At 27.7% G+C, this 45,039-nt stretch carries 40 protein-coding genes; 32 read left to right on the top strand and 8 right to left on the bottom strand.

The window, feature by feature from the left end; translation table 4 throughout:
* From T314_RS0102640 to T314_RS0102620, 5 genes are all read left to right on the top strand, one after another.
* A partial coding sequence (locus tag T314_RS0102640) for a 2-oxo acid dehydrogenase subunit E2 (protein WP_029512062.1) occupies positions 1 to 253 on the top strand: 253 nt, incomplete at its 5' end.
* Positions 254 to 268: 15 nt separating this feature from the next.
* Positions 269 to 2,077 (top strand): dihydrolipoyl dehydrogenase, encoded by a 1,809-nt coding sequence (lpdA, locus tag T314_RS0102635; RefSeq protein ID WP_029512061.1) that lies wholly within the window; start codon positions 269 to 271, stop codon positions 2,075 to 2,077.
* A 1-nt stretch (position 2,078) separates the two neighbouring features.
* Positions 2,079 to 3,047: a phosphate acetyltransferase gene (gene pta / locus T314_RS0102630; protein WP_029512060.1), complete on the top strand. Its 969-nt coding sequence runs from the start codon at positions 2,079 to 2,081 to the stop codon at positions 3,045 to 3,047.
* A gap of 1 nt (position 3,048) precedes the next feature.
* The gene (locus tag T314_RS0102625) at positions 3,049 to 4,239 is read left to right on the top strand and encodes an acetate kinase (protein ID WP_029512059.1); all 1,191 of its coding nucleotides are present in this window, start codon (positions 3,049 to 3,051) and stop codon (positions 4,237 to 4,239) included.
* Between the two features lie 72 nt (positions 4,240 to 4,311).
* Complete coding sequence (locus T314_RS0102620; RefSeq protein ID WP_029512058.1) at positions 4,312 to 5,112, top strand: pyrroline-5-carboxylate reductase family protein; 801 nt, start codon at positions 4,312 to 4,314, stop codon at positions 5,110 to 5,112.
* Positions 5,113 to 5,137: 25 nt separating this feature from the next.
* Here T314_RS0102620 and T314_RS0102615 read toward each other — a convergent pair whose 3' ends face one another.
* Entirely contained in the window at positions 5,138 to 5,737 is a 600-nt protein-coding gene (locus tag T314_RS0102615; protein ID WP_029512057.1) for an FMN-dependent NADH-azoreductase, read from the bottom strand.
* Positions 5,738 to 5,823: 86 nt separating this feature from the next.
* On the opposite strand from T314_RS0102615, the gene T314_RS0102610 reads away from it, so the two are divergent.
* The 3 genes from T314_RS0102610 to T314_RS0102595 all read left to right on the top strand — a co-directional run bounded on the left by T314_RS0102610 (position 5,824) and on the right by T314_RS0102595 (position 8,033).
* A complete protein-coding gene (locus T314_RS0102610; protein WP_029512056.1) occupies positions 5,824 to 6,624 on the top strand; it encodes a TatD family hydrolase in 801 nt (266 codons plus the stop codon).
* A gap of 42 nt (positions 6,625 to 6,666) precedes the next feature.
* Positions 6,667 to 7,458, top strand: a complete 792-nt coding sequence (locus T314_RS0102605; protein ID WP_029512055.1) for a TatD family hydrolase — start codon at positions 6,667 to 6,669, stop codon at positions 7,456 to 7,458.
* A 254-nt stretch (positions 7,459 to 7,712) separates the two neighbouring features.
* Positions 7,713 to 8,033 carry a hypothetical protein gene (locus T314_RS0102595; protein WP_029512054.1) on the top strand — a complete coding sequence of 107 codons (321 nt, stop codon included), beginning with the start codon at positions 7,713 to 7,715 and terminating at the stop codon, positions 8,031 to 8,033.
* A gap of 16 nt (positions 8,034 to 8,049) precedes the next feature.
* Here the strand turns inward: T314_RS0102595 and msrA are convergent, their stop codons facing one another.
* On the bottom strand, positions 8,050 to 8,541 hold the full coding sequence (msrA, locus tag T314_RS0102590; RefSeq protein WP_029512053.1) for a peptide-methionine (S)-S-oxide reductase MsrA: 492 nt from the start codon (positions 8,539 to 8,541) through the stop codon (positions 8,050 to 8,052).
* Positions 8,531 to 8,836 (bottom strand): winged helix-turn-helix transcriptional regulator, encoded by a 306-nt coding sequence (locus T314_RS0102585; protein ID WP_011182948.1) that lies wholly within the window; start codon positions 8,834 to 8,836, stop codon positions 8,531 to 8,533. Before T314_RS0102585 ends, msrA begins: the two co-directional genes overlap by 11 nt.
* Before the next feature lie 118 nt (positions 8,837 to 8,954).
* Here T314_RS0102585 and T314_RS0102580 point away from each other — a divergent pair, with 118 nt between their 5' ends.
* Positions 8,955 to 9,554: an FMN-dependent NADH-azoreductase gene (locus T314_RS0102580; protein ID WP_029512052.1), complete on the top strand. Its 600-nt coding sequence runs from the start codon at positions 8,955 to 8,957 to the stop codon at positions 9,552 to 9,554.
* Positions 9,555 to 9,591: 37 nt separating this feature from the next.
* Here the strand turns inward: T314_RS0102580 and T314_RS0102575 are convergent, their stop codons facing one another.
* The 4 genes from T314_RS0102575 to T314_RS0102560 all read right to left on the bottom strand — a co-directional run bounded on the left by T314_RS0102575 (position 9,592) and on the right by T314_RS0102560 (position 13,880).
* On the bottom strand, positions 9,592 to 11,130 hold the full coding sequence (locus tag T314_RS0102575; RefSeq protein ID WP_029512051.1) for an ABC-F family ATP-binding cassette domain-containing protein: 1,539 nt from the start codon (positions 11,128 to 11,130) through the stop codon (positions 9,592 to 9,594).
* Between the two features lie 66 nt (positions 11,131 to 11,196).
* The gene (locus T314_RS04030; RefSeq protein WP_029512050.1) at positions 11,197 to 12,333 is read right to left on the bottom strand and encodes a phosphatase PAP2 family protein; all 1,137 of its coding nucleotides are present in this window, start codon (positions 12,331 to 12,333) and stop codon (positions 11,197 to 11,199) included.
* Positions 12,308 to 13,261 (bottom strand): 5'-3' exonuclease, encoded by a 954-nt coding sequence (locus T314_RS0102565; protein ID WP_029512049.1) that lies wholly within the window; start codon positions 13,259 to 13,261, stop codon positions 12,308 to 12,310. Before T314_RS0102565 ends, T314_RS04030 begins: the two co-directional genes overlap by 26 nt.
* 58 nt (positions 13,262 to 13,319) lie before the next feature.
* Entirely contained in the window at positions 13,320 to 13,880 is a 561-nt protein-coding gene (locus T314_RS0102560; RefSeq protein ID WP_029512048.1) for an IMPACT family protein, read from the bottom strand.
* A gap of 77 nt (positions 13,881 to 13,957) precedes the next feature.
* On the opposite strand from T314_RS0102560, the gene secA reads away from it, so the two are divergent.
* The 23 genes from secA (at position 13,958) to T314_RS0102445 (ending at position 44,670) form a co-directional block, all read left to right on the top strand.
* Positions 13,958 to 16,789, top strand: coding sequence for a preprotein translocase subunit SecA (gene secA / locus T314_RS0102555; protein ID WP_029512047.1), 2,832 nt, complete (start codon positions 13,958 to 13,960; stop codon positions 16,787 to 16,789).
* A 60-nt stretch (positions 16,790 to 16,849) separates the two neighbouring features.
* The gene (gene uvrB / locus T314_RS0102550; protein WP_029512046.1) at positions 16,850 to 18,853 is read left to right on the top strand and encodes an excinuclease ABC subunit UvrB; all 2,004 of its coding nucleotides are present in this window, start codon (positions 16,850 to 16,852) and stop codon (positions 18,851 to 18,853) included.
* Entirely contained in the window at positions 18,853 to 21,702 is a 2,850-nt protein-coding gene (gene uvrA, locus T314_RS0102545) for an excinuclease ABC subunit UvrA (protein ID WP_029512045.1), read from the top strand. The genes uvrB and uvrA overlap by 1 nt, the downstream gene beginning before the upstream one ends.
* The gene (locus T314_RS0102540; RefSeq protein ID WP_029512044.1) at positions 21,686 to 22,792 is read left to right on the top strand and encodes a bifunctional folylpolyglutamate synthase/dihydrofolate synthase; all 1,107 of its coding nucleotides are present in this window, start codon (positions 21,686 to 21,688) and stop codon (positions 22,790 to 22,792) included. Before uvrA ends, T314_RS0102540 begins: the two co-directional genes overlap by 17 nt.
* A gap of 15 nt (positions 22,793 to 22,807) precedes the next feature.
* Positions 22,808 to 23,482, top strand: a complete 675-nt coding sequence (locus T314_RS0102535) for a folate family ECF transporter S component (RefSeq protein ID WP_051612889.1) — start codon at positions 22,808 to 22,810, stop codon at positions 23,480 to 23,482.
* Positions 23,483 to 23,567: 85 nt separating this feature from the next.
* Positions 23,568 to 24,500, top strand: a complete 933-nt coding sequence (hprK, locus tag T314_RS0102530; protein ID WP_029512042.1) for an HPr(Ser) kinase/phosphatase — start codon at positions 23,568 to 23,570, stop codon at positions 24,498 to 24,500.
* A gap of 7 nt (positions 24,501 to 24,507) precedes the next feature.
* Positions 24,508 to 26,118 carry a prolipoprotein diacylglyceryl transferase family protein gene (locus T314_RS0102525; RefSeq protein WP_029512041.1) on the top strand — a complete coding sequence of 537 codons (1,611 nt, stop codon included), beginning with the start codon at positions 24,508 to 24,510 and terminating at the stop codon, positions 26,116 to 26,118.
* Entirely contained in the window at positions 26,102 to 27,037 is a 936-nt protein-coding gene (locus T314_RS0102520; protein ID WP_029512040.1) for an NAD(P)/FAD-dependent oxidoreductase, read from the top strand. Before T314_RS0102525 ends, T314_RS0102520 begins: the two co-directional genes overlap by 17 nt.
* Positions 27,038 to 27,065: 28 nt before the next feature.
* A complete protein-coding gene (locus tag T314_RS0102515; protein ID WP_029512039.1) occupies positions 27,066 to 28,460 on the top strand; it encodes a prolipoprotein diacylglyceryl transferase family protein in 1,395 nt (464 codons plus the stop codon).
* A 22-nt stretch (positions 28,461 to 28,482) separates the two neighbouring features.
* Positions 28,483 to 29,436, top strand: coding sequence for a DNA-binding protein WhiA (gene whiA, locus T314_RS0102510; protein WP_029512038.1), 954 nt, complete (start codon positions 28,483 to 28,485; stop codon positions 29,434 to 29,436).
* 58 nt (positions 29,437 to 29,494) lie between these two features.
* Positions 29,495 to 29,731 carry a helix-turn-helix domain-containing protein gene (locus T314_RS0102505; protein ID WP_011182964.1) on the top strand — a complete coding sequence of 79 codons (237 nt, stop codon included), beginning with the start codon at positions 29,495 to 29,497 and terminating at the stop codon, positions 29,729 to 29,731.
* 71 nt (positions 29,732 to 29,802) lie between these two features.
* Positions 29,803 to 30,069, top strand: coding sequence for a preprotein translocase subunit SecG (gene secG / locus T314_RS0102500; protein WP_011182965.1), 267 nt, complete (start codon positions 29,803 to 29,805; stop codon positions 30,067 to 30,069).
* A 24-nt stretch (positions 30,070 to 30,093) separates the two neighbouring features.
* Positions 30,094 to 33,657: an ABC transporter permease gene (locus T314_RS0102495; RefSeq protein ID WP_029512036.1), complete on the top strand. Its 3,564-nt coding sequence runs from the start codon at positions 30,094 to 30,096 to the stop codon at positions 33,655 to 33,657.
* 15 nt (positions 33,658 to 33,672) lie between these two features.
* Positions 33,673 to 35,019, top strand: a complete 1,347-nt coding sequence (locus T314_RS0102490; protein WP_029512035.1) for a M17 family metallopeptidase — start codon at positions 33,673 to 33,675, stop codon at positions 35,017 to 35,019.
* Between the two features lie 91 nt (positions 35,020 to 35,110).
* Complete coding sequence (locus T314_RS0102485) at positions 35,111 to 36,454, top strand: M17 family metallopeptidase (protein WP_029512034.1); 1,344 nt, start codon at positions 35,111 to 35,113, stop codon at positions 36,452 to 36,454.
* A gap of 55 nt (positions 36,455 to 36,509) precedes the next feature.
* Positions 36,510 to 37,859 (top strand): M17 family metallopeptidase, encoded by a 1,350-nt coding sequence (locus tag T314_RS0102480; RefSeq protein ID WP_029512033.1) that lies wholly within the window; start codon positions 36,510 to 36,512, stop codon positions 37,857 to 37,859.
* Positions 37,860 to 37,909: 50 nt separating this feature from the next.
* Positions 37,910 to 38,584, top strand: a complete 675-nt coding sequence (locus T314_RS0102475; RefSeq protein ID WP_029512032.1) for a hypothetical protein — start codon at positions 37,910 to 37,912, stop codon at positions 38,582 to 38,584.
* Positions 38,585 to 38,788: 204 nt separating this feature from the next.
* Positions 38,789 to 40,078 (top strand): adenylosuccinate synthase, encoded by a 1,290-nt coding sequence (locus T314_RS0102470; RefSeq protein ID WP_029512031.1) that lies wholly within the window; start codon positions 38,789 to 38,791, stop codon positions 40,076 to 40,078.
* Between the two features lie 17 nt (positions 40,079 to 40,095).
* Entirely contained in the window at positions 40,096 to 41,394 is a 1,299-nt protein-coding gene (gene purB, locus T314_RS0102465) for an adenylosuccinate lyase (RefSeq protein WP_029512030.1), read from the top strand.
* Between the two features lie 34 nt (positions 41,395 to 41,428).
* Positions 41,429 to 42,472, top strand: a complete 1,044-nt coding sequence (locus T314_RS0102460; protein WP_029512029.1) for a ribose-phosphate diphosphokinase — start codon at positions 41,429 to 41,431, stop codon at positions 42,470 to 42,472.
* Positions 42,473 to 42,487: 15 nt separating this feature from the next.
* Complete coding sequence (gene pth / locus T314_RS0102455) at positions 42,488 to 43,051, top strand: aminoacyl-tRNA hydrolase (RefSeq protein ID WP_029512028.1); 564 nt, start codon at positions 42,488 to 42,490, stop codon at positions 43,049 to 43,051.
* Between the two features lie 48 nt (positions 43,052 to 43,099).
* Entirely contained in the window at positions 43,100 to 43,609 is a 510-nt protein-coding gene (locus T314_RS0102450) for a hypothetical protein (protein WP_029512027.1), read from the top strand.
* Positions 43,609 to 44,670, top strand: a complete 1,062-nt coding sequence (locus T314_RS0102445; protein ID WP_029512026.1) for an alpha/beta hydrolase — start codon at positions 43,609 to 43,611, stop codon at positions 44,668 to 44,670. Before T314_RS0102450 ends, T314_RS0102445 begins: the two co-directional genes overlap by 1 nt.
* Positions 44,671 to 44,732: 62 nt before the next feature.
* On the opposite strand, the gene T314_RS0102440 is transcribed toward T314_RS0102445, so the two are convergent.
* Positions 44,733 to 45,039 (bottom strand): IS30 family transposase (locus tag T314_RS0102440; protein WP_029511986.1); only part of this gene is annotated, 307 nt, incomplete at its 5' end.

The following is a 45,039-nucleotide window of genomic DNA, read 5'->3' as shown; positions in this document are numbered from 1 at the left end:
TTTTACAGTTTCAAACTTTGGATCAGTTGGATTAGATTATGCCACACCAATTATTAATTCACCTGAATCAGCAATCTTAGGAGTAGGTACAATGACAAAAACACCTATTTTTGTAAAAGATGAAATTAAGGCAGGTTGAATCATGCCATTCTCAATGACATGTGATCATAGAATAATTGATGGTGGAGATGCCGGAAGATTCTTAATGAAAATAGAAAATTATTTAAGTAATCCAGCATTACTATTAATGTAAAAGAGGAGAAGCAAAATGTTTAAAGTAAAATTTGCCGACATTGGAGAAGGACTTACTGAAGGAAAAGTAGCAGAAGTTCTTGTTAAATTAGGGCAAGAAATAAAAGAAGGAGATGCTTTATTTTTTGTTGAAACAGATAAAGTTAACTCTGAAATTCCAGCACCAGTTGGTGGAAAGATTGCCAAAGTTTTAATTTCTGAAGGACAAGAAATTAAAGTTGGAGATGTTGTTATTGAAATTGATGATGGAAGTGCTACGGTTGAAGCAGCACCAGCTGCAGAGGAAGAAAATGCTTCAGTTGTTGGTTCAACTCCTGTATCAAATGATTTAATTCCAAGTAGAGGGCCAGCACCAACTCAAAATGTTGCTGCTCAACCAACTCCAACACCAGTTGCAACAAAACATACAGATATTGAAGAAAGCTTTGATGTTATTGTTGTAGGAGCTGGTATTGGTGGTTATGTTTCAGCTATTAAAACAGCTCAACTAGGATTAAAAACATTAATTATTGAAAAACAATATTATGGTGGTGTTTGTTTAAATGTTGGGTGTATACCAACTAAATCATTATTAAGAACAGCTAAAGTTTTTGAAGATATAGTTCACAAAGCTGCTAACTTAGGTATTGATATGAAAACAAAAGATGAACCTAGCATAAACTGAAATAAAGCACTTGAACGTAAAGACGGTGTTGTTAATAAATTAACTGGTGGAGTTAAAGTATTATTAACTAAAAATGGTGTAAAACAAATTATTGGTGAAGCATCAGCTTTAGATAAAAATACAATCTCTGTAAATGGCAAAAAATACCACTGTGACAATTTAATAATTGCTAGTGGTTCAGTTCCAAACGAATTACCACTACCAGGATTTGCAGAAGGAAGAGAAAGTGGATTCTTAATCGATTCAACAAAAATTCTTTCATTACCAAAAATACCAAAAACTTTAACAGTAATTGGTGGTGGTGTTATCGGAATAGAATTTGGTTGTTTATTTGCGGCTTTAGGAACAAAAGTTACAGTTATTGAAGGTGCACCAAAAATTCTTCCTATGTTAGATCAAGATGTAACAGCATTAATGACAAAAACATTAAAAGAAAAATACAAAATTGAAATATTTACTAATGCTAAAGTTAAAGAAGTTAAAGGTAAATCAGTTGTATTTGAAATTGATGGTAAAGAACAAACTGTTAAATCAGATTACTGTTTAGAATCAATTGGAAGAAAAACAGTTACTAAAGGATTTGATGGAATTGGTCTTGAATTATCAGAACGTAAATCAATTATTGCAAATGATTATGGTGAAACAAACTTAGAAGGTGTATATGCAATTGGAGACGTAACAAGTAAAATTATGTTAGCTCACGTTGCTTCACACGCTGGTATTGTTACAGCAAACAGAATTGCTTTAAAAGCAAATAAACCAGAGGCACATGATATCAAAATGGACTATTCAAAAATACCAAGCTGTATTTACTCACATCCTGAAATTGCTATGATCGGTAAAACTGAACAACAATTAAAAGAAGAGGGAATTGAATATAAAACATTTAAATTCCCATTTGCAGCTATTGGTAAAGCATTAGCTGATGATGACACAACAGGATTTGTAAAAATTATTTGTGAACCAAAATATAAAACTTTATTAGGTGCACATATTATCGGAAATAGAGCAACAGACATGATCTCAGAATTCACAACTTTAATTGAATGTGAAGGAACTATTACAGAATTGGCAAGAGCTATCCATCCTCACCCAACTATGAGTGAAGCTATTGGTGAAGCAGCTGAAGCATTAGAATCAGGAAAATCATTAAACCTTTAATATGTATTCAGTAGAACAAATCAAAAAAATTCTAGTAGACTTAGATCATAAAAAAACCATTGTTTTACCCGAAGGTGAAGAACCTAAAATTCAAGAAGTAGCTAATACTCTTGTTAAAGAAAATATTTCAAAAGTTATTATGTTATTTCAAAAATCAGAATCAATACCATCATCTTTAGATTCAAAAATTGAAGTTATTGCAATTGATAAATTGGATAAACAACCATTAATTGAAAAATTCATGGATTTAAGAAAAGACAAAACTAATTTAGAACAAGCAACTAAATTGATGGGACAGGCCAATTACATTGGTGCAATGCTGGTTAAAATGGAAAAAGCTGATTGTATGCTATGTGGAATAACATATACAACAGCTGATACTATAAGACCTGCATTACAAATTATTAAAACATCACCAAATGTTGCTTTAGCAGCTAGTGTGTTTATTATGAACAAAGGTGAAGAAAATTACTTCTTTACAGATTGTGCATTAAATTTAAAACCCACAAGTCAACAATTAGCTGACATATCAAAAATGACAGCAAAATTTGCTCAATCATTTGATGTTAAAAATCCTGAAGTTGCTTTATTAAGTTACTCAACAACAGGATCAGGGGCTGGTGAAGACGTAGTTCGTGTTAAAGAAGCTGTTGAATTATTAGACTCTCAAACAGTTGATTTTAATTATGCTGGAGAAATTCAGTTTGATGCGGCTTGAGATAAAGAAATAAGAGATAAAAAATTTAAAGATTGTAAATTAACTAAACAAACACCTGACGTGTTTGTGTTCCCTGATATTAATGCAGGAAACATTGGTTATAAAATTGCCCAAAGAATGGGTGGCTACGAAGCTATCGGTCCATTCATCCTTGGATTCAATAAGCCAGTTAATGATTTAAGTCGTGGAGCTACATTAACAGATATTATGAATACAGCTATTATTACAATTTATCAAGCATTGGAGGCGTAATATGATTTTAGTAGTTAATGCAGGAAGTAGTTCAATTAAATTTAGATTATTTAATGATTTAGATAAAAGCAATCCAATTGATATTCTTGATGGTTTAGCAGAAAGAATAACTATTGATGGTGCAGTTTCATTTAAATATGAAGGTAAAAAATATGAATATAATGTTGAATTACCAAATCATGAAGTAGCAATTAAGTTTATTTTAGATAAATTAATTGAATTAAATATTATCAGCAATGTAGATGATATAAATGCTGTAGGATTCAGGGTTGTTCATGGTGGAACGATAAGTAAATCTTCAATTATAGATCAAAAAGTTTTTGATACAATTAAAGATGCAGTTAAATTAGCACCATTGCATAATCCAGGGGCTATAACAGCCATTGAGGCCATTGAAAAAGTTATGCCTAAAGCTAAATTAGTAGCATGCTTTGATACAGCATATCATCAAACTTTAGCTGAAGAACAATATTTATACGCAGTTCCTTATTCTTGATATAAAGAACATGGTGTAAGAAAATATGGTTTTCATGGTATTAGTTACCAATACATAGCAGAAAAAATGTCAGAAGTATTAGCCAAACCTAAAGACCAATTAAATCTTATCGTTTGCCACTTAGGTAACGGTGCAAGTATAACATGTATTAAAAATGGTAAATCATTTGATACAACAATGGGATTAACTCCTCTCGCTGGTGTAATGATGGGAACAAGAAGTGGTGATATTGATCCGTCAATTATCGAATACATGTGTAAAGAATTACAATTGGACGTTTCAAAAATAACAAATATTTTAAATAAAGAATCAGGTCTGTTAGGATTAAGCGGAAAATCAAGTGATATGCGCGATGTAACTGGTGGATATTTTAAAGGTGATGAAGATTACAAAAGAGCACTTAACAAATATACACAAGTTGCTGCGGACTATATTATTAGATTTGCAAACTTATTAGGACATAATATCGATGGTATTGTTTTCACAGCTGGTGTTGGTGAAAATTCAATTCATACAAGACAATTTATTTTAGAAAAATTACCTTTATTAGATATTGAAATTGATAATACTAAAAATGAAGAAAGTTATGGAGACTATAAATATATATCTTCACCAAATTCGAAAATAAAAGTATTAGCGGTTAGAACTAATGAAGAATTAATGATTTGTAAAGATACAATCAATCTAACTAAATAAGATTAAAAATAACCATTAAGGTTATTTTTTATCTTTTAAACTATAATTAATAATAAATAAAAAGAGGTAAACATGAAAAAAGTATTATTCATAGGTTTAGGTCATATGGGCTCATCACTTGTTAAGGGAGTTTTAAAAAATTCAAATAATAAAATAGAGGTTTTTGGATACGATGCAATAAAAGAAGTTCAAGATAAAGCGATAAAAAATATTAAAGGACTAAGACCTTTAAAAGATATTTCAGAAATAGAACCTAAAAAAATAGATTACATTGTCATTGGGACAAGACCTATTGATGTTGAGCCTTTATGTAAAAATATGGATCAATTAAAAATTGATGGAAAAACTATTATTTGTATGGCGAATGCAGTTACAATAGAAGATGTTCAGAATAATTTTGTAAAAAATAAGAAAGTTTCAGTAATTAGAATGATGCCAAACATGAATGCTTCTATACAAAAATCTGTGACAGCTTTAGCAACTAAAAATGCATCAAATGAAACAATGAAATTTGTTTCTGAAATGTTTGAACTTTGTGGAATAGTGGAAAATATAGATGAAGATAAATTTGGAACACTAACAGCTATTTCTGGTTGCTCACCATCTTATATAATTTCATTTTTTAAAGCTATGACTGATTATGCAATTGATAAAGGTTTTGAAAAAGAACAAGCCTTTAGAATAATAGAAGAGGCAATCATAGGAAGTGTTATGAATGCATCTAAATCTAAAGTAGAGTTAAGAACAATAGTCGATCAAATTTGTGTTCCAAATGGATCAACTATTGAAGGGCAAAAAATCTTAGATAATAAAAACTTTGAAGAAGTAATTCAAGAAGCACTGGCGGTAGCGGATAAAAAGGCAACAAAATAAAAAATCGGGGAAACCCGATTTTAATTTAAAATTTTTTAGCAGCAGCAATCAAATCAGAAGTTATTGATGAAACAATTTCTTTTGGAGATTGAGTACTTAGTGGTTCAACCTTAACACCAGCTAATAAAATAGGTTCAGCAACTTTTGCTCCCATAAATTCTCATGTACCCTTTAAATATGCTACATGATCTCCTCATTGGTATCAACCTTTTGGAGCTCCTTGAGTAGCAAGTATTTGAACTTTAAGTTTATCTAATAAACCAATGCTTGCACCCTTTGTTGCGTATTTATAAGAAAAAGTTTGGTTAGCTAAAGCAACATGGTCAATATAGTTTTTTAACATTCCAGAAACATGGAAGTTATACATTGGAGCAATAACTAATAATTTATCAACATCTTTTAATTGATTAATATATTTCATTCCTTCCTCTTCACCTCAATAAGTTGAAAAAGTTTCAGTTGTTAAAACATTTGTTCCGACAACAAGTTTATTTAAATCTAATTCAATAATCTCGTCATTTGGATTAACTTTTTTGTATTCCTCTAAAAATACTCTTGCCATTTCGTGTGAATTTGATTTATCACTTGGAATAACAGAACCATTTATAACTAATAATTTACTCATAAAAATATTCTCCTTTTTATTATTTTAATTATATCACTAAAAGTTTATAATCAATATTAACAAAACTACTGAAAAGGAATATAAAAATGTTAAAAGAAAATAAAATTTTTGATGCACACATACATTTTAATGATGATTATAAATATACAAATGAAATGATAGAACCTATGATTAATGAGGCTATTAAAAATGATGTTGAAGGTTTTTTATGCGCAAGCTTTGATATTAATTCAAGTAAAAAAGCTGTTGAACTTTCTAAAAAATATAAGGGAATTGTTTTTGCAGGTATTGCTATTCATCCAAACGATGTTTCAAAAAATGATTTTTCAGTTATGGAAGAATTAGATGAATTAGCCAAAGAAGCAGAGGTTATAGCAATTGGTGAAACTGGTCTTGATTATTTTTATACTAAGGAAGACGCAGAGTTGCAAAAAACATTTTTTAAAAAACATATTGAGTTAGCAAAAAAACATAATAAAGCATTGCAGATACATATAAGAGATCACGTTGATGTTTTTGAAGCATATGATGATGTTATTGAAATTTTAAAAGAATATAATTTAGAAAAAATTATAGTACATTGCTTTTCGGCTAATTCTATATACGCACAAAAATTTTTGGATTTAGGTTGTTACATAAATATAGGGGGTGCAGTAACTTTTAAAAATGCAAAAGTACTTCAAGAAGCCGTTGAAATTATACCTTTAGAAAAAATGCTAGTTGAAACAGACGCACCGTATTTAACACCACATCCACATAGAGGACAATTAAACGAAGCAAAATTTATTAATTTAACTGTTGAGAAAATTGCAGAAATAAAAAATGTAACTAAAGAAGAAGTAATAAAATTAACAACAAGCAACGCTAAACTAATTTTTAATATTTAAAAGTTTTATAATTAAAGAGTAAGAGAAAAAGAGGATTACATAATGGCAGGAGTATATGATACACATTGTCACTTAAATGACAATATTTATATTGAAAATGAAATCTCAAGCAGCGAAATGGCGGCTGAGGCTAAAAAAAGCGGAGTAGATATAATTAATAATGTTGGGTATGATATAAAATCATCAAAAGTTGCTTTAGTCCAAGCGCAAAAAAATAAACATGTTTGAGCATTAGTTGGAATACATCCAACACACGCACAATTTTTCACAGATGAAGCATATAATACTTTAGAGATTTTAGCTAACGCAGATAAAGTGGTTGGAATTGGTGAGACTGGTCTAGATTATTCAAGAGGTATTGAATATAAAAACCAACAAATTAGTGGATTTACAAAACAAGTTAAACTTGCTAAGAAAATGAATTTACCATTAATGTTACATGTAAGGGATATAGAAGGATCAAGTGATGCTTATCATGATGTTTTAGCTATACTAAAAAAAGAGAAATATCATAAAGCAGTTTTACATGCTTTTAATGAAAGTTTAGAAATTGCAGAAATGTTTATTGAAAAAGGTATTCTAATATCAATAAATGGTCAAGTTACAAGAGATAAAAATTTAAAAAAAGTTGTTAAAGAATTACCTATGAATAGTATAGTTGTTGAATCAGATGCACCTTATGATACACCTAAACCATACAATAAAAAAACTAATGCTCCAAAATATTTACCTTTAGTTGTTGAAGCAATAGCTAATATTAAAAAAATGAGTAGATCTGATGTAGCAGAAATAACAAGGGATAATGCGCTTAGATTATTTTTCCCAAAAAGATAAAAAAACTTAGCAAAAGCTAAGTTTTTTTATTAGTCACAAGAGCACTCACTCATTGTGCAATTGCAATCTTTACAAGTACAGCTTTCTTTAGTGCAATCAGCACAGCTGCATGTTTTACAAGCACATTTATTATCTGCCATATACAAACCTCCAAGGAATTATTCCTTAATTTAATATTATCACTTTATTATAAATATGTATATAAAATATGTATATAAAATTATTTTGATATATAATAATTAAAAGAGGTTAAGATGAAAAACGAAGAATTTGAAGTTATTAATAAACTAGGTGGAAAGCAAGTTAATATTTATTTAAATGATGAGACTTTAATATTAGAAAAGCTTTTTGAACAAAAATATAATCAAAAGCCAAATAGATCAAAAATATATAAAGATTTTTTAAAAAAACAATTAGGTGAAGATTTGTTAAATGAAGTAAATGATTTTGATAAAAACATTTGCAGTTGTTGTGAAGGTGATTTTTCATTTACAAAAAAACAAATGTATTTATGTAATAATAAAGAAAATAAAATAGCATGCATAATTTGCGATGACTGTATAATAAAAAAATAAAAGCTTTAATGAGCTTTTATTTTTTATAATCTGATAAATCAATGTGACAATAACCATTAGGATTTTTGTCTAAATATTTTTGGTGATATTCCTCAGCGTTAAAGAAATTTTTTAAGATTTCATTTTCAACAACAACTTTTTGAGTTGTTTGTTTTTGAAAGTTTTCCAAATAATTTTTTACAAAAGTGAAATCGGAGTCATTTATTGAATATATACCAGTTCTATATTGTGTACCCCTATCATTCCCCTGCTGGTTTAGTAAGAATGGATCTATTATTGAAAAATATAAATCTAATATTTCTTTAAGAGATATTTCTTTTTCATTAAATTCAATTTTTAAAGTTTCTGTATGATTTGTTTTTCCAGTACAAACTTCTTCATAAGTAGGGTTATCTATATCGCCTTGTGCATAACCAACAGTTGTTTTAATTATTCCTTTTTGATAATCAAAAAAAGCTTGAACTCCTCAGAAACAACCCCCAGCTAAATATATAGTTTTATTTTCCATAATTTTTGACTCCTCAATCGCTCATTTGATCTAGTATTGGTTTTAAACTTTTACCTAAATCTGTTAAACTGTATTCAACCTTTGGTGGAACAACAGGGTAAACTGTTCTTTCTACCAGTTTATTTTCTTCTAAAAACCTCAAGTTTGATGTTAATACCTTTTGACTAATACCTGCTATTCTTTTTTCCAATTCATTAAAGCGACAAGTTCCAAATGAAAGTTCTCGTATGATTAATATAACTCACTTTGATTTAATAAAATTTAATGTGTATTCTAATGGGCAAAATTTTTCCATAATTTTCCTTACTTTCCTTTTTGTAAGTATATAACATTTTTTTTGGTACTTACATTATTTATTGTTTTATAATATTATATACGTGTATAGATAAAATACAAAGTAGAGGATAAACAAAATGAAAAAAGTATTAGTAATTAATTCAAGTGTTTCTCAATTAAACAATTCAGATTCATTAGCAATGTCAAACATGTTTATTGAAGAATATAAAAAAATGAATCCAAATGATGAAATCATTAATCTAGATTTAAATGAGGCTAAAATGTCACAAAAAACATTAACAAGAAACAATATCGCTGAATATTTCAATCAAGAAGATTCATTTGATTTTATAGAACAATTAAAATCAGTTGACAAAATAGTTTTAAATTTTTCAATGGTTAACTGAGGTATACCAGCTATATTAAAAAACTATATAGATCATATAACAATTGCAAACCTTACTTTTACATATAAGGGCTCAACAGATGGTAATGCAATAGGGTTGCTTTCAAATATACAGGATATTCAAATTTTAGCAACAAAAGGTGGAACTGGAACTCCAAACTCAGCATTTACAGAATATGTAAAAAACATTTGAGAATTTTTAGGTGCTAAGGTAAAAAGCGAAATCATCATTAACGAAATGATGGATATACCACCTTATGCAGAACAAACACCAATTGAAAATTTAGAAAAAGTAAAAGAACAAATTTTAAAAGCTGTTAAAAACTTTTAATTTAATATAAAAAAAGGAAACGCAAAGTTTCCTTTTTTTAACCTAATATATCTTCAAAATCTAAAACTTTATCAGCTCATTGAGTTTCAAAGTTAATATCGTGGGTTGTAATTAAAACTGTCCCTTCAAATGCTTTTATAGCATCTAAAAGAGATTCTTTTGCAAGAACATCAATGTGGTTAGTTGGTTCATCAAGAATAAGTAAACTACTTGGTTCTAAACTAAGAGCGGCTAACCTAACTTTTGTTTGCTCTCCCCCAGAAAGTTCTTTCATTTTATTCATCATCAATTCACTTTTTATACCAAACATACCAATCTTTGCTCTGACTTCACCAGGTGTCATTTGAGGATATCTTGTTAGTAGATAACTAACAGGTGTTTCATGTTCTTCGAAGTCATCAATCTGGTGGAAGAAGTTTGTGAAAACACCTTGTCCAATTTCAACTTCACCATCAATTTTCTCAATTTCTCCAGCAATAGTTTTTAAGAAGGTTGTTTTACCAATACCGTTATATCCTTTAACGATACATTTTTCACCTTCTCTAAGTTCAAAAGTTAATGGTTTTGTTAAAGCAAAGTCATAACCGATTTCAAGTTTATCTGCTTTAACTATAACAGTTGAACTTGGTCTTCTATATTTAAAATGCATGTTAGGTTTTGCATTTTCTTTTCTAGCATCCATTACATCAATTTTTTCTAATTGTTTTTGTCTTGATTGAGCACTACGAGCAGTTGAGGCTCTGGCTCCATTTTTAGCAATATATTCCTTAAGTTTTGATATCTGACCTTGTTGAGCTTCACGAGCTCTATCATATTGCTCAGCACGTAACGCTGAAAGCTCAACGTATTTGTCATAGTTACCAACATATCTAACAATTTCAAGATTTTCAATTGCATATATTACATTAACGATTCTATTTATAAAATCTCTATCATGAGAAACAACTAAAAAAGCATTTTCATAATTTTGTAAGAAAGTAACTAATCACTCAACTTGTTCAACGTCTAAAAAGTTTGTAGGTTCATCAAGTAAAATAAAGTCATCGTTTTTTAAAAGTAGTTTAGCTAATAATATTTTTCCTCTTTGACCACCAGAAAGTGATCCTAAGGGTCTTTTAATATTATCTGGTTCAATACCAAGACCAGCAACCAAGTTTCCTATTTGCTTGTCAATGCTATCAAATCCTTTAATATTTAATTCATCTTGTAAAGCAAGGGCTTTAACAAGTTCTTCTTCCTTGTATTCGGTAGCCATGTCTTCATAAATTTTATGAATTTGTGCTTCCATGTCAAAAAGATATTTAAATGCATCTTTTAAATATTCTTCTCCGGTAATATTCATATCAACTTCTTGGTGTTGATCAAGATATCCAATTTTTGCTTTTGGATGTCACTCTACCAAACCATGATCTGGAACAATTTTTTGAGAAATAATATTTAATAAAGTTGTTTTACCAGCGCCGTTTGGACCTAAAAGAGCGACGTGCTCACCTTTGTTGATTCGCATGTCTGATTCTTCATATAATTTTTTTCCACCATTTTGGTGTGATATGTTTTCTAATAATATTAAACTCATATGTTCTCCTAAAATAAATCTTTTTTAATTTTATCAAAATAAAAATAATAATAAAGTCATCAATCTTTATCTAAAATTTTTATTATTTCTAGTGTTATATCTTTTTATAATTTTATCTATTAAAAATCCGTTTATGATTAATAAAATTAAAGATATAGAAATTGTAAATGATGTGTCAGTTATTCAATGTGTTCTTGAAATAATTTGTGTATACTGCATTAAATTAATGTGAATAAATCATATTACTAAAAATACTCATTTTCAAATATTTATATTTCTATTCTTTTTCTGTCCGAAAAAGAAATATCCGCAAAATAAAATAGCAAAACAGGAATTCATATGACCAGATGGAAAATCCATATTTCATCATCCAGCTTTACCTGACCCAAGAGGTTTAAATAAATCTCCAATATTTCCAAAAAAATCATTTATTTGTCATCATTCTTTGTAAGGAACAGATTCTACTGTTCCTTGATTTAAAATCCCTCAGCTCTTAATTGTATGACCAGTTTGTATTCAATAGTCTCTTCATTCAGGTTGAAGTCTATCAGAGTAAAACAAGTTAGAAAAATCTACGCTATAAAAGTAAGGTCTACCAAAAACTGGCTTCATAATTCATACAACTACACTCGATAATATATAAAAAGTTAAAGCTTTAATTGCGTCAACTCTGTAACCATTTTTTATAAGATCTGCTCTATTAGAAAATTTAAATCTAAGATGATAAAAAGTTGCGATGAATCCTAATGTTTCAATAATAAAAAGCGCAATTAAAATATATTGTCGTATTTTTTGGCTATCAAGAAATCAACCGTTTACACCTGGCCCAAATCCATCATTTCTATTTGGCGCAGAAACAATCTCAACGATATTAAATGAAAGTCAAAAAACTAATCAACCAACATAGTATAAAATAAGTATAATTTTTCACTTCATACTTTTATTTGATGAAATGAAAGTAACTTCTAAAATGACGGCGATAAATAAAAATATAAAAATAAATGATTGAGTCATTCCCGCTTCTTCATAAACTCAAACTATTATTTTGATAACCCTGTTGTCCATTCCTTGAGCAAATCAAGAATTTATTTGCATGTCAAAAAAACTTCCTACAAAGAAAAGTGTTATTGAAAGAACTAAAAAACTTATAACCAAAACTTTTAAAATATTATATTGATTATTTTTCTTTTGAAATGTGTTCATTTTTTATTTTATTAACCTTAGAATTTTTATTTCTTGATTCACTCGCCATTTTTTCAACATCAGCAACGTAAGCTCACATTTTTTGTTTCTTTAGAAATTTACTCAAACCATATCAATTGACTCTTATTGGTTTTAAATTAACTCTACCAATAGGCAATCTATCCTGAATTGTTGTAATTTTCTTATTGGTTAAAATTAATTCTTTGCTTTCGTTTAATCTTTTTGAAATATTTTTATTAATTTCATCAATGTGATCAAAAATATTATCAATATTTCCGTATTTATTTAAAAGTTCTATTGCTTGAGCATAATGTAAATATCTTACACCTTTAATATTGTCACTAGGATCACCCATCAGCGCTTTTATGTCAGCAACTTGATTAGGATGACATCCAAATTTTTCAACAACTTTTTCGTGATCAATTAAAATATGCTCGTCATCTTTACTACTATTAGTAATTACTGTAGTTCTTTCACCAACAAGTTGGAAAATATCTTTATCATTTGACAATATATGCACGTCATAGTCTAATTTGAGAGCTATTCTGTTAATTGTTCCTATAATATCATCAGCTTCGTATCTAGGCATTTCATATCATGGGATATTAGCCGCAGTTAAAAATTCTCTAATGATTTGTTTTTGTGGAACTAAATCTTCAGGAGTTTCTTTTCTTTTTGCTTTATATTCTGGATATAATTCTCGACGTCAACAACCTTCATCCATGTCTAAAGTAACAATGATGCTGTAGTAGTTATTTTTCTTTACTAATTGATTAATTTTTGCAACAAAAGTGTAAATCGCATTGATCGGAACACCTTCTCTATTAGTTGCTAATTTTTTTCTCTTAAGAGTTCCATAGTAACCCTTATGTAGCAAATGATACCCGTCGATAATTAATATCGTGCGTTTTTCATTTAATGTATTCATTTTTCTAAATCCTTACAAGGAGATTATAACACACTATGCAATTTAAATATAAATATACTTAATTAAGTAAATGCTTGATTTCAATAAGAGTTTCTTCAAAAGTATTTAATTCAAAAATACATAATGATTCATTAAAAATTTTGTTCATGATTTCAATATTATTTTTAGATAAAAACAATTCGATATCTTTTATATTATTAATTTTAAATGTGATACTTAAACTGTTTATTTCTTTAATTTCTTCAAGTTCAACAGTTTTTATAATATTAGCTGCACTTGAAGTATATGCTCTGGTCAAAGGACCAGCGCCAAGTTTTATTCCACCGAAGTATCTTGTAACCAATACACAAATGTTAGTTAAATTGTTTTTTTCTATTACGTTAAAAATGGGTTTTCCTGCAGTTCCCTTTGGTTCTCCATCATCGCTGTATCCACCAAAAACATTTTTAGTGCCAATTTTGTAAGCATAACAATTATGTCTGGCATCTTTTAAAGAAAAGTCTTTTAAAAACTGCTCTAATTCTTCCTTAGAATTAACCTGAAAAGCGGTACAAATAAATTTTGATTTTTTAATTTCTGTAGTTTCAGAGTAAACCATTTTAGTCTTTATTGTTTTCAAAGTACTTTTCTCCTTTACTAAATAGATTATAATCATTATAATAATTAAAGTTAAAAATTTATTAAGTAGGAGGCAAAATGGCATCAGATAAAAGTTTACTTCGCATGTATGGAAAATATGCAAACGAAATTCTTTCATTAGAACCTGAAATGAAAAAACTTGCAAATGAAGATTTTGCAATCAAAACTCAGGAATTAAGAGATAGGATAGCAAATGGAGAACATGTAGATGATTTAGTTGTTGAAGCTTATGCTTTAGCTAGAGAAGCTGCAAACCGTGTCTTAGGATTAAATGCGTATAAAGTTCAATTAGTAGGGGCAATAATTTTACACTTTGGTGATATTGCTGAAATGAGAACTGGAGAAGGTAAAACACTTACAGGGTTATTTCCAGCATATTTAAATAGTTTAACTGGTAAGGGTGTTCACATCGTTACTGTTAATGAATACTTATCAAGACGTGACTCTGAAATAAATGGTCAAGTTTTTGACTTGCTTGGTGTAACAGTTGGATTAAACGGAACTAGAATGCCAAAAAACTTTAAAAGAGAAGCTTATCATGCTGATATTACATATACAACAAATGCTGAATTAGGCTTTGACTACTTAAGAGATAATATGGTTGTTGATAAAGAACATAAAGTTCAAAGAGAATTAAACTTTGCAATTATTGATGAGGCTGACTCAGTTTTAATTGATGAAGCTAGAACACCTTTAATAATTTCTGGAGGTAGTTCTTCAAGAATTAATTTATATAAAGCTGCTGATGAGTTCGCTCAAAAAGTAAATGACAAAGAAGATATTGATATTGATTTAGAAACAAAACAAGTTTATCTTACAGAAACTGGAATGAAAAAAGCAAAGGATTTCTTTTCTTTAGAAAATTTATTTGCTCTAGAAAATACTGAAATATTTCACTTAATCTTAAATGCATTAAAAGCACACTTTACTTTTAAAGAAGGTGTTGAATATACTGTTGCCAGTGGTGAAGTTGAATTAATTGATCAATTTACAGGACGTATTTTAAAAGGACGTGCTTATTCAGATGGATTACAGCAAGCTATCCAAGCAAAAGAAAAAGTTGAAATTGAAGAAGAAACAACAACATTAGCAACAATTACATATCAAAACTTTTATCGTTTATATGCAAAACTTTCAGGGATGACTGGTACTGCAAAAACTGAAGAAGAAGAATTTATTAAAATTTATAATACAAGAGTTGTTGTCTGTCCAACTAATAGACCTGTTATAAGAAAAGATGAACCAGATTATACATTTGGTACTAAACATGCTGCTTTAAAAAAATTAATCCAAGACATTAAAACTGTAAACGAAATAGGTAATCCAATCCTTATTGGTACAACAAGTGTTGAATCATCTGAACAAATTGCTCGTTATTTAGAAAAAGCAGGATTACATTTTGAAATGATTAATGCCAAAAACCACGATAGAGAAGCTGATATAGTTTCTCAAGCTGGTCAAAAATACGCTATTACTCTAGCTACAAACATGGCTGGTCGTGGTACTGATATTAAATTAAGTCAAGAAGTTAAAGACTTAGGTGGTTTAGTTGTTTTTGGAGTTGAAAGAAATGAAGCAAGACGTATTGATAATCAATTAAGAGGTAGAAGTGGGCGTCAGGGAGATCCTGGTATGTCAAGATTCTATATTTCTATGGAAGATGATTTAATGATTAGATTTGCTTCACCTAGAGCAAGAAAAAGCTTTTTAAGTTTAGGCGATGAGCATATAAAATCTAAGTTCTTCACAAGAGCAGTTACCAATGCTCAGAAAAAACTTGAAGGATTAAACTTTGACCAACGTAAAAACGTTTTAGACTATGATAATATCTTGGCACAACAACGTGAAGCTATGTATGCTCAACGTGATTCAATTCTATGAGCTGATAATTTAAAAGTTGTTATTAAAAAATTCCAAATAACAGTAGCATATGAAATAATTGAAGAAAATTCTGAAATAGTTCATGGTGAAAAAACTTTAAACGCTGAAAAACTACTTAAATCAATCGATGGTAAACTTGTTGCACATAAAAGATTTGTTGCAAAAGATTTCTACAATAAAGAAAAAATGAATTTAGCAGTGCAATTAGCAGAAGCGATGCTTGAATTCTATAAAGCAAGAGTAATTGACATACCTGATGATGTTGTTCTTCAAATGGAAAGAAAGAATGTTTTAACTTCATTTGACAAATACTGAACAAGACACATAGATATAGCTTCAAAATTAAAAGCTGGTATTTATTTACAACAGTATGCCCAAAATAACCCTCTTGCTGTATATGTTGAACAAGCAACAGAATTGTTTAATAAAACAAAAATATATATAGCTTCAGAAGTAGTAGATATACTATCAAAAATTATTATAAGAGATCCTGAACAAAACGTTGAATCTCAAAAAATAGAAATTACTGACGAAATAATAGATGACATCTTAGAATCTACTGGTTTAACAAAAGCAAATATTAATAATAAAGATATTAATGCAAAATTTGATGAGTTAATTTCTAAAGCAGACAATCAAAACGATATTAAAAAACTATCAATACAAAGAGATATCATGTTAGGTTTAGTTATTGAAATTCAAAAGCGAAGAGAAAATTCAGAAAATAAAACTGTCAATCTTGGAAAAGATGAAATAGATCAGATGTTAGAAATACTTGGTATTGATAACATTGGTTCAACTTCAAAAGAAGAAATTATTTCTAAGTATGAAGAAAAACTAAAAACAGTATCAGATGATAAAACTAAAAATCTTATAAATATAGCAAAAGATGTTATTATTGCGCTATATGAACAAATTGAATTAATTAAAAAAGATGCAAGTTCTTTGAAATCAGTTATCGATGATGACAATGATGGTGGGGAAGTTGCCAAAACAAGAATTGGTTAGAACTAAACACTAGAGCAAATTCTAGTGTTTTAGTCATTATTCAATAGAAAAGGGGCAAAAATGAAATATATTAGTGATAAAAAATTTGAATTAAATAGTTCTTTTAAACCTGGGGGAGATCAACCAAAAGCAATTGAAAATTTATTAAAAGGTTTAAAAGAAAATAAAAAACACCAAGTTCTTTTAGGTGCTACTGGAACTGGTAAAACATTTACAATGGCAAACATAATTAAAGAGATTAATAAACCAACTTTAGTTCTTGCACATAACAAAACTTTAGCTATGCAATTGTATTATGAGTTGATGGAATTCTTCCCTAATAATAGAGTTGAATATTTTGTTTCAAATTTCGACTTCTTTCAACCTGAAGCATATAAACCTGCGACTGATTTATATATTAATAAAGATGCCAGAATTAATATGGAACTTGATATGTTGAGAATGAGTGCTATGAATGCATTGTCAATTTCTAATGACACAATAGTAGTTGCATCTGTTGCCGCAATATATCCATCACAAGATCCTGTTCAATATGCATCAAGTTTTTTTGAATTGAAAACTGGGCAAAAATTTTCTAAAAGAGAATTATTGACATATTTAGTTAAGACAGGATATACAAGAAATGACATTGAAAATTCACCAGGTACTTTTAGTGTAAAAGGTGATGTTATAAAAGTAGTTCCAGGATGATCTTTATCAGCTATGTATCGTTTTTCATTGTTTGATGATCATATAGAAATGATAGATATGTTAAATGTTGTAACTGGTGCTTTAATTGAAAAAATCTCAACTGTTACAATATATCCTGCGCAAGCTTATGTGACACCTGAAGATAAGTTAAAACAAGCTTGTTTAAACATAAGAGAAGAACTTGCAGTTAGACTTAAAGAATTAAAAGAAGAAGGAAAACTATTAGAAGCAGAAAGATTAGATCAGAGAACAAGATATGATTTAGAAAGTTTGGAAGAGTTTGGTTTTTGTAGTGGTATTGAAAATTATTCTGCGCACTTAGATTTTAGAGCGCCAGGAGAAACTCCTTATTCTTTATTAGATTATTTTAAAGGTGATTTTTTAACAATAATTGATGAATCACACATAATGGTTTCTCAAGTTAGAGGTATGTATAATACAGATAGAAGTAGAAAACAGACTCTTGTAGAGTATGGTTTTAGATTGCCTTCAGCATTAGATAATAGACCTTTAAATTTTGAGGAGTTTACAGGAAAATTAAAACAAGTAATTTATACATCAGCTACACCAGGTGATTATGAATTAGATCTTGTTAATCATGAAGTTGTTGAACAAATTATTAGACCAACAGGGTTATTAGATCCTGTAATTGAAGTTAAAAAAACAGAAGGTCAGATTGAAGATATAATTGAACAAATTCATGAAAGAAAAAAATCAAATGAAAAGATATTTATTACAACTTTAACAATTAGAATGAGTGAAGATTTAACAAGTTACTTACAAGAAAGAAATGTTAAAGTAGCATATTTACATTCAGAATTAAAAACACTTGAAAGAAGTGATATTTTAAATGATCTTAGAAGAGGTGTTTATGATGCGGTTGTTGGAGTTAACCTATTACGTGAAGGGTTGGATTTACCTGAAGTAAGTTTAGTTTGTGTTTTAGATGCAGATAAACAAGGTTTTTTAAGAAATACAAAATCACTTATTCAAACAGCTGGTAGAGCTGCCAGAAATGCGAATGGTAAAGTTATTTTTTATGCAGATACAATTTCAACATCTATGCAAGAAGCTATGGATGAAACAAATCGTAGAAGAGAAATCCAACAAGCTTATAATAAAGAACATAATATAACTCCAGTAACTATAACAAAGAAAATCAATCAATCAACTTTAAGTGAAGCAACTAAAAAAGAACTTGAAAGAATTAAAAAACAAAAAACTGCAAAAGGCAAAAAAGAAGCTTATCAAAAAACTATTGATGATATTAGAGCTGAGATGATTCAAGCAGCAAAGGATCTAGATTTTGAGAAAGCAGCAGTTTTAAGAGACACAATAATTGAATTAGAAGCTAAGAAAAGTGAGGTAAAATAATGGAAAATAAAATAGTAATAAAAGGTGCAAGAGAAAACAATTTAAAAAACATTGACTTAGAAATACCAAAAAATAAACTAGTTGTTTTTACTGGTTTAAGTGGTAGTGGTAAATCATCATTAGCTTTTGCAACAATTTATGCCGAAGGTAGAAGAAGATATATTGAATCCCTTTCAGCATATGCAAGACAGTTTTTAGGTGGAAATGAAAAACCTGATGTTGATTCAATAGAAGGTTTAAGCCCCGCAATTTCAATTGACCAAAAGACTACATCTCATAACCCAAGATCAACTGTGGGAACTGTGACTGAAATTTATGATTACTTAAGATTGCTTTATGCAAGAGTTGGGACACCATATTGTATTAACGGCCATGGACAAATACATGCTGCAACAATTAAAGAAATTATTAATAATATTAAAAGTACAACTGAAGATAATGAACAGGTTTATGTTTTATCTCCAGTTGCAAGAGATAAAAAAGGAACACATAAAGATTTACTAGCTAAATTATTAGCTGAAGGTTTTATTAGAGTATCTATAAATGGTGAAATCAAAATGTTAGAAGAAGAAATCATTTTAGATAAAAATCAAAGACATAATATTGATATTGTTGTTGATCGTCTAATCTATCATAATGATGATGAAGTTCATTCAAGACTTTTTTCTGCAATTGAAATCGCTTTACAATATTCAAATAGTTTAGTGAAAATAAAATACCCTGAAACTGAAAATAAAGAAGATAATTTATTTTCAAACTCATACTCATGTAATATTTGTGGATTTAACATACCAGAATTAGAACCAAGATTATTTTCATTTAATGCACCTTTAGGAGCATGTGGAGATTGTGATGGTTTAGGTGTTAGATTAGTTTCTGACCCAGAACTAATAATTCCAGATAAATCTTTATCAATTAATCAAGGTGGAGTTGTTTACTTTAAAAACTTTTTAAATACAGATAATTTAGAATGACAAAAATTTAAAATTTTATGTGATTACTACTACATTGATATGAATTTACCAATTGATCAACTTACTAATAAACAAATTAGAGCAATTCTTAGAGGTAGTGAAGAACAAATTGAAATAAAACTATTAAGTAGTAGTGGAAGAAGATATGATTCATATGATTTTGTTGAAGGGGTTGCCGATTTAATTCAAAGAAGATATTTTGAAACAAAGTCTGAAGAAATTAGAAAATGATATACAAAATTTATGTCTTCAAGTGTTTGTCAGTCATGTGATGGGGCTAGATTAAACCCAACAGCATTATCAATAAAAATTGCTGATAAAAATATTTTTGATTTTACAAAAATGAGTATACAAGATGAATTAGAATTTATTTTAAATGTTGAATTAACTCAAACTCAAGCACAAATAGCAAACTTAGTTTTAACAGAAATTACAAATAGAATAAGTTTTTTAAATGAAGTTGGTTTAGGTTATTTAGATTTAGCGAGAACTGCAACTACTCTATCTGGTGGAGAAGCACAAAGAATTAGGCTGGCAAAACAAATTGGTAGTCAACTAACAGGTATTTTATACGTACTTGATGAACCATCAATCGGATTACATCAAAGAGATAATGATAAACTGATAAAAACATTGAAACATTTAAGAGATCTTGGAAATACTTTAATAGTTGTTGAACATGACGAAGATACAATGAAAACAGCTGATTGAATTGTTGATGTTGGACCTCAAGCTGGTGAGCACGGAGGACAAATTACATTTAGTGGAACTTATGATGAAATATTAAAGTCAGACACAATTACAGGTAGATATTTATCTGGTAAAGAATCTATTCCCGTTCCTAAAAAACGTAGAAGTGGTAATGGACAAAAAATTGATATTGTAGGCGCAAGAGAAAATAACCTAAAAAATGTTAATGTCTCTATTCCATTAAATAAATTTATTGCAATTACAGGAGTAAGTGGTAGTGGTAAATCAACTTTATTAGAAGATATTATTTATAAAGGTATAAGAAAAAATCTAGCAAGAGAAACAATAGTAACTGGAAAATTTAGTAAAATGAATGGTCTAGAAAATATTGATAAAGTTATTTTTATTTCACAAGAACCAATTGGTAAAACGCCAAGATCAAACCCTGCAACTTACACAGGTGTGTTTGATGACATAAGAGATTTATTTACAAATCTACCTGAAGCTAAAATTAGAGGATACAAAAAAGGAAGATTTTCATTTAACGTACCTGGTGGTAGATGTGAACATTGTTTTGGTGATGGTGTAATAACAATTTCAATGCAATTTATGCCAAGTGTTGAAGTTGTTTGTGAAATTTGTGAAGGAAAAAGATATAACGATGAAACTTTACAAGTTAAGTTTAAAGAAAAAACAATAGCTGATGTTTTAAATATGACTGTTGAAACAGCTGCAGCCTTTTTTGAAAACATTCCAAGCATCAAAGATAAACTAGATACAATTCTTGAAGTTGGTTTAGGATATATAAGATTAGGTCAATCAGCTACAACCTTATCTGGTGGAGAAGCTCAAAGAATTAAGCTATCTACTTATTTACTAAAAAAACAAACAGGTAAAACAATATTCTTATTAGATGAACCAACAACTGGTTTACATATTGATGATGTTAAAAGATTAGTTCATGTTTTAAATAAATTAGTAGACTTAGGAAACACTGTAGTAGCAATCGAACATAATTTAGACTTTATTAAAGTTGCTGATCATGTTATAGATTTAGGACCAGAAGGTGGAATTGGTGGTGGATTGATTGTTGCTGCTGGAACACCAGAACAAGTTGCTGATACAAAAGGTTCATATACAGGAACTTATTTAAAGGAATATTTATATAATGATTTCAGTAGATAAGTTTTTAATACCTATTCAACAAAGATTTCAAAACGAATACAATTTAGATAAAGTTTTAAAACAATTAAATAATATTGAAAAGAACATACCAACTATTAACGTGGTTGGAACAAACGGAAAAGGAAGCACTTCTTTTTTCTTGTCTAATGGGTTAAAAACAAAATATAAAAAAGTTGGATTATTTATTTCTCCAGCTTTCTTATATCACAATGAGAGAATTCAAATTAATAACGAACCAATAAGTGATGATGATCTAAAAAAATATATTTTAAAAGTTGAAAAATTTATTAAAGACTACAATTTAACATTTTTTGAAATATGAACTTTAATAGCAATTATGTATTTTTATGATAACAAAGTTGATATTGCTGTAATTGAAGCAGGTATAGGTGGTTTAAAAGACTCAACAAATTTATTTTCAAATCAGATAGCAGCAATTTTAACATCTGTTTCTTTTGATCATACAGAAATATTAGGTAATAAAATTGAAGAAATAATTGACCAAAAAGTTGGAATAGTAAAAGAAAATTCAACTTTATATGTTAGTGCAGATAATAAAGAGCATTTTGAAACTATTAAAAATGCAGTTAAGGTTAATGCAAGCATTATATATTCTGATAAATATGAAAAAGAAAGAATTGAATATCAAAAAGGTAACAAAGGTGTAGTTAAAAATATACTTCAAGATTTAGAGATAGAAGATTTATCATGTTTAAATTTAAATTCGTTAACTGGTAGATTTACAGAGTTGGAATTTAAAGAGAAAAAAATAATAATAGATGGTGCTCATAATGTAGATGGAGTTAGAGCACTTATTTCAAGTGTCAGCAATAAAAAAGATTGAACAGTTTTATATGGTGCAATTGATGGTAAAGAACATCAAAAAATATTAACAATGTTAGATGAGAATTTTGAAAATGTAAACATAACAACATTTGATTTTCATAAGGCCTGAGATATTGATTTAGTTAACCATATAAATAAAGTTAAAAATTGAAAAGAATTTATAGAGTTTTCTGAAAAGAATATTATAATTTGTGGTAGTTTGTATTTTATACCGTTGGTTTATAAATATTTGTTAGAAAAATAGAAAGAAGGAATAATCATGTTATTTTGAATTACTAATATAATTGCTATGTTACTTATTCTCGCTATGTTTTTTATTGGTATTTTTATTGATAAAATACATGCAAAAAAATTCACTGTTAAAAATATAACATTATTAGGTTTAATAGTTGCATTGAGTATTATATTAACTAACGTTATAGGGTATTCAATGGTTTTTGGATTTAGAATTATGATTGGTAATTTCATGATTTTCTTTGCCGGAATGGTCTTCGGTCCATTAGGTGGAATTATGGCTGGTTTTTGTTCTGATTTAGTTGGATCAATGATTAATATAACTGGTACATTTCATTTTGGTTTTATGCTTTCAAAAATATTTATTGGTTTTTGTGGATCGCTGGTATTTATTTTTAAGAAGAATAATTTTTGATTTATTAAAATGATATTGTTTTTAATTTTTAGTTTAGCAATAACAAGTTTTTTAATAACACCAATTTGTTTGGTAGCTAGTGGTTTAGGAAGTTTAGCAACAATTAATTATGTTAAAAAAATAATTATTCTTCCTATTGAATTATTGATTTTTATCCCAAGCTTATTTGCATGTTTAAAAATTTCTAGTTTGTTATTAAAAAATGAAATACAACAACCCTCAAAGCCATGGTTTTTAAGACATGGAGAATTGAAATTTCATATAAAGAAAAAAGCAAATAAGTAGTTTGCTTTTTTATATTTGCTTACTATTATTTTTTTAATAAACAATTATAGTAAAATTATAATAATAAAAACAAGGAGTTTTAAAGATGAGTAAATTAACAATAAAAGAATTAGTAAATAAGTTTGATTTTAAAATCATTTCAGGAGCTGAACATATTGATAGTGAAATAACAGTTTATGGACTTAACCGTGCTGGATTAGAGTTGACTGGTTATTTTAATGAAAAAGAAGATAAAAAACATAAGCGTGCAATTTTAATGTCTTCAAAAGAAAATAACTACATGTCTCAATTTTCAGATGAAGAAGCATATGAAAAATATAAAAACCTAATTAAAATGGGTTCTCCAGTGATAATAGTTACTCAAAAATTCACAGACGAAAGATTAAGCAAAATAGCAAAAGAATTAAACTTCCCGTTATTAAAAATTAATTACCCATCAACAAGTGAATTAACTCAAAAAATATTAGATATTTATGATTTATATTTTGCTCCAACAATAGAAGTGCATTCTACATTAATGAATATTTATGGAAAAGGAGTTCTTATCTTTGGACAATCAGGGATTGGTAAATCAGAAGTTTCTCTGGAATTAATGAAAAAAAATCATTTGTTTGTTGGTGATGATAGAATAGTTATTTCAAATAGAAATAGTGAATTATTTGGTAAATCACATGCTCTTTTACAAAATTTAATTGAGGTTAGAGGAATTGGAATAATAGATATTTCAAAAGTTCAAGGACAACAATTAATAATGCCTGAGACAAAAATACATATGGGTATTGAATTATTTAAATTTCAAGAAGGTGGAATTGACAATACTGATAGATTAGGTAATGAATGAACTCAAAAAGATTTCTTAGGATTAAAAGTACCTTACTTAAGAGTTCCTGTTAGTGCAGGGCGAAACTTAGCAAATATTATAGAAGCCGCAGTTGGGCAATTAAAAGTTAACGAAAGTTCTGATGCTCAAGATATTATTGAATTATTAGCTAAAAGAAATAGTGAATTAGCAGAATAGAGGAAAAATGTGACACACATACGATGATTATTATAAATGATTATTAAGTCAAAATACTACACCAGGAGACATGCGTCTTCTTTTTGGTTTAGTACCTGCTTATCCTGTCTTTATGTTTTTAGGTATATGTTTAGTAATCTTAATAACAGCTATTCAAATGAATAAAAGAAAAATTCCTCTTAGAGAATTGGAAATAGGTATTGTAATAATAGTGCCTATAGGAATTATAGGTGGAACTTTTTTTGGGAAAGTATTTTTACCTAATTACCAAAGCTGATCAAACTTTTATAAAATATTTTTCTTTTGACAACCAGGTATGTCATTTTTTGGAGCTCTTTTATTAGGTTCAGCAGCAGGTTTTGGATGATTTTATAAAAGAAGTAAAGTAACTCAGATTTCAATGTGGGTTTATCTAGATTTAATTTTAGTAAATATTTTATTAGGTCATGCACTTGGTAGATGAGGCAATCTATATAATCAAGAAATTTTGGGAAATCCAGTAAGTTATGAAAGTATTTCATGAATGCCTAATTTTATTAAATATAGGTTATTTTATTTTCCAAACCTTATGTATTACGAGAATCCGCTTCAACCAGGAAAACACATTTATGATGATCCCTTATGATTTCAAAGTATTTATTTGAATGGAGTTTTAAATACGTCTATCACCGATGCATGAAAGAATTCTGAAACAGGAGATTCTTTAACAAAACTTTTAACAAGTAAAGATTTATTTCAATATAGATCTCCATTATTTTTAATTGAAGGTTTAGGTAACATAGTTTTATGAATGTTAATAACATTTGGTGTTAGAAACATCAATAGATTCTCAAACAAGGGAAATAATCCATGAAAACTTTGTCCTGAAGCTTTTCCATGTTTATGAAATCCAAAATTTAAAACTATATCAGAAGATAAGCTAAAAGACTGATATACATTAGCTCCTGTTAAATATAGAAAAGTTAAAGTACAAACTGAGAATGGTGAAAGATTGGAATTAACAATGAGTTTAAGAAGTGTTTGAAATAAAGCATATTATTGAGTTGAACCAGATTATGAAGCTAACAAGAAATTGTATGCTGAAATTGAAGAATGAAAAAGTGATTTATATAAAACTACTCTTAAATATCAAAATGATAAAAAACAATTAAAAGTTAAATTAGAAAAAATGAAATTAGAGCTTAATAAAAAGTATAAATTTACAAAACAAAGTTTGCAAAATCAGTTAAAAGAAGATTATAAAAAAAACATAATTATAGAAAAACAAAAACTAGCAGAAAAAAAAGAAGAGATAACTAAAAATTTTACATTTGGTGAAAGATATTTAGGATTTAATCCATATGGAAAAGAATTAGAAAAAGCTAATAACCCTAATAATTTTATTGTTGCAAGAAGTGGAATAGCTTCTGGTAGTTACATATTGGGTTATGGTATACTAAGAACAATATTAGAAACTCAAAGACAAGCTACAGAATATATGATTCCAAATCATGTGGTTGCCAATTTTTTAGTCTTAAGTTTAATAATATTAACAGGAATATTTATTATTGTTATGGCGCAATTTGTAATTCCATATAAATGAAGAGAAATAGGGTGATTATATGAAAAAACATATTAATGAAAATTTAAAAGATATTTTAATCATTGGTGGTGGACCTGCAGGTTTGACTGCTGGGGTTTACGCAGCAAGAGCTGGAATGAAAACAATCATTTTAGAAAAAGAAGCACCAGGTGGAAAAATGGTTAAAACTGATACAATTGAAAACTACCCAGGTTTTGATAGTATAAAAGGACCAGATCTTGCATTGAAAATGTACATGCAAGTAATGAATCTTGGAGCTGAATTTGTATATGATGAAGTTATTAAAATTGAAAAAATGGACAATCATTTTATTGTAACTACTTTAAATGGGCAAATAATTGAAGCTTTAAGTGTTGTTGTTGCAACAGGTACGTTAGAAAATAAACTTGGTATACCAGGTGAAGATAACCTTTATGGAAAAGGTGTTAGTTATTGTGCTGTTTGTGATGGAGCATTTCATAAAGGAAATCCCGTTGCCATAGTTGGTGGAGGATACTCAGCTGTAGAAGAGGGTATATATTTAAGTAAATTTGTAAGTAAGTTATATGTTGTTGTAAGAAAAGATCATTTTAGAGTAGATCCTGTAACTTTATCTAAATTAGAACAACTTGAAAATGTTGAATTTGTAATGAATTCTGTTGTTAAAAAAGTTAATGGTATTGATAAAGTAGTATCTGTTGAAATTGAAAATGTTATTACAAAAGAAATTAAAACTGTACCTGTAACTGGTTTATTTCCATATATAGGAGCAACTCCAGTAACTCAATTTTTAGAAAATCTTAATTTAGATAAAAGTGAAGGTTACCTAACCGGAGATGCTAAATTAAAATCTAATATTAAAGGTTTATTCATAGCAGGAGATGTTAGGGATGTTCCTTTAAGACAAATAGCTATTGCTGCAGGAGATGGAGCATTAGCAGGCCAAATGGCAGTTAATTACGTACAAGAACTATAAAGATATTTAAAAGTAGAAAGGTGATCATATGAATATAAAAGATTTTAAGATAAATAAAATTTCGTTTGATTTTAAACATGACAAATTAAAGTGAATTTCAATAGGATTATGAGCATCACTTTTTATTGTTGTGATAGTTCTTTTTTCAGTTTTTTGATCTACAAAAAATGTTAATTGAACGCAAGGAGACAGTTTTTCTGAACCTGTGCATTGAGGAGGAGTAGAAGCAACGTATGGTGGTATAGGAATATACCCAATGGCTATGACTCTTGGTATGATTGTTGCTATACTATTCACATTATATAAATTTTGAAAAAAAGGTTTAAATGTGACAGAGCTTTCAATTGGTATAGCTATTTGTATACCAATTTCACTTATGGGTGCTAGTTTTTTTGGTAAATTAAATGCTGATTCACCTGGAGTTAATGCTAATGGAGTTGGCTTTTGAGGTTTATTTGCTTTCTGAAATGCTGGTATGGCAATTCATGGTGGAGTTTATGGAGGATTACTTGCAGGATTAATACTTTTCTATTTTGTTGGAAGAAAATCAAAAACTTCTATGTTAGTTTATGCAGATGCAATAGTACCTAACATTCTTTTGGGTCAAGCAATTGGAAGATGAGGAAATTTCTTTAATCATGAAGTTATGGGAGCCCCTGTTGGAGTTGTAGCTAAAGCAGGAACATGGGGAACTTTGTCTAATGTTAAGTGAGAAGAAGTTGGAAGTCATTATAAATTTTTACCAGATTGAATATCAAGAAATTTAATGGTTCAAGCTAAAACTGGTGGAACCTTTTCAAATGGAGTTTCATTTAATCAAGGTGATTTAGTTCAATTATCTCCAATATTCCTTTATGAATCTTTAAGTTTATTAGCAGCTTGAGTAATAATTACTTTTATTATTCCTAATATAACTAAATGAATAAGTAAAAAACCTTGAAAAGTTGAGACAGGTAAATATAATTACAGCTTATCATTTTCAATTAAACAATGATTTATGCCTTGACAAAAATCAAGTGATCAAATTCAATCAGCTAGAGATATTTGAAACTTAGCTTATTTTAGAAATATTGATGAAGAAGCTAAACAAGAATATTTAAAAAGTTTAGAGTTGAATAGAACTAAATATTTAAAGCCTAAAGAAATAAATAAGGCAAATAAATTGAATGAATATATTTCAACAAAAGCCGGAGTAGAATGTTTTGCATATTTCTTTGCATGAAATTTTGTAAGATTTTTCCTAGAATTAAGTAGACCTGATGATCATTTATTTGTGATGTATGACAAACCATTATCATTATCACTGATATTAATATCTGCAATGATAGGTTTAATCGGAATGGTTGCATCTCAATATTGAATACCAATATTATTCAGAAAAAATGGATACTTATACGAAAAAGAATATTTTTCATTAAATTAAAATTAAGAGGGGGAGTGAAATTATGTCTTTTGCATTAACGGTTAAAGAAGAAGTTATTTCACACACCTTTGATGATAATTTAGGACAAGCTTTTTTAGCAGGATTTATTAAATATAATGGAGACTTCATTTGGGGATCAGGAACTGAAAAATTAAAACTAACATCAATTAGCAATAAAATAGCAAGAAGTATTTTTGGTCTTTGCAAAAAAATGTTTGATGGTCATATTGAAATTTCTGTTTCTCAAACTCAAACACTTAAACAAAATAAAACTTATCAAATAACTTTGATAGGTAAGATATCAGAGTTTTTAAGAGAATTAAATATTTGAAATGAAAATAATACTAAGATAGTTGAATTTAAACCATTAAAGCAAGAAAAAAATAAAGATGAATTAACTAAGTTAAAACGTGCTTATATGGCAGGAGTCTTTGTTTCTGTTGGTTCAGTTAATTCTCCAGAAACTACTAATTATCATCTTGAACTACAATTTAAAGATGAAGAATCGGCTTTATATATAATAAAGTTAATGAATAAGTATGGTTTTGATTTTAAAATCCTAAAAAGAAACGACAAGTTATTTATTTGCTATATCAAAAAAGCGATTATGGTTTCAGATTTTTTGAAGTTTATTGATGCATATCAAGCAGTAATGAATTTTGAAAATGAAAGAATTATGCGTGATGTTTCAAATAACGTAAATAGAGTTAATAATATTGATATATCAAATGAAAAGAAAACATTATCTGCTGGTCTAAAACAGATAGATCAAATAAGTAAAATTCAAGCTAATTTAGCAACAAAAAGACTTTCTGAAAAAGCTTCTTATCTTTGTGATCTGAGAATTCAAAATCCAAACGCATCTTATGCTGAGTTAACAGAACTAATGAATGAATTTGGATATGAAATAACCAAATCAGGTGTAAGCAATTTGTTTAAAATAATTGAAAAACTTAGTTTAGAATTTAATAACTAACATTGGACAAACGGACTTTTTTAATGTTTAATTAAAATAGGAAAAAGGCGGAAGGAAAATGAAAAAATATGAAAATGAAAATGAGTTGCTTTTATTAGTAGCTTCAAATTTAAAAAGAATTAGGCAAAATAAAAAATTAAGCCAAGAAGAACTTGGTTTCAGATGTGGTATTTCAAAAAATTATGTTTCAGACTTTGAAAGAGGAAAAAGGAATATAACAATAAAAGTCTTTCAAAAAATTGTTGAAGGTCTTGGAGTACAACCAGAAGAACTGTTAAAAACCCACTCTAAATAGTGGGTTTTATAGTATTCAAATTTAAAATATAGTATTATTAAATATAATAAAACTGAAAAGGAGATAAATTCATGAGTTCAGCAACAGCACAAATTGTAATTTTAGTTATTGAAATAATTGCAATGATAGCGTCTATTATTATGATTTTAATTGGTATATTTCAAAACAAAAACTCACAAAGTGGTTTAAGTGCATTAAACGGTGGAAATGATGAATTATTTTCAAATTCAAAAGAACGTGGTTTAGATAAAACATTATCTACATGAATGATGTCATTAGGTATTATATTCTTTATAGTTGCATTAGCAGCTTGCATATTAACAAATATTTATCTTTAGTATTTTTTCTTAGAAGGAGTCACAATGAAGCTTCGATTAATTCTTAAACAATCATGAAAAGATTATAAGAACAAAAGTATACTTTACTTTGTTTTCATAATCTTTTTAACAATTATTTTAGGAGTTATAATTGGTATCTTGTCATTTACAACTTTTGCTGAAATGAACATGAAAGAAGCTCACCTATCTAGATATGGTGGTCAAATATATGTAAGAAATAATCTTATTAGTAAAAACTATCTTGAAAATAATAATCATTTATCAAATAGAAGTATAGTTGATGCAGAAGGAAAACTGAATGAGTATATTTATAGAAATCTTGAAGAAACCACTAAAGAAACTCTTAGAGAAGAGCATGAAGAAATCATAAACAGTTACATTGATATTCTTGGACAATATTTTCAAGGCAATATTAAAACTTTTAAATATTCAGCATCAGGTGCTAAAGAAGATAGTTTAAAAAAACTTGGTATATCTAAATACGACTTAAGTATAATTGATCAAATAAATGAAGATTTATATAATAACTTACCTTTAATTTCAAGTGAATTATTTATGCTTTATATTTATGACAATTTAAAAGATAAATATTCTTTTTGATCTCATCCTATTGAATGACATCTTAAAGATCAATTAAATAATGATTTAACTTTATCACTTAATCCAAATTACAGAGACAATTTTGTAAATGAAGAAGAATTTAATAAATATTCTGATTTTACTGAGAATGAAGCTAGTAATTTTAAAATTTATAATGAAAAACCTACATCAGAATTTTCGCTAGAAGACAGAGAAAAAATTTATAATGGTCAATTTGTTTATGTAACTCCTAGATATCTTGAATTAAATAATTTTAAAATAGGGGACACAGTAAGTATTTTCTACGAAGAGAAGATGTATTCTTTTTTAATAAAAGGTACAATAATGACACCTTATTTAACAACAATGAATTATGACCAAGGTAAAATGACAACAGGAGTTCAAGGTTATTACTACTTGAAAGGCAACAAAAATAAAATGATTGAAAACGACAAAAAAGATCTTAGACTTGATAGCCAAAGACTTAGTTACTCAATTTTAAACAAAGATATTTATAATGTAAATGTGGACATAAACAATTTCATGAATGATGGTTTTTATTATTCAGATGAGCTTGATCAAAATGGTAATCTAAAAGCTAACCATTTAAGTACTCTTTGAGATGAACCATATAAAACAGATACTTACAGTGTTACTTACAAAGTTCTTTCCATGATATTGTTAGTTGTTATAATAGGTCTACTTTCAGTTGTTTTTATTGTTTTCTATTTTATGTGTGAAAATTTTTCAAAATTAAATAAAGAAACTTTTTACAATTTGAAAGCTTCTGGTTGTGGAAACTTAACGTTAACATTGATTTCTACAATATCTGCGGTTATACCAATTCTCTTGTCTTTTGTGCTTTCGCTATTTATAGCCGTTCCAATTAGTCAAATGTTTTCATTCTCTGTAGCAACATCGTATTCTTTTGTCTGACCCAGAATAATGATTACATGAAACCTCGTCATTTATACTTTGTTAGTAGTTCTTGGCATATTTAGTATATTTTTGGTAAATAACTATATTGTCATCAGTGGAAAAAAATCTAAGATAAATAGATTTAAAGAAACAAAGAAACCTTCAAAATTTATTATGAGCGTAAAAAAACTGATAACACCCTTACCAAGCAAAACAAGAATAGGGTTAACGTTTGCGCTTTCGAATATAGCAAAAAATATTTATTGTTTCATAATATTATCATTGGTCTTTTCAGTAATTTTATTTACATTCCAGTTCAATACTTCTGTTAATAACTCTGCAAATTCAATGGTTAGTTTTGCTTATCCTGATGTATCCATTAAATATCAAAGTAATTCTTGAGATTTTAAAACTAATTATAGTAAAGAAAATGGTGAAACAAAAATAACTTATGATTTTTCAACAGAGCAAATAACAGACTATAAAGATTTAGATAAACTAATTAAAGTATCTGATTATGACAGCTTAGTTGGTATGATAATAAATACATCTTTTTACCCAGAATTAGGATTAACACAAAATGATGCATCAAATTATATGATAACGGGTCAATTTATTTGAAATTTTGCTTCATCAATTCATTCAAAAAATGAACTTCAAGATAATATACTTAATCCTTTAAAATTAGCTATACGCTGAAACCCTTCAATAGATCCATCATTAAAAGATAAATCAATTAAATGATTATCAGATTTAAATAATGAAAATACTATTTGAGAGTATTATAAAATTTTTCAAGATAGAGTTATTAGTTTAAAAACTGATCTTGATAGTCTTAATATTGAAGAAGAAGATACATTTCCAATTAATTTACTTTTTGGAAAAACAGTAATAATACCAGGAACAAAAAACTATTGAAGCTCAAGAGTTAAATTTTCAAATATATCAGATGGGAACACTTGAGGTTATGCAACATCTGTTGCAGCAAGTAAAAAGCAAATTCAAAATAATATACAAATAGGTACGTATGATTCTACAAACTTATTAGGTGATACTATAACAACTGTAACAATGGCAAATGGTAAACAGGCCGCTGCTTTAAAAGTTGATGTAGCAAAACCCTTGGCAGATAAATATGGTATGAAACCAGGCCACACCATGTTGATGAGCGTTGAATCACTAAAGACTGACGAAATATCTGAAGTAAGAATACCGATATACATATCAGGAATAAGAAAAGATGATCTTATAACAAACAATGTTTATTTTGAAAAAACAGATTACTTTAAAGTATTAAATGAAACAATTAAAAATAGAGCTGAAGTTTTTGATAATCCTACAAACTTTCAAACTAATAATTCTGAATGAGAAAGCTATGAAAACTTAATAGAAGAAATTATAGAAAAATCAGAATCAAATAATCCTATTGAAAATCAGATTTTGAATAATTCACAATTTTCAAAAGACGACATACCAGTAAATTTAAGATACTTAACTCTACCAAAAATTTCAAATAAAGTATTAGTAAAATCAAATTCTGAGTCAACTAGAACTGATTTACTAAGTTATTGAGATGACATAGAATCATCAAGCCAATTTTGAAATTCTAAAAATGGTAAATATCTAAATTCATTATCACAAGATGTTTGAAATTATAGATTAATAAAAGAAGCTATATTAGCAAAAGCTGCACCGTTCCAAAACATTATGAGAACACTGGATCAAGCATTAGTTGGAATAGTATTAGCAATATCATTAGTTTTAATATCATTAATACTTTTTGAAAATAAAAATACTATTATTTTATTTAAGTCATTGGGATATAAAACAAGAGAAATAAATAAATATTTAGTGACAGGTTATTTAATTGCAGCTGTTGGCGCGCTTATAGTTGCCTTAGTAATAAATAACTTTACAATTGGATATTTATCACCAATTATATATGAAACGGCTGGTATCTCACTAATATATGTTCTAAGTTTTTCATATGTACTATATGGTATTATTTTGTCATCAACGTTTATATTATTAATACTAACTTCTATCAAAATATATACAAAACGACAAAATCCAAAGGAAATAATTAAATAAAAAAGGAGATTGAATATGATTCAAATAAATGAAACTAAAAATACAATTAAAATAGTTGGAGTTAAAGATAACTCAAAAAATACTTTTATAAAAAATAAAGTTGGAGTACCAACTTTAATATCTGAAGATAAAACAATTTATATTGTTTTCAAAAAAGACGAAGAAACTTTTACAGAACAAATTAAAAAAGGAATAGAAGCAACAATATCAAATTTTGATTTTGATGTAGATATTGATATTGATTCTTTTGAAAATGTTTGTGATGGAATTAGTAAAGAAGAAATTATTAAAACAGTTTATGAAACAATATCTTTTTCAACACATAAAGGTTTATCAATTGAAAAAGTAGAAAAAGAAACAAAATATAATTTAATTTTTACTGGTAAATATCAAGAATTAATAAATCAATTAACTATTGTTTGTGAATATATCAATTATGCTAGAGATTTACAAGATACACCTCCAAATATTGGAACAAGTGAATACTATGCTGACAAACTTGTAAGTGATGCAAAAGATATAAAAGGCTTGAAGGTTACTATTTTGGGTAGAAAAGAAGCAACTAAATTAAACATGGGTTTATTTTTAGGAGTTAATGCTGGATCAGCTCATGAACCAAGAATTGTTGTAATGGAATACTGTGGAGATTCTTCAAAACCAAAAACAGGTTTAGTTGGAAAAGGGATTTGTTTTGACTCTGGGGGATATAACTTAAAACCATCAAATTATATGGAAGGTATGAAATTTGATATGTCTGGAGCAGCGGTTGTATTATCTGCAACTATGGCTTTAGCCAAAGCCAAAGTAAAAGCAAATATTGTTGCAGTAGGTATGTTCACTGATAATAAAATTGGACAAAATGCTACATTACCTGATTCTGTAATTGAATCAATGAGTGGTAAAAAAGTATTAATATTTGATACTGATGCAGAAGGTCGACTTGTTTTGGCCGATGGAATTAGTTATGTAGTTAAAGAAAAACAAGTAGATCAAATAATTGATGCTTCAACTTTAACAGGAACAGTTTTATTTGCCTTAGGTCATAATGCAACTGGAGCATTTTCTCATTCTGATAAAATGATAAATGAATTGAATGAAGCTTCACAAAAATCTGGTGAAAGATTTTGAAGATTACCAATTTTCAAAGAGCATTTAAAACAAGTAAAAAAAGATGCTGCACCTTTAGCAGATTTAACTAATGCATGTAGAGTTAGATATGAAGATTGTTCATATGCCGCAGCTTTCTTGAATGAGTTTGCAGAAAATAAACCTTTCTTGCATTTGGATATAGCTGGTACAGCTGATAAAGAAAATAAAGGTCAAGGTGTTTTGGTTAAAACATTATTTGAAATGTTGAAATAAAGTGGAATTCCACTTTTTTCTTTTATTAAGTACTTATTGTTTTAGGTATTAAGTGCTATAATTTTTTTAAATAGAAAGATGGTATATATTTATGATTACATTAAACAAAAAAAATCATGATATTAAATTAGTTGCTGTTGCTGACAACAAAGCTAATGAATTTATCAAAGACAGTGCGGGAGCAGTTACATTTATTTCAGAAGATAAAACAATTTATTTAGTTATTAAACAAAAAGGATGTAGAGTTAAACAAATTAAAGCGGGATTAAAATCAGCTTTATCAACTTACACAAAAAATTTAAATATTGACTTAGACTCAATTATTAATCAATTAGGAGAAGAAAATAAAGATTTAGTTTTTAACACAGTTTATGAAACAATTTCATTCTTATCACATGATGTAGTTTCATTCAAAAAAGAATCAAAACCAAGCAAAATTGAATTCAATATTGAAACTAAAAATGACTTTTCTGAATTAGAAGCTGCTGCAGCTATTAAAACAGAATTTATTAATTATGCTAGAGATTTACAAGATACACCTCCAAATATTGGAACAAGTGAATACTATGCTGAAAAAGTATCAAAAGATGCAGCAAACATTGAAGGATTAAAAGTTACTGTTCTTGGAAGAAAAGAAGCAGAAAAATTCGGAATGGGATTATTCTTAGGAGTTAATGCTGGATCAGCTCATGAACCAAGAATTGTTGTTATGGAATACTGTGGAGATTCTTCAAAACCAAAAACAGGGTTAGTTGGAAAAGGAATCTGTTTTGACTCTGGAGGGTACAACTTAAAACCTTCAGCTTCAATGTTAGGTATGAAATTTGATATGTCAGGGGCAGCTATTATGTTATCTGCTACTATGGCGTTAGCAAAAGCTAAAGCTAAAGCAAATGTAGTTGCTGTAGCAATGTTCACTGATAATAAAATTGGACAGAATGCAACTTTACCAGAATCAGTTTTAACATCAATGAATGGTTTAACTGTAGAAATCAACAATACTGATGCTGAAGGAAGATTAGTTTTAGCAGATGGTATGACATATGCTATTAGAGAAAAAGGTGTAGAACAAATTATTGAAGCTTCAACTTTAACTGGAGCGTTAGTAATTGCTTTAGGAAGTTCAGCTGTTGGTGTATTTACTCATCAAGATGAACTATGAAATACATTTGAAGCAGCTTCATTAAAAACTAGAGAAAGAATGTGAAGATTACCAATCTTTGAAGAACATTTAGAAAGAGTTAAATCTGGAGCAGTTTTAGGAGATTTATCAAATGCTGTTAAAGGATATGAAGGAAGTTCAACTGCAGCAGCATTCTTAAATGAATTCGCTGAAGAAAAACCATTTATTCACTTTGATATTGCTGGAACAGCAGATATTGATGGACGTGGACAAGGTGTTTTAATTAAAACATTATTTGAAGTTCTAAAATAATAAAAATTAATCATAAGTATATACTTATGATTTTTTTAAATAGAAAAGAGTTTATATGATAACAATAAATACAAATAAATTAGAATATAAATTAATTGCTGTGCCCAACAATGAAATAAATATTAATATTCTTGATAAACCAAGTTCTGTAACTTTTATTAGTGAAAGCAAAACTTTCTATCTTGTTATTAAAAAAGATTCAATGTCTTACTTAAGACAACTAAAATTAGGGTTAGCAAGTTTTATTCAAATGTGTCAAGGTGATACTAATATTGATTTTAATAGTTTTGCTAAAGTTATACCAAACATAAATAAAGAAATAATTTTTAATGTAGTTTGTGATGTTATTTTGTTTGAAACACACAAATTTATAACATATAAAAAAGATGTAATGACAAATGATTATTTGTTTAATATAGATCAGTCTGAAGAATTTTCTGACTTATTAGTTGAAAACATTTTAAAAAATAAATACGTTAATTATGCTAGAGATTTACAAGATTTTCCACCAAATATTGGAACTAGTGATTTTTATGGTGAAAAGCTTTTAAAAGATTCTTCAAAAATAGAGGGATTAAAAGTTAGTGTATTAAAAAATAAAGAGTTAAAAGAATTAGATATGAATTTAATCTTAGCAGTAAACCAAGGTTCAAATCATGAGGCTAATGTTGTAGTTATGGAATTTAACAATAATCCTTGTGGCAAAAAGATAGCCCTTGTAGGTAAAGGAATTTGCTTTGACACTGGAGGTTATGATTTAAAACCATCAGCTTTTATTGAAGGAATGAAATTTGATATGACTGGTGCGGCAATAGTTATGTCAATCGCAATGGCATTGGCAGAGGCAAAAGCTAAAATTAATTTCGTTGCTATAGGATTATTTACTGATAATAAAATTGGACAAAAAGCAGTACTACCAGAATCAATAATAAAATCTAAAAATGGTTTAACTATTGAAATTAGCAATACTGATGCTGAAGGAAGATTGGTATTAGCGGATGGTATAACATATGCTGTTAGAGAAAAAAATGCAGATGTTGTTTATGACATTGCAACTTTAACTGGTGCTACTGCAATGGCACTTGGAGAATCAGCTTCTGGAGTTTTCACAGAATTTGATGAAATGTGAAAAAAATTAAATGAAGCATCAAACTATACAACAGAAAGATTTTGAAGATTGCCAATTTTTGCTGAACATAAAGAACAAGTTAAGAATGATTCAGTTTTAGCAGATTTAACTAATTCATGCATCAAAGGGCCAGGAGGTTCAACTGCAGCAGCATTCCTAACTTTCTTTGCAGAAGATAAAGAGTTTCTTCATATTGATTGTTCAAGAGTTGTAAGAGTAGGATTAAAGGGACAAGGTTATATTGTTAAAACAATGTTTGAATTACTTAAAAAATAATTAATGCATTTTTAATATATAATATGAAATAAGAAAATAGAGGAACAAATATGAAAATTAATACATGAACATTTTATGACGCTAAAGATTTAGTTGATGTACAAATGAATCCATTACTAAGTGGAGATATCGTATTCTTAGTTTTAAGACCAGATATTAATCAACCTAATAGATTACTAGGTTTTGGTTTACCAAAAGATAAATCTGGAACTGTTATTGTTGATCTACAAAATAAAGAATTATCTCATGATGATATTTATGCAATTTTTAAGGGAAACTTAGGAATTACTCAATCTACAAATTTAAAAGAAATCGAAATAAGTGGAACTAACCTTTCATCTGCGATTAGATTAGAAAATATTCAAAAAATTATAGAAGTTTACAATGTTTTCTTTAAAACAGAATCTGTTCAATTTGACACAAATGATTATTCAACTGAAGAAGATTTAGGAAGACCTGATATTTTTACAGAATTAGATTTTAATAAAATTGCTCTTCCAAATATTTTACAAAGTCTACAAGCAGGAATGACTGAATATAATAAACAAATGGAATTTTTACAATCAACTGAAATGCCAGATGATGAAAGAAAAGATAGAATTGTTTCTTTATCAATTCTTCAATCTAATTTAATTTTATTTTTTGACAATGCATTAAGAAAATTAAACAATGTAGTTGTTGAACAACAAGAAGAATTAAATAAATTAAAGAATAACAAAAACTAATCTGATTTAAGATAACTATTTTAATTAACAATATTTTTATATATAATAAAAAAGTAATTTAAAGATAAAGGAGTTATCATGAAGGTTTTAATTCAGTTAAATAAACTAAATAAAACTTTATCAAAAATAACTCAAGTAATACAAAAATAACCTCAAAATGCGTAAAAAGCATCGAGGTTATTTTTTATTTAGAAAAGGATTTTTATGAGAAAAATAAATTCATTAGTAGTAGTTGGTAGTCAATGAGGAGATGAAGGTAAAGGTAAAATGACAGATTGCTTTGCTCAAAAAGCAGATGTAGTTGTTAGATTTGCTGGTGGTGATAATGCAGGTCATGTTATAAACTTTAATGGTCAAAAACATAAAGTAACTATCATTCCTTCAGGTATTTTTAATAGCGAAGTAACAAGTGTAATTGGTAATGGTTGTGTTGTAAACTTAATAAACTTAGTAAAAGAGCTTGAAACAATTAAAAACAGTGGAGTTAAATTAGGTAAACTTTTAATTTCTGATAGAGCTCAATTAATATTGCCATATCATATATTAATAGATGGCGCTCAAGAAGAATCAAGAGGAGCAAGAAAAATTGGTACAACAAAAAGAGGTATTGGACCAACTTATCAAGATAAAGCTGCAAGATTAGGAATTAGAGTTGCTGATATTGAAGAAGAAGATTTTAAAGAAACATTTAAAGAAATTTTTGAATATCAAATGATGTTCTTAGACAGAATGTTTAATGTTGAAAGCATTGATTTTGAAGAAACTTATGCTAATTTAATAAATGCATATAACGTAATTAAAGATTGTGTTACAGATACAGGTATTTTTGTTGAGCAAGCTATTAAAAATGGTAAAAAAGTTTTATTTGAAGGAGCACAAGGAGCTTTATTAGATATTGATCATGGGACTTATCCATACGTAACTAGCTCAAATACTTCAGCAAACAACGCATCAACAGGTACAGGTATTTCTCATAAATTAATTAATAATACTTTAGGTGTTGTAAAAGCTTATTCAACAAGAGTTGGAGCAGGAGCTTTTCCTACTGAATTACTAAATGAAGTTGGTGATGGTATAAGAGAACGTGGACATGAGTATGGATCAAATACTAAAAGACCAAGACGTGTTGGATGATTAGATTTAGTTGCATTAAAACATGCAATTAGAACTTCAGGAATTGATTACTTATTTATAACTCTTTTAGACGTATTATCAGGAGTTGAAGAATTACTTATTTGTGATAAATATATTTTAAATGGAGAAGAAATAAATTATATTCCAGCAACAAGCTCTAAACATAAAAAGTGTAAAGCAAATTATATTTCAATGCCAGGTTGAAAAGAAGATATAACAAAAGTTAAGCATTTCGAAGAATTGCCATTAAATGCAAAAAACTATTTAAATAAAATTGCAGAAATTTGTGAAGTTGAAATAACTGGATTTTCAGTAGGTCCTGATAGATTACAAACTGTTATAACTAAAGAAATAATGTAGAAAATTTAAGGTGAAATATGATAAAAAGATATTCTGTAAATAAGATAGAAAAGATTTGAGACGAAAACAATAAATTAAATGTTTGACTTGATGTAGAGAAAAAAGTAACTTTTGCATGAATGAAATTAAATGTTATTTCAAAAGAAGAATATTTGCTAATTGATAAAAATGCAAAAATAAACATTGATAGAATGCTAGAAATAGAAAATGAAACACGTCATGATGTTGTTGCGTTTACTAGAGCTATTTCTGAAACACTAGGTAATGAAAAAAAATGAATTCATCTTGGTTTGACTTCAACTGATGTTGTTGATACAGCACAAAACAAATTAATACAAGAATCTAATGAAGTTGTTTTAGAGTCATTAATAAATTTAAAAAATACATTAAAAGAGAAAGCATTAATCTATAAAAAAACTTTAACAATGGGAAGATCTCATGGTATTTATGGTGAACCAACTTCTTTAGGACTTAAATTTCTATTATGATTTGATGAAATAAACAGACAAATTGAAAGATTTTCATTAGCCAGAAAACAAATTGAAGTAGCAAAAATATCTGGCTCAATGGGAAACTACGCTAATTTAGAATTTGAAATAGAAGAAATTGTTGCAGAACAAATGGGTTTAGGGATTGATAATATATCAACTCAAGTAACTCAACGTGATAGACATGCATTTTTGATAAGCGTATTTGCCAACATTGCATCTACTCTTGAAAAAATTGCTACTGAAATAAGATTATTTCAAAGAAGTGAAGTTCAAGAATGACATGAAGGTTTTAAAGCAAATCAAAAAGGGTCAAGCTCAATGCCTCATAAAAAAAACCCAATAAGTTCTGAAAATATAACTGGTCTTTCAAGATACTTGAGATCATTTACTAATACAGCTTTTGAAAATAATGTGTTATGACATGAAAGAGATATTTCACATAGTTCTAATGAAAGAATTATTTTTAGTGACGTATTCAATGTTTTAGTTTACACATTAGATAGATTAAAAAATACATTAGATGATTTAGTAATAGATGAAAATAAAATGTTAGAACACATTAATTCTCAATTCAATGTTTTTTACAGTCAACCAATATTAAATTACCTTCTTATTAATTGCGATAAATCAAGAGAAGAAATATATGATTTCATTCAAAAATGTACTTTTGAAACAATGAATAATAAAGTAGACTTCAAACGATCTTTAATTAATAACGGTATAGAAAAATATATTGATAATAAAGAAGTATTAAATCAACTTTTTAATATTAATTACTTCATAAGAAATGTTGAGAAGATATATAACAGAACATTAAATAAATAATTTGATATTATAAAAAAAAGGGGAAAAATTAAAAATGCTTTCAAAAAAAGAAAATGTACATATATTTGGTTTAACTCAAGGGGTTGAACTAGCACAAGAAATTTGTGATATTTTAGGGGTAAAAAGAAAAGAAGTTAAAACTTTAAAATTTGCTGATGGTGAAATATTAATAGAATCTTTAGACTCAGTTAGAGGTAAAGAAATCTTTGTAATACAATCAACATCAACACCAGTAAATGAAAGTATAATGGAATTATTAATTGCTATTGATGCTTTCAAAAGAGGAAGCGCTGAAAAAATTAATGTAGTTATTCCTTACTATGGTTATGCAAGACAAGATAGAAAAGCTAAAGGAAGACAACCAATTACATCAAAATTAGTTGCTGACTTATTAACTAAAGCAGGGGCTGACAGAGTTATGTCAATTGATATTCACTCTCCTCAATCAATGGGATTCTTTGATGTTCCAATGGATAATTTCTATACAGCTCAAACATTAGCAACTGAAATTATAGATACAATTGAATTAAATAATTGAGATCCTGCTAATTGTATTTTAGTTTCTCCAGATTATGGTGGAATGACAAGGGTTCATAAAGTTGAATCTTATACAGGCGGTGTAACTAATGGGATTGCGGTTATTGGTAAAAGAAGACCAGAACCGAATAAAGCTGAAGTTGAATTTGTTCTAGGTGATATAAAAGACAAACATTGTTTCATCATTGATGACATGATAGACACAGGTGGAACAATAATTAACGCAGCAAAAGCATTAAAAGAACAAGGTGCTAAAGATGTACATATTTTTGCTTGTCATGGTTTATTTAATGGGCCTGCAAAAGAAAGAATGGAATCAGCAATAAATGAAGGGATTGTCCAAGAAGTTGTTGTAACTAATACAATTCAATTAGCAGAAGAAAAAAAATTCAATGGTTTAAAAATAATTTCAGTGGCTCCATTGCTTGCTGAAATGATTGATTCATCAATTAGCCATGAATCTTTAACAGAAGTTTATAACAATAAAAAACAAATCATTTGAGATAGAGCTCAATGTATAGTAAACAAATTTAAAAAATAAATAAGAGGAAATAAAATGAAATTAATAGTAGGATTAGGAAATTATGGATCTCAATATGAGATTACAAGACATAATGCAGGATGAATAGCATTAGACCAACTTATTGAAAAATATGGGTACACTCAACAAAAAAATGATCATAATTCAATAATTTTCTTTTCAACTATTAATAATGAAAAAGTATTATTTGTTAAACCTCAAACTTATATGAATAATTCTGGAATTGCAATTCAAGAAATTATGCATTATTATAAAATTGACATTAAAGACTTAGTAGTTCTTCATGATGAGAAAGATTTCCCGGTTGGTAAAAATCAATTTAAAATGAATGGTTCTGCTGCTGGACATAATGGGATAAAATCTGTAATTCAACACTTAGGAAATCAAAATTTTAATAGATACAGAATCGGTATAGGTCAACCTGAAGAAGGATGAAAAATTATTGATTGAGTAATGTCAAAATTTAAATCAGAAGAGTTAGCAGAAATTATACAATCATCAAAAAATATTTCAGATTTCATAAACGATTGAACTAAGGATACAACATTTCAAAATATAATGAATAAATACAACTCTTAGTTGTGTTTATTTTTTGTTTAATAGTAAAATATGTTTAAAAGGTGAAACATGAAAATAAAAATTAATATTTATAATTTTTCAAAAAGAAACAAAAAGTGAAATAAGGTTTTTAATAAAATAAAAAATACGTGTGATTTAAATCAATTAGAAACAAAAAAATTTGGAAATGAAAATTTATCAGAAGTTGATTTTTATATGATAATAGTAAATAAAAAAACTAATTTAAAATTTGTTTTTGAAGTCGCAAAATCATTACCAAAAAGAGCTTTAATAGTTTTTGAAAAAAAACTTAAAAATTACTCTGATTTTGGTAAGCAAAAAAATGATAATATAGATATGTTATTTTTTGAAAATCAGGTTAATGAAAACTTTTATAATACTTTTTTACAAAGCTTTATAAAAAATTCATTTTTTAATTCTGAAAACCTTTTTATTTTTCATAATGAAGTTAAGGATTTATGCTCTGATTGTATAAAAATTATTTTTGACAATGATTTAAGTGAAAATAATAAATGCAAAAAAAATTATTTAATATTTAAAGAAGGAAACATACAATAATGAAAAAAATTAATTTATTCAAATTAGTTTTCAAGTGTGTTAAATTTATCCATGGAACACTAGAAAAACCTTGCAAGTTTTTCACTGGTACGAGAGTAAGATTGAAAAAAGAAATTAAATCCATAAATAGAATAAGCAAACTGTTATATAGAAAAAAAGAATTATTATTCAATGAACCTTTAGAAAATATTGAAGAAACATTTATCTTAACTAAAGATAAAGTTAAAATATCTATTTCAATGTGTAAAATCAATGAAGGCAAAAAATGGGTAATTATGAATCATTGATTTACTGGTCATAAATACTGAATGTATATTTGAGCTAAACCATTTATGGCGATGGGTTACAATGTATTAACCTATGATTTAAGAGATCATGGTAAAAGTGATAAAGTTAAAGAAATGACTTTGGGTATTGCAGAAACAAAAGATTTAGAAGAAATAATAGATTTTTTAAACAATAAAGTTGATGATGCTTATATAGGTTTATTTGGAGTAAGTTTAGGTGCTTTCATAATAAATAATATTGGTAATAATACAGAACTTATTAAACATAAAAATATTAAATGAGGAATTTCTGATGTTGGTTATATTTCTCTAAACAGTTTGCTTGTGCATTTACTTTCAAACAGAATGATTAAGATAGGTAAAAGAAGAAAAGATGTATTAATTAAAGGTTTTTTTAATTATCAAAAATATTTAACAAATATTGGTTTTGATGAATATGATAGTTTAGATAAATTTGAATATGCAGCATTTCCTTTTAGATATACACACGCAATAACAGACAACACAACCTGTCCATTAGATAGCTTAAAGTTTTTCTTAAAAAGAAAATGTCCAAATGATGAAGTTACAATTTATAAAAAAGGTGTTCATGCGTTTTCTTTAAGAGGAAATTATTTTTCAACAGTTGTTGATAATATGAACTTTATTGCAAAAATTGAAGGTGACACTAATCAATTGGAAAAAGCCTATAAAATAATGAATGTTAATAAAACATCTGGATTTAAAAATAAAAAAACAATTGATATCAAGGGTGAAGAAATAATTTTCAAATAAAAAAAACACTTATTTTCCAAAAATGAAAGTAAGTATAAATTAAAATTGGAAGTGCAACACTTCTAACCGAATGTCTCATAAAATTCCTGAGCTGATTTGTAGTTCAGAATTTTACGAGGCATTTTATTTATTTCATTTAATATTTCTATTATATTATCATCCTTCAAATTTGTAAAATTTGTTTTCTTAGGTAAATATCTTCTGATTAATCCATTAAAATTTTCATTAGTACCTTTTTCACAAGAAGCGTAGGTATTACATGTATAAAGTGGTATATTTAGTTCCTGTGTAACTTCATGTATAAGATTGAATTCCATTCCGTTGTCTTTTGTAATTGATTTGATATTTAAGTTTTCTTTATTAATTAAT

This window comes from Mesoplasma grammopterae ATCC 49580, assembly GCF_000701525.1.
In the GTDB taxonomy this organism is placed as follows: domain Bacteria; phylum Bacillota_I; class Bacilli_A; order Mycoplasmatales; family Mycoplasmataceae; genus Mesoplasma; species Mesoplasma grammopterae.
Note: the sequence above shows the minus strand (reverse complement) of the source record. Positions and strands in the feature narration are given on the sequence as shown.